The 57,671-nt window shown below is 55.6% G+C and carries 55 protein-coding genes (2 of these 55 only partly in view); 7 read left to right on the top strand and 48 right to left on the bottom strand.

The genetic code is table 11. The annotated features are described in order from the left end of the window. A protein-coding gene (locus QT230_RS02865; RefSeq protein ID WP_308319971.1) for an anthranilate synthase component I family protein crosses the window boundary here: on the top strand, positions 1-734 show its 3' portion. It extends 700 nt beyond the left edge of the window; 734 of the gene's 1,434 nt are visible here — the last part of the coding sequence; its start codon lies beyond the left edge, outside the window; the stop codon is at positions 732-734. Beyond that, positions 731-1,411, top strand: coding sequence for an aminodeoxychorismate/anthranilate synthase component II (locus tag QT230_RS02860; protein ID WP_308319970.1), 681 nt, complete (start codon positions 731-733; stop codon positions 1,409-1,411). Before QT230_RS02865 ends, QT230_RS02860 begins: the two co-directional genes overlap by 4 nt. 30 nt (positions 1,412-1,441) lie before the next feature. Here QT230_RS02860 and QT230_RS02855 read toward each other — a convergent pair whose 3' ends face one another. The 8 genes from QT230_RS02855 to cysM form a co-directional block, all read right to left on the bottom strand. Further along, positions 1,442-1,717 carry a DUF1294 domain-containing protein gene (locus QT230_RS02855; RefSeq protein WP_308319969.1) on the bottom strand — a complete coding sequence of 92 codons (276 nt, stop codon included), beginning with the start codon at positions 1,715-1,717 and terminating at the stop codon, positions 1,442-1,444. Positions 1,718-1,743: 26 nt separating this feature from the next. Beyond that, positions 1,744-2,802 carry a 23S rRNA pseudouridine(2604) synthase RluF gene (rluF, locus tag QT230_RS02850; protein WP_308319968.1) on the bottom strand — a complete coding sequence of 353 codons (1,059 nt, stop codon included), beginning with the start codon at positions 2,800-2,802 and terminating at the stop codon, positions 1,744-1,746. 36 nt (positions 2,803-2,838) lie between these two features. Then, positions 2,839-3,384: a DUF924 family protein gene (locus tag QT230_RS02845; RefSeq protein ID WP_308319967.1), complete on the bottom strand. Its 546-nt coding sequence runs from the start codon at positions 3,382-3,384 to the stop codon at positions 2,839-2,841. Positions 3,385-3,456: 72 nt separating this feature from the next. Further along, positions 3,457-6,105 (bottom strand): phosphoenolpyruvate carboxylase, encoded by a 2,649-nt coding sequence (gene ppc / locus QT230_RS02840; RefSeq protein ID WP_308319966.1) that lies wholly within the window; start codon positions 6,103-6,105, stop codon positions 3,457-3,459. A gap of 37 nt (positions 6,106-6,142) precedes the next feature. Next, positions 6,143-7,012, bottom strand: a complete 870-nt coding sequence (gene mazG, locus QT230_RS02835) for a nucleoside triphosphate pyrophosphohydrolase (RefSeq protein WP_308319965.1) — start codon at positions 7,010-7,012, stop codon at positions 6,143-6,145. Further along, the gene (gene relA, locus QT230_RS02830) at positions 7,012-9,288 is read right to left on the bottom strand and encodes a GTP diphosphokinase (RefSeq protein WP_308319964.1); all 2,277 of its coding nucleotides are present in this window, start codon (positions 9,286-9,288) and stop codon (positions 7,012-7,014) included. Before relA ends, mazG begins: the two co-directional genes overlap by 1 nt. Positions 9,289-9,382: 94 nt before the next feature. Further along, positions 9,383-10,774 (bottom strand): 23S rRNA (uracil(1939)-C(5))-methyltransferase RlmD, encoded by a 1,392-nt coding sequence (gene rlmD, locus QT230_RS02825; RefSeq protein WP_308319963.1) that lies wholly within the window; start codon positions 10,772-10,774, stop codon positions 9,383-9,385. Positions 10,775-10,776: 2 nt separating this feature from the next. Continuing rightward, on the bottom strand, positions 10,777-11,685 hold the full coding sequence (cysM, locus tag QT230_RS02820; RefSeq protein WP_308319962.1) for a cysteine synthase CysM: 909 nt from the start codon (positions 11,683-11,685) through the stop codon (positions 10,777-10,779). A gap of 90 nt (positions 11,686-11,775) precedes the next feature. Here cysM and QT230_RS02815 point away from each other — a divergent pair, with 90 nt between their 5' ends. Continuing rightward, positions 11,776-14,517, top strand: a complete 2,742-nt coding sequence (locus tag QT230_RS02815) for an ATP-binding protein (RefSeq protein ID WP_308319961.1) — start codon at positions 11,776-11,778, stop codon at positions 14,515-14,517. A 59-nt stretch (positions 14,518-14,576) separates the two neighbouring features. On the opposite strand, the gene acpS is transcribed toward QT230_RS02815, so the two are convergent. The 12 genes from acpS to rpoE all read right to left on the bottom strand — a co-directional run bounded on the left by acpS (position 14,577) and on the right by rpoE (position 25,864). Beyond that, complete coding sequence (gene acpS, locus QT230_RS02810; RefSeq protein WP_308319960.1) at positions 14,577-14,954, bottom strand: holo-ACP synthase; 378 nt, start codon at positions 14,952-14,954, stop codon at positions 14,577-14,579. Positions 14,955-14,988: 34 nt separating this feature from the next. Beyond that, entirely contained in the window at positions 14,989-15,831 is an 843-nt protein-coding gene (gene pdxJ / locus QT230_RS02805; RefSeq protein ID WP_308319959.1) for a pyridoxine 5'-phosphate synthase, read from the bottom strand. 69 nt (positions 15,832-15,900) lie between these two features. Further along, positions 15,901-16,596, bottom strand: coding sequence for a DNA repair protein RecO (gene recO / locus QT230_RS02800; RefSeq protein WP_308319958.1), 696 nt, complete (start codon positions 16,594-16,596; stop codon positions 15,901-15,903). Positions 16,597-16,604: 8 nt separating this feature from the next. Beyond that, entirely contained in the window at positions 16,605-17,504 is a 900-nt protein-coding gene (era, locus tag QT230_RS02795) for a GTPase Era (protein ID WP_308319957.1), read from the bottom strand. Next, a complete protein-coding gene (gene rnc / locus QT230_RS02790; RefSeq protein WP_308319956.1) occupies positions 17,501-18,193 on the bottom strand; it encodes a ribonuclease III in 693 nt (230 codons plus the stop codon). Before rnc ends, era begins: the two co-directional genes overlap by 4 nt. Before the next feature lie 67 nt (positions 18,194-18,260). After that, positions 18,261-19,064, bottom strand: coding sequence for a signal peptidase I (gene lepB, locus QT230_RS02785; RefSeq protein ID WP_308319955.1), 804 nt, complete (start codon positions 19,062-19,064; stop codon positions 18,261-18,263). 15 nt (positions 19,065-19,079) lie between these two features. Further along, on the bottom strand, positions 19,080-20,897 hold the full coding sequence (gene lepA / locus QT230_RS02780; RefSeq protein ID WP_308319954.1) for a translation elongation factor 4: 1,818 nt from the start codon (positions 20,895-20,897) through the stop codon (positions 19,080-19,082). A gap of 197 nt (positions 20,898-21,094) precedes the next feature. Further along, entirely contained in the window at positions 21,095-22,513 is a 1,419-nt protein-coding gene (locus tag QT230_RS02775; protein ID WP_308319953.1) for a DegQ family serine endoprotease, read from the bottom strand. A gap of 82 nt (positions 22,514-22,595) precedes the next feature. Beyond that, on the bottom strand, positions 22,596-23,075 hold the full coding sequence (locus QT230_RS02770) for a SoxR reducing system RseC family protein (RefSeq protein ID WP_308319952.1): 480 nt from the start codon (positions 23,073-23,075) through the stop codon (positions 22,596-22,598). Positions 23,076-23,109: 34 nt separating this feature from the next. Next, positions 23,110-24,174 carry a MucB/RseB C-terminal domain-containing protein gene (locus tag QT230_RS02765; RefSeq protein ID WP_308319951.1) on the bottom strand — a complete coding sequence of 355 codons (1,065 nt, stop codon included), beginning with the start codon at positions 24,172-24,174 and terminating at the stop codon, positions 23,110-23,112. Positions 24,175-24,229: 55 nt separating this feature from the next. Next, positions 24,230-24,958, bottom strand: coding sequence for a sigma-E factor negative regulatory protein (locus QT230_RS02760; RefSeq protein ID WP_308319950.1), 729 nt, complete (start codon positions 24,956-24,958; stop codon positions 24,230-24,232). Positions 24,959-25,264: 306 nt separating this feature from the next. Continuing rightward, positions 25,265-25,864: an RNA polymerase sigma factor RpoE gene (gene rpoE / locus QT230_RS02755; RefSeq protein WP_035578604.1), complete on the bottom strand. Its 600-nt coding sequence runs from the start codon at positions 25,862-25,864 to the stop codon at positions 25,265-25,267. 389 nt (positions 25,865-26,253) lie between these two features. Here rpoE and QT230_RS02750 point away from each other — a divergent pair, with 389 nt between their 5' ends. Further along, positions 26,254-27,330: a 3-deoxy-7-phosphoheptulonate synthase gene (locus QT230_RS02750; protein WP_308319949.1), complete on the top strand. Its 1,077-nt coding sequence runs from the start codon at positions 26,254-26,256 to the stop codon at positions 27,328-27,330. Between the two features lie 67 nt (positions 27,331-27,397). Here QT230_RS02750 and dinG read toward each other — a convergent pair whose 3' ends face one another. Together dinG and rhlB are read right to left on the bottom strand one after the other, a co-directional pair. Further along, positions 27,398-29,527, bottom strand: coding sequence for an ATP-dependent DNA helicase DinG (gene dinG, locus QT230_RS02745; protein ID WP_308319948.1), 2,130 nt, complete (start codon positions 29,525-29,527; stop codon positions 27,398-27,400). A gap of 5 nt (positions 29,528-29,532) precedes the next feature. Continuing rightward, positions 29,533-30,807, bottom strand: a complete 1,275-nt coding sequence (gene rhlB, locus QT230_RS02740; protein WP_308319947.1) for an ATP-dependent RNA helicase RhlB — start codon at positions 30,805-30,807, stop codon at positions 29,533-29,535. A 144-nt stretch (positions 30,808-30,951) separates the two neighbouring features. On the opposite strand from rhlB, the gene QT230_RS02735 reads away from it, so the two are divergent. Beyond that, positions 30,952-31,200, top strand: coding sequence for a hypothetical protein (locus QT230_RS02735; RefSeq protein WP_308319946.1), 249 nt, complete (start codon positions 30,952-30,954; stop codon positions 31,198-31,200). Continuing rightward, positions 31,200-32,027 carry an exodeoxyribonuclease III gene (gene xthA, locus QT230_RS02730; RefSeq protein ID WP_308319945.1) on the top strand — a complete coding sequence of 276 codons (828 nt, stop codon included), beginning with the start codon at positions 31,200-31,202 and terminating at the stop codon, positions 32,025-32,027. The genes QT230_RS02735 and xthA overlap by 1 nt, the downstream gene beginning before the upstream one ends. A gap of 59 nt (positions 32,028-32,086) precedes the next feature. On the opposite strand, the gene QT230_RS02725 is transcribed toward xthA, so the two are convergent. From QT230_RS02725 to QT230_RS02660, 14 genes are all read right to left on the bottom strand, one after another. Continuing rightward, positions 32,087-33,151, bottom strand: coding sequence for a tetratricopeptide repeat protein (locus tag QT230_RS02725; RefSeq protein ID WP_308319944.1), 1,065 nt, complete (start codon positions 33,149-33,151; stop codon positions 32,087-32,089). Between the two features lie 4 nt (positions 33,152-33,155). Then, entirely contained in the window at positions 33,156-33,926 is a 771-nt protein-coding gene (locus tag QT230_RS02720; protein ID WP_308319943.1) for a TonB family protein, read from the bottom strand. Then, a complete protein-coding gene (locus QT230_RS02715; RefSeq protein WP_308319942.1) occupies positions 33,923-34,330 on the bottom strand; it encodes a biopolymer transporter ExbD in 408 nt (135 codons plus the stop codon). Before QT230_RS02715 ends, QT230_RS02720 begins: the two co-directional genes overlap by 4 nt. Beyond that, positions 34,323-34,865, bottom strand: coding sequence for a MotA/TolQ/ExbB proton channel family protein (locus QT230_RS02710; protein ID WP_035578586.1), 543 nt, complete (start codon positions 34,863-34,865; stop codon positions 34,323-34,325). The genes QT230_RS02715 and QT230_RS02710 overlap by 8 nt, the downstream gene beginning before the upstream one ends. Position 34,866: 1 nt before the next feature. Beyond that, positions 34,867-36,213 carry a MotA/TolQ/ExbB proton channel family protein gene (locus tag QT230_RS02705; protein ID WP_308320117.1) on the bottom strand — a complete coding sequence of 449 codons (1,347 nt, stop codon included), beginning with the start codon at positions 36,211-36,213 and terminating at the stop codon, positions 34,867-34,869. A gap of 47 nt (positions 36,214-36,260) precedes the next feature. Then, positions 36,261-37,043 (bottom strand): DUF3450 domain-containing protein, encoded by a 783-nt coding sequence (locus QT230_RS02700; protein ID WP_308319941.1) that lies wholly within the window; start codon positions 37,041-37,043, stop codon positions 36,261-36,263. A 211-nt stretch (positions 37,044-37,254) separates the two neighbouring features. Beyond that, a complete protein-coding gene (locus QT230_RS02695; protein ID WP_308319940.1) occupies positions 37,255-37,656 on the bottom strand; it encodes an NUDIX domain-containing protein in 402 nt (133 codons plus the stop codon). Positions 37,657-37,691: 35 nt separating this feature from the next. Beyond that, positions 37,692-38,663 (bottom strand): class 1b ribonucleoside-diphosphate reductase subunit beta, encoded by a 972-nt coding sequence (gene nrdF / locus QT230_RS02690; protein WP_308319939.1) that lies wholly within the window; start codon positions 38,661-38,663, stop codon positions 37,692-37,694. A 30-nt stretch (positions 38,664-38,693) separates the two neighbouring features. Next, complete coding sequence (gene nrdE / locus QT230_RS02685) at positions 38,694-40,844, bottom strand: class 1b ribonucleoside-diphosphate reductase subunit alpha (protein ID WP_374694436.1); 2,151 nt, start codon at positions 40,842-40,844, stop codon at positions 38,694-38,696. A gap of 11 nt (positions 40,845-40,855) precedes the next feature. Further along, on the bottom strand, positions 40,856-41,290 hold the full coding sequence (nrdI, locus tag QT230_RS02680) for a class Ib ribonucleoside-diphosphate reductase assembly flavoprotein NrdI (protein WP_308319937.1): 435 nt from the start codon (positions 41,288-41,290) through the stop codon (positions 40,856-40,858). An 8-nt stretch (positions 41,291-41,298) separates the two neighbouring features. Further along, positions 41,299-41,520 (bottom strand): glutaredoxin-like protein NrdH, encoded by a 222-nt coding sequence (gene nrdH / locus QT230_RS02675; protein WP_308319936.1) that lies wholly within the window; start codon positions 41,518-41,520, stop codon positions 41,299-41,301. 251 nt (positions 41,521-41,771) lie between these two features. Further along, positions 41,772-42,383, bottom strand: coding sequence for a superoxide dismutase (locus QT230_RS02670; RefSeq protein WP_308319935.1), 612 nt, complete (start codon positions 42,381-42,383; stop codon positions 41,772-41,774). A 217-nt stretch (positions 42,384-42,600) separates the two neighbouring features. Next, positions 42,601-43,527: an FAD-binding protein gene (locus QT230_RS02665; protein WP_308319934.1), complete on the bottom strand. Its 927-nt coding sequence runs from the start codon at positions 43,525-43,527 to the stop codon at positions 42,601-42,603. A 71-nt stretch (positions 43,528-43,598) separates the two neighbouring features. Beyond that, complete coding sequence (locus QT230_RS02660) at positions 43,599-44,348, bottom strand: electron transfer flavoprotein subunit beta/FixA family protein (RefSeq protein WP_308319933.1); 750 nt, start codon at positions 44,346-44,348, stop codon at positions 43,599-43,601. Positions 44,349-44,857: 509 nt separating this feature from the next. Between QT230_RS02660 and QT230_RS02655 the strand changes: the two genes are divergently transcribed. After that, positions 44,858-46,522, top strand: coding sequence for an electron transfer flavoprotein-ubiquinone oxidoreductase (locus QT230_RS02655; RefSeq protein ID WP_308319932.1), 1,665 nt, complete (start codon positions 44,858-44,860; stop codon positions 46,520-46,522). A 70-nt stretch (positions 46,523-46,592) separates the two neighbouring features. Here the strand turns inward: QT230_RS02655 and QT230_RS02650 are convergent, their stop codons facing one another. The 12 genes from QT230_RS02650 to fabD all read right to left on the bottom strand — a co-directional run. Then, a complete protein-coding gene (locus QT230_RS02650; RefSeq protein WP_308319931.1) occupies positions 46,593-48,821 on the bottom strand; it encodes an ATP-dependent helicase in 2,229 nt (742 codons plus the stop codon). After that, the gene (locus QT230_RS02645; RefSeq protein ID WP_308319930.1) at positions 48,818-49,390 is read right to left on the bottom strand and encodes a DUF1285 domain-containing protein; all 573 of its coding nucleotides are present in this window, start codon (positions 49,388-49,390) and stop codon (positions 48,818-48,820) included. The genes QT230_RS02650 and QT230_RS02645 overlap by 4 nt, the downstream gene beginning before the upstream one ends. 29 nt (positions 49,391-49,419) lie before the next feature. Next, positions 49,420-50,250, bottom strand: coding sequence for a TatD family hydrolase (locus QT230_RS02640; protein WP_308319929.1), 831 nt, complete (start codon positions 50,248-50,250; stop codon positions 49,420-49,422). A 46-nt stretch (positions 50,251-50,296) separates the two neighbouring features. Beyond that, positions 50,297-50,632, bottom strand: coding sequence for a PilZ domain-containing protein (locus QT230_RS02635; RefSeq protein ID WP_308319928.1), 336 nt, complete (start codon positions 50,630-50,632; stop codon positions 50,297-50,299). A 36-nt stretch (positions 50,633-50,668) separates the two neighbouring features. Beyond that, on the bottom strand, positions 50,669-51,655 hold the full coding sequence (locus QT230_RS02630) for a DNA polymerase III subunit delta' (RefSeq protein WP_308319927.1): 987 nt from the start codon (positions 51,653-51,655) through the stop codon (positions 50,669-50,671). Continuing rightward, on the bottom strand, positions 51,646-52,299 hold the full coding sequence (gene tmk, locus QT230_RS02625) for a dTMP kinase (RefSeq protein WP_308319926.1): 654 nt from the start codon (positions 52,297-52,299) through the stop codon (positions 51,646-51,648). Before tmk ends, QT230_RS02630 begins: the two co-directional genes overlap by 10 nt. A gap of 26 nt (positions 52,300-52,325) precedes the next feature. Further along, positions 52,326-53,333, bottom strand: a complete 1,008-nt coding sequence (gene mltG, locus QT230_RS02620; RefSeq protein WP_308319925.1) for an endolytic transglycosylase MltG — start codon at positions 53,331-53,333, stop codon at positions 52,326-52,328. 47 nt (positions 53,334-53,380) lie between these two features. Continuing rightward, on the bottom strand, positions 53,381-54,193 hold the full coding sequence (pabC, locus tag QT230_RS02615; protein ID WP_308319924.1) for an aminodeoxychorismate lyase: 813 nt from the start codon (positions 54,191-54,193) through the stop codon (positions 53,381-53,383). A 6-nt stretch (positions 54,194-54,199) separates the two neighbouring features. Beyond that, positions 54,200-55,438 (bottom strand): beta-ketoacyl-ACP synthase II, encoded by a 1,239-nt coding sequence (gene fabF / locus QT230_RS02610; protein ID WP_308319923.1) that lies wholly within the window; start codon positions 55,436-55,438, stop codon positions 54,200-54,202. 192 nt (positions 55,439-55,630) lie between these two features. Further along, on the bottom strand, positions 55,631-55,864 hold the full coding sequence (acpP, locus tag QT230_RS02605) for an acyl carrier protein (protein ID WP_008956801.1): 234 nt from the start codon (positions 55,862-55,864) through the stop codon (positions 55,631-55,633). Between the two features lie 124 nt (positions 55,865-55,988). Next, positions 55,989-56,732 carry a 3-oxoacyl-ACP reductase FabG gene (gene fabG, locus QT230_RS02600; RefSeq protein ID WP_308319922.1) on the bottom strand — a complete coding sequence of 248 codons (744 nt, stop codon included), beginning with the start codon at positions 56,730-56,732 and terminating at the stop codon, positions 55,989-55,991. Positions 56,733-56,790: 58 nt separating this feature from the next. Then, a protein-coding gene (fabD, locus tag QT230_RS02595; protein ID WP_308319921.1) for an ACP S-malonyltransferase crosses the window boundary here: on the bottom strand, positions 56,791-57,671 show its 3' portion. It continues 79 nt past the right edge of the window; 881 of the gene's 960 nt are visible here — the last part of the coding sequence; its start codon lies beyond the right edge, outside the window; its stop codon occupies positions 56,791-56,793.

Genomic DNA, 57,671 nt, shown 5'->3' with positions numbered 1-57,671 from the left:
GCGATACCCTGGCGCTGTATGACCAGCTACGCACGATTAATCCGTCGCCGCAGATGTACTACGTCAAATTCGGTGAGCAGAAGCTGATCGGCGCTAGTCCCGAGCTGCTGTTCCGGCTGCGCCAAGGAGAGATGGAAACCTTCCCCCTGGCGGGTACCACCCTGCGTGGCCAAACGCCCCAGGAGGATACCCAGCTCGCCCGGGCGCTGCTCAATGACCCCAAAGAGATCGCCGAGCACAATATGATCGTCGATCTACACCGCAATGATATTGGCCGGGTGGCGCAATTTGGTACGGTAAAAGTGCGCAGCCTGATGGATATCAAGCGCTTTAGCCACGTACAGCATATTTCCAGCGAGATCGTCGGCATTATCGCCGAAGGCGAAGATATGTTTACCGCGCTCGCCAGTAACTTCCCTGCCGGTACACTCACCGGCGCCCCCAAGATCGAGGCGATGAAAATTATCGACGGCCTGGAAACCGACGGGCGTGGCCCCTACGGCGGTGCGGTGGGTCAGTTTTCGTTTAACGGCGACTGCACCTTTGCAATTCCCATCCGTACGGTGTTCGTGAATGGAGAGCAAGCCTATGTGCAAACCTGTGGCGGCAATGTGTTTGATAGCAACGCCGAAGATGAATACGAAGAGATTCGCCGCAAATTTGCCGGCACCCGCAAAGCCCTTGCCCCTTTTATGAAAACGGACATGGAAACGGACATGGAGCGCCCAGCATGAAAGTACTGATTATCGATAATTACGACTCCTTCACCTATAACCTCTACCAGTTCATCGGTGAGATTTTAACCACGGAGAAGAATCGCGGCGGGCTGGCCAATTTCGAGATACTCGTTAAGCGCAATAATCAAATCGATTTCCACGCCATCGAAGCCATGGCCCCGGATCGCATTATTATCTCCCCCGGCCCCGGCTCGCCGGATGACCCGCGTTACTTTGGCGTATGCGCTGAGGTGATAGAGAAACTGGGCAAGACCACCCCGCTGCTAGGGGTCTGCCTGGGCATGCAGGGCATTGTGCATGTATTCGGCGGCAAGGTGGTCAAAGCGCCGCTGCCCATGCACGGTAAAATTAGCCCGATCAATCATAATAGCCATTCGGTGTTTAATGGCGTACCCGACCAGCTTGAAGTGATGCGCTACCACTCGCTGATTGCCGATGCGACCACCCTGCCCGAGTGCCTGGAAGTGACCGCCACCGTGGGTGCCCTGGCGGCTGACAGCTTTGAGCAGCGCAGTCGCTGGCAGTCAATGGGTGAATTCGAGCTAATGGGCGTTAAACACCGGGAGTACCCGATTCACGGTATTCAGTTCCACCCCGAATCGTTTGCCACAGAAGGCGGCAAAGAGCTGATTGCTAATTTTCTTTTCGCGCCCGACGATCAAGCCACAGCGTAAGCACCAAGCATAGGATGGCTAAACGGGTGGCTAAATGAGACTCAATGAAACAGTTAGCCACCCTATGCAGACCAGATTCACGACAACCGTCAGCCAGAACGTAACTTGAAAAGCGGTTTTCTGGGTTTTATGCCGCAACCGCTGCTGGGCCAGGAGCGCGCCCGGCCAGCCGCCCAACACGCCAAGCAGATGTAACGACTTCTCGCTTACCCGGCGGCGATTTTTAATCGCCGCCTTTTTGTCGATAGCGTAAGTGATATAGGCGATAACGCTAATCACAGCGTAAAAGGCGACGATTGGAATCACAGTGGAGGCTCTTAAATGGTTAGGATCTACTTGCGTCGCTGAGAAGGCTTGCCACCCGCCGCTGGCTTACCGCGGCCTTTACCAACGGGCTTACCTTTAGCACCAGGCTTGCCGGGGGCTTTGCCCTTGGGGTTTGGCTTGCCTGCCACCCCGCCTTTAGGGCCAGTACCTGTTTTTCCGTTGACTTTTCCGCTGGCGGCTTTTTTACCCTTGGGCAGTAGTTTAGCCCCAGATGCTTTAGCGCCAGCAGCCTTCGCACCCGATTTGGCCAGTCGCCCTTTTGCGGAAGGCGGCTTTGCTTTTCCTGCGCCTGAGCTGTAGTTGGGCCTTTCCGGCTTAGCTTTACTTTTCTTCTCTGGTGCCGCCTCTGAGCTTTCAGTAAGCGCGATAATGGTATCGATCTCTTTGGCCGTGAGATCGCGCCAATCGCCCAGGGCTAAGCCTTTAAGCGACACATTCATAATCCGCGTGCGGATCAGTTGGGTAACCTCATAGCCGAAGTATTCGCACATACGGCGAATTTGTCGATTGAGCCCCTGCACCAGGGTAATGGTAAATACAAAAGTGGACTCTTTTTGCACCTTGCAGCGCTTGGTCACCTTGCCAAGAATCGGCACGCCACTCTGCATGCCGTCGATAAACTCGTCGGTGATCGGCTTGTTCACCGTCACCTGATACTCTTTTTCGTGGTTGTTATTGGCGCGCAGGATCTTGTTAACCAAGTCGCCGTTGTTGGTTAAAAAAATCAGCCCCTGGGAGTCTTTGTCGAGCCGCCCAATGGGAAAAATACGCGTGCCGTGTTTAACAAACTCAACGATATTATCCTTCTCACTGGGTTCGGTGGTACTGACAATGCCCACCGGTTTGTTCAGCGCGATAAGGACTAAGTCCTCCTCTTCCTGTGGCTCAATCTCCTGGCCGTTGACCTTAACCAAGTCCCCCGCCACCACTTGGTCGCCGGTAGTAGCGCGGCGGCCATTAATCCACACATTGCCCTGCTCCACGAAGCGGTCGGCCTCGCGGCGAGAGCACATGCCACTTTCGCTGATGTACTTATTGATCCGGGTAGATTTTCGCAACGACATATAACGCCATAGGGCTAAAAGGGAATAAATAAACGCTTAAAAAGAGGAGCCGGGCTGGTTTAGAAACTCCAGCTCCTCATCACTAGAAGCCCGCCCCAGCACGGCATTGCGGTGCGGGTAACGCCCAAAACGGTCAATAATCGCCTTGTGGCGGACTTCAAAATCGAGATTATTCTCTAACCCCGGCTGGTCAAACAGCTGCATCGCCAGCTCATGAATAGCCTCAGACTCGCTATGCATATAGGGCATGTAGAGAAAGGTACGCTGCTGAGGGGGCAGCTCAGCGTCTGCCTCGGCGGCGACTGCCTCCTGGGCCAGCGCCAACGCTAGGGTGTCAGTGGCAAAGGCGCGGGCATCATCGCGGTAGATATTGCGTGAGAACTGATCCAACACAATGATCTCCGCGAGCCGCCCTTGGGCTGTTTGCCGCCATAGGTAACACTCGCACTGTGCGGCTTCAGCATGCATGGCGCCAAATCGCTCCGCGATCAACCGATCCATCTCAAGGTCTTTTTTAAACCACTGAGCAGGCGTCAACTCCTCAAACCAAAAATCGAGTACCGCTTGAGCATCCGAGGGCATTGACGCCTCCTTCTTAGCGTAATTAAAAAACTAGCCAGTGTTGTCTGGCCCGAGTTACCTTGCCCGTGTTAATTAGCCCGTGTTACGTAGACCAGCAGCAATCCCCGCCATGGTGACCATGAGTGCACGGGAAAGATCCGCGCTAATCGCTCCATCGGCATCACGGTTGCGCTGCAGCAGTTCCGCCTGAAGGCCATGGAGCGGGTCGATATAGGGGTTACGCACATCGATCGCCTGGCGAATTAGCGGCGTATTCTCCAGCAGTTTCTCCTGCTGCAAGATATCCAGCACTGCATCTTCCAAGCGCCCAAAACGTTCACGCAGCTGTTTACCCAGCGCCTTCAGCGAGGGCTCGTCGACTAAGCGGTGCTCATAGTAGGCGGCAATTGCTACGTCGGCTTTGGCCAACAGCATCTCAAGCATGTCCAGGTAAGTGCCGAAAAAGGGCCACTCGTTGCGCATCTCTTGCAGCACATCGCGCCCGCCGGGCTGCTCCAAACGCCGCGAGAAGGCTTCGCCGCTGCCCAGCCACGCGGGTAGCATTAAACGAATCTGCGTCCAGGCGAAAATCCACGGAATCGCGCGTAGGGTTTCAACACCGCCATCTTGGCGACGCTTGGTGGGCCGCGAGCCCAGCGGCAATCTTCCCAGCGCGCCTTCCGGTGTTACCGAGCGGAAGTAAGGCACAAAATCAGGATCTTCCCGCACCACTCCCACGTACGCGGCGTGCGCGACCTTCGCGAGTTGGTCCATCTCTTCGCGCCAGTGCGGCTCTGGCGCGGGGGGCGGCAGCAGGGTCGCTTCCAACACCGCACAGGCGTAGATCTCCATGGAGCGCAGGGCAATATCCGGCTGACCAAACTTGAAGCGGATCATTTCACCCTGTTCAGTCACCCGCAGGCTGCCGTTCACCGAACCAGGCGGTTGGGAGAGAATCGCCGCATGGGCCGGACCGCCGCCACGGCCAACGGTGCCACCGCGACCATGAAACAGGGTCAAGTCAACGCCATGGCGCTCGCATACATTCACTAACGACTCCTGAGCGCGGTACTGCGCCCAGGCAGCGGCCAACTGACCGGCATCTTTGGCTGAGTCCGAATAACCAATCATGACCTCCTGACGATCATCGATCAGCGAGCGATAGCCAGGAATTGAGAGCAGTTTATCGACAACGTCACCTGCGTGATCCAGGTCGTTAAGGGTTTCAAACAGCGGTGCGATAGGCAGCGTTACCTGTCCGCCCACCTCTTTCATCAGCAGCGCGACGGTGAGCACGTCCGAGGGCTCCGCAGCCATGGAGATGATGTACGTCCCCAGCGCCTCAGAGTGTTCCTGGGCGATGACTTTGAAGGTGTCCAGCACCTCCCGGGATTCGGCGGAGCACTCCCAGCGGCGTGGAATCAGCGGGCGACGGGAAGCGAGCTCGGCGAGCAGAAACTCTTGCCGCTGGGCTTCGTCCCAATCGCGATAGTGGCCAAGACCCAGCGAGCTGGTCAGCTCTTCAACGACCTGGGCATGGCGGCTGGCTTCCTGACGCAGGTCGAGCTTGGTCAGCGTAACGCCAAACACCGCGACCCGGCGCAGGGTATCCAGCAGTGCGCCGTTGGCGATGGTATCCAGCCCTACATCACACAGCGAACGGTAGCAGGCGAGCAGTGGGGAATAGAGTTGGTCGCGGGTTTCGATAATCGGCCCGCCGTCGTAGTTGCGCCCATCCAGTTCGGCCTTGGCCCAATCCCGGGTCGCTTCCATTTTTGCCAAAAGACGTTTCAGCACTTCACGGTACGGCTCAGCGACATCACCCGCCTCGGCTTTCAGCGCGCTATTGGCCTTCCACATGGAGAGCTCGGTTTTAAGCTGCTCAAGATCGCGCAAATACAGATCGGCGGCCATCCAGCGGCCCAGTAGCAATACTTCACGAGTCACCCGTGCAGTAACGTTGGGGTTACCGTCCCGATCGCCGCCCATCCAGGAGGCGTAGCGTATTGGCGCTGCGTCCAGGGGCAGGCGCTCGCCGGCGGTATCCAGCAGCAGGTTATCCAGATCGCGGTGGAAATCAGGCACCGCCTGCCATAGCGAGTTTTCGATCACCGCGAAGCCCCATTTGGCCTCATCCACCGGAGTGGGCCGCTCGTGGCGAATCTCATCGGTGTGCCACGCCTGACTAATCAGCTCTTCCAGGCGCCCCTGGGCACGGGTGCCACGCTCGGGATAATCTTCAGAGCTCTCTATGGCGGTTAAGCACTCATCGATGGCGTCATATTTCTGGATCAAGGTGCGGCGAATCACTTCGGTGGGGTGAGCGGTGAGCACTAGCTCGACGCGCATATTAGCAAGGGCTTCGACCAGATTACGCGGTGAGTTTCCCGCCTGCTGAGCACGCTTAAGCAGCTCCCCCAGCACCGGCTGGGAGCCGGGTTTGTAGTCCTCTACCCGGCGAAAGCGTGCTCGATAATGCTGTTCGGCAATATTGGCGAGGTTTAAAAACTGGTTAAAGGCTCGGGTGACCGGCAGCAGGTCGTTCTCGGGAAGCTCACGCAGATACTCGATCAACTCGCGCTGTTGCAGAGAGTCGCCTTGGCGCCCGCGCTTGGCGTGGGCACGGATGGTTTCAATTTTATCGACAAATGCTTGGCCCAAATCATCGGCAATGGTGCGCCCCAGGCTATCGCCCAGAATACGCACGTTATCGCGCAGAGATTCGTGTAGGTCGTGACTCATTGGCATGGCCTCCTTGCAGGGGTCGCATCATTTTAAATCAGGGATGGATAGGTTGTTTTTCTCGTGACTGAAGTTCTTGTGCTTTGGCCGCTTGCCAGTGAGCTTCCATCTCGTCTAGGGAAGCCTCCGTTAATGGCCGCTGGACAGCGCTAAGCTCATTCTCTACATAACGAAAGCGGCGCTCAAACTTGGCATTTGTCGTGCGCAGGCACTGCTCCGGGTCGGCATTCAGCGTGCGGGCAAGATTGGTGACGGCAAATAGCAAATCACCAACTTCTTCCTGGGCGTGCTGTTGATCACCAGCGGCGAGCGCTTCTTCCACTTCGGCGAGCTCTTCGCGAATTTTCGCTATCACACCCTTGGCATCGGGCCAGTCAAAACCCACTCGCGCTGCACGTTTAGACAGCTTGGCAGCGCGGCTAAGCGCGGGCAGTGTGCGCGGGACATCGTCGAGCACAGAGGGCGCCTCAATGGCCCTTTCAGCCCGCTTCCTTTTCTCACGTTCTTCGGCTTTCAATGACTCCCAACGGTTATTGACCTGCTGGGTTTGTACTTCCTCGGCGCTCACCCCAGGCGGGCGACGCGAGGCCAGGGTGCCCTCCGGAAACACGTGGGGATGGCGACGCAGCATCTTGGCGGTCAGCGTATCGACAATATCAGCAAAGTCGAAGCGCTGCTCCTCTGCCCCGAACTGGGCGTAGTAAACCACTTGAAAGAGCAGATCGCCTAGCTCGCCGGGTAGCTCGTCAAAAGCGCGGCGCTCAATGGCATCGGCGACCTCGTAGGCCTCTTCCAGAGTGTGGGGCACAATGCTGTCCCAATTCTGCTGGAGATCCCAGGGGCAACCCTGTTCGGCGTCACGCAGCACCTGCATCAATGTCAACAGGTCATCCATACCATGGCGCATTATGCTCCTCCCTTACGCACTTGTTGCTCTGGGTCGGCGTTGCGCAAACGACGCACTTCGGTAACGTTGGGCAATTGCTGAATACGCGAGAAAAGACGCCCCAGCGCTTCCAGACCATCGACTTCCAGGGTAATCCGCAACCGGGCAATGCCTTCGTCCGTGTCGGTCAGCGTGTTCACCGCCAGCACGTTGACTTTTTCATTACCCAGCAGCCCTGTGACGTCGCGCAGCAGCCCGGAGCGGTCCCAGGCCTGAATTTCAATGGTCACCGGGTAGCGCGTCTCGGCGCGCTCGCCCCACTCCACCTCGATAATGCGCTGAGGCTCATCCAGGCGCAATTGCAGAATATTACTGCAGTCCTGGCGGTGAACGGTCACACCTCGCCCCTGAGTAATAAAGCCGATGATCGGCTCACCGGGCACCGGGCGGCAGCAGTTGGCCATACTGGTTTTCAGGTTACCGACACCCAGCACGGTAATATCGCTTTTGGTGGCTTTGCTGGATTGGCGTTTAGGCTTGGCGAGCAGGCGGTCGAGCTGCTCTTGGTCATCGCTCTCACCAAACAACTGCTGGGCCTGGTGCAACACCTGACCGATACGCAGGTCACCGGCGCCGATGGCGGCGTACATGTCATCAGCATTGCGGTAGTTAACGGCCTTGGCCAGCTTGGGCAGGTCGAGGCCCTCGACGTCCAGGCGGCGCATTTCGCGGTCAAACAGCACACGGCCTTCGTCCAGGTTTTGATCCCGCGCCTGGTGTTTAAACCACGCCTGGATCTTGGCCCGCGCCCGTGAGGTGCGCACATAGCCCAGACTGGGGTTTAACCAATCGCGGCTCGGCCCGCCTTTTGTCGCAGTAAGAATTTCTATCTGCTGACCGGTTTTAAGCTTGTAGGTCAGCGGCACGATGCGCCCATTAATCTTGGCGCCCCGGCAGCGGTGGCCAATTTCGGTATGCACCCGGTAGGCGAAGTCGATCGGTGTGGCAATCCGTGGCAAATCGATGACGTGGCCATCGGGGGTAAAAACATAGATACGGTCAGGCGCCACATCGCTGGAGAGCCCTTCGCGCAGGTCGCCAAAGCCGCCCACCTCGTCCTGCCACTCCAGCACTTGGCGCAACCACGCGATTTTCTCTTCGTAGCTACGGCTTTTGGCGTTGGTGTCGTGGCCTTTGTAGCGCCAGTGGGCACAGACACCCAGTTCTGCTTCATCGTGCATGGCGAAGGTGCGAATCTGAATTTCAAGCACTTTGTTTTCCGGCCCCATCACGGCAGTATGTAGCGACTGGTAGCCGTTCTTTTTGGGGTTGGCGATGTAGTCGTCAAACTCGTTCGGCACGTGGTGCCAGCGCGAGTGAATAATGCCTAGTACGGTGTAGCAGTCGGCTACTTCTGGCACCAAAATACGCACCGCGCGTACGTCGTGTACCTGGGAAAAATCGATCCGCTTACGCTTCATTTTGCGCCAGATCGAGTAGATATGCTTGGCCCGACCATCCACGTCATAGCGATGGATGTGTTGGGCTTCCATCAACGCTTTAATGGTTTCAACGACATCGTGAATATAGCGGTCGCGGTCCAGTCGCTTCTCCGCCAGCAGCTTGGCAATCGCTTTGTACTCGTCTTCATGCAAATAACGAAACGATAAGTCTTCCAGCTCCCACTTAAGCTGACCGATGCCCAGGCGGTGGGCCAGCGGCGCGTAAATATCGGCGACTTCCCTGGCCACCTGTAAACTTTTTTCCCGGGGGGCGTCTTTTACCTGGCGCAGAGCGCAGGTGCGCTCTGCAATTTTGATCAGCGCCACACGCACATCGCCGACCATATTGACCAGCATCTTACGCAGGTTTTCCTGCTGGTTGTGCTGGCCCATGCCATGATCAGGCGCCAGCGGATAGCTGATAGCGGCCATTTGCAGCACGCCATCAATCAGGCTAGCCACTTCTTCGCCAAAGCGCTTTGCCACCGACTCAAGACTCAGTAACCCTTCGCGGACGCCACGGTAGAGTACAGCAGCCTCAAGGGTCGCTTGATCTAGCTTTAATTCGCCCAGAATATCGGCCATTTCCAGGCCCATGCGAAAGCTAGAGCCTGGCGATAGCCATACGCGATGGGTGCGCGGGGCCTCAAGCTCCAACGTCTCGGCGAGTTCACAGGCATCGACTAAACGCTCAGGCTCAGGTAAGCGCACATCCTCCTGAAGGCGCATTAACCATTGCTGAATGTCCACCTTTCCACTTGCGGTTAGCGGTTGGTCTTCACGCACTTTCACCATGACAATCACTCATCCATTCGAGGAGACGGTCTCAACACGGCCGTCACCGTGGCTTGATGCATTGGGACATTATTAACTCTAGGTATTGAAGGACCTAAGCTTCCAGCAGCATCAGCGTTTCCATATGCGCAGTGTGAAGGAACATATCCGCCACTGCTACTTGCTTTATCCGGTAACCCGCATGCACAAGATGTGCCGCATCCCGGGCAAGCGTTGCCGGATCACAGGAAATATAGACCACTAGTGGCACCCGGTGATGGGCCAGCGCCTGACAAATAGCTTCACCTCCGCTGCGCGGCGGGTCGAGCACCAGTGCATCACTATCGCGATGGGCGGTTAACAGCGCATTAACACTAGCAGCGTCGCTTAAATCGGCCTGCTGTCCGCTGACCATAAGTTGGTTACGCTGAGCATTAATGGCAATACGCGCTACCATGGCGGGGTTGCCTTCAACCGCTTGCACTTCTGCCCCGGCGGCCGCGATGGGCAGACTGAAATTGCCGATACCCGCAAACAGATCGAGTAGTTTTTGCCCTGGCTTAGGTACCAACCACTGCATAACCTGAGCGACCATTTGCTGATTCACCTGGGCGTTGACCTGTAAAAAATCTCCAGGCTCAAAACTCAGCGTTAACGGTGGCTGGCCTTCCATTGTCAGCGTCTCTTCCAGCACTGGGGGTGCGCCATGCCAGTGCAACGTGGGCGTTTCACGCCCCAACCAAGAGCCTAGCGCCACCTGCTGCTGATGCGCAAAGGCCTGCCAGCGCTCGGCGTCCCGGCCATGTTCCTTTAACTGCCGAACCAATACCACCTGTGTTGCTGGCGTTGCAAGTAACTCAATGTGGCCGACCAAGCGCGGGGCTTCTAATGTTCCCAGTAACTCACGCAGAGGAGTTAGCAGCTGTTGTAACCCTTCAACCAACACCGGGCAGCGCTCGATATCCACCAATCGATGGCTATGTGCGGCACGAAAGCCGAGCCGCGGTTTACCCTGACCATCGACTTTGACACCCAGACGCGCCCGCCGCCGGTAGCCTTGATCACTGCTATGGATCGAGCCGATATCGGGCAATGTAATGCCTTGACGCGAAAACAAGTCGCGCACTACCTCACGTTTATGCGCGCGTTGGGCATCGATATTTAAGTGCTGCAAATCGCAGCCGCCGCAGTGGCCGAAATGCGGGCAAGGCGGTATAACCCGCTGCTCAGATGTGGTCCGTAGAGACTTGATATGCGCTTCATCAAAGCGCTTACGGGTAAGATGAATGGCCACATCGACCTGCTCACCGGGTAGCGCTTGATCAACAAACACGGTTTTACCGTTAGCCGCATGAGCGACGCCACGCCCATCGTGGGCCAAACGTTCAATCACCAAGGGTGATGCATCATCCGCTACTGGATTCCGCACTTTCCCGCCTGGCGTACCCGCTAGTCCAGAGTGACCCGACGCGGGCCTGGGTGGCCGCCGTTTTCCCAACATGGCCATGGTTATACTCCCGGGGCAAATAGGCCGGTGGAGAGATAGCGATCGCCACGATCACAGACAATAAACACAATCACGGCGTTTTCCACTTGCTCGGCAATACGCAGCGCGCCTGCCAAACTGCCACCGGATGACACCCCTGCCAGAATCCCCTCTTCACGGGCTAAACGGCGCATATGCTCTTCGGCTTCTTGTTGACCAATATCCAGGGTGATATCCACTCGTGGCGCTTCAAAAATGGTGGGTAAGTACTCTTTTGGCCAACGGCGAATACCGGGAATACTGGCGCCATCAGCAGGTTGCAAACCGACAATTTGAATTGCCGGATTTTGCTCTTTTAAATAGCGTGACACCCCCATGATGGTACCTGTGGTGCCCATAGAACTAACGAAGTGGGTCACCTCGCCTCCGGTTTGTTGCCACACCTCAGGGCCCGTCGTGCGATAGTGCGCCAGCGGGTTATCCGGATTGGCAAACTGATTGAGCGGCTTACCTTCGCCGCGAGCGATCATGTCATCCGCAATATCTCGGGCTTCTTCCATGCCCCCGGCTTTACTGGCAGAAATTAATTTAGCTCCAAAAGCTGCCATCGCCTGCTTACGCTCTTCCGAGGCGTTTTCAGGCATTATCAGCACCATCTGGTAGCCTTTAATGGCCGCGGCCATAGCAAGCGCAATTCCGGTATTGCCCGACGTCGCCTCAATCAGCGTATCGCCGGGGGTAATATCGCCCCGCGCTTCGGCTTCACTAATCATCGAGAGCGCAGGCCGGTCTTTGACCGACCCCGCGGGATTATTGCCTTCAAGCTTGGCCAGCAGTGTATTGTTACGCCCGGCGCTAATACGCTTCAGGCGCACTAGCGGGGTGTTGCCAACCACATCTTCTAATGTGGGATAGCCCTTGAGATCGTTCATGAATATTCCTTATTGTCACCGTTATGCTGCATTATATCGGTGCTGTCTTAGGCTGGACAGGTAACCTCATTGAATCAGCGAGCTTCTTTCATGTCTTTGCACACGCGTCTGCTGTTTGCCTTACTCGGTTTTCCGCTGCTGGTATACGCTTTGATGGCAGTACTGCTGGTTATTCAGAGTGATACTCAAGCGCGTGTTGCCAAGCAAGAGCGCTTAGAAAGCGCAGGTGAACTCTTGGCCCCAAGCTTGACGGATGCGATCGCTGACCGCGATTCGCAGCGGTTGGAGAATTTAGCGCGCCAGTTGCTTAACATCAAAGGGTTACAGACAGTGGCGCTGTTTGATCAGCAGGGCAATCGCCTCCTGGCCGTTGGTCAATCCGCCCCGCCACCGCTGGATGTTCCTGGAGAGAATCAGCTCATCAAGGATGACGACGCGTGGCGACTGCGCTTACCGCTAGTCGCCGCCCAGCACAGTGCCAGCCCGGTCAATATTAACAGTAGTAGTGGTGGCTGGTTAGATATCGAGATGGACACCCGCACGCTGCCCCTTAGCCGCTACAAACTTATCGCGAGTCTCAGCCTAGGCGGCATGCTGCTGGGCTTATTAATGTTTTTAGTCGCCTTGGCGATTAGCCGCTACACTACTCGCCCTCTAGAAGAAGCCAACCAAGCCCTTTATCGCTTATCTCGCGGTGACTATCGGCTACGCTTGACGTCCTCCAGCGCCACGGAATTTCAACATCTTTCAACTCACGTCAATGAACTTGCCAAGCACTTTCAGCAAGCTCAGCAAGAGTTGCAAACGCAAATTGAGCAAGCTACCAGCGAGCTGCAAGAGTCCATGGAAACCATTGAAGAGCAGAATATCAAGCTTGATTTGGCACACCGCAGCGCACTCAGAGCTAACGCTGTAAAGTCTGAATTTTTAGCCAATATGAGCCATGAGATTCGCACCCCACTCAATGGAATTATCGGCTTTTGCCGACTACTGGGGCGCTCATCGCTAGATACGCGACAGCAGGATTGGCTACAGCACTTGCACCGCGCCTGCGACAATCTGCTCATGCTGGCTAACGACGTACTCGACTTTTCCAAACTTGAAGCCAACCGCCTTACCCTGGAAGAGGCGGATATCGATATCGTCGCACTGGTTGATGAAGTAGTAGGGCTCCATTCTCCCGAGGCTCAGCGCAAGCAACTGCATCTGGTCGCCATGGTTTATGACGACGTGCCAACACCTTTGTGCGGCGACCCGCTACGCATCCATCAAGTGTTGAATAATTTAGTGAGCAATGCGCTCAAATTCACTCATGAAGGTGAAGTGATTTTGCGTGTGATGCTGGATAATCAGGAAGGCCAGCATGTGGTGCTTGGTATCAGCATCAGCGACACGGGAATTGGTCTTAGCGACACCCACCAGAAAACGTTATTCAGCGCCTTCTCCCAAGCCGAACCCAGCCATTCACGCCAGTTTGGCGGCAGTGGCCTGGGGCTTACTATCTGCCGCCAGTTGATTGAGCGCATGGGCGGTGAAATTGCGGTGGAGAGCGAGCTGGGTAAAGGCACCACCTTTTCGTTTACACTACCCATGCTTGCGCATAAAGCCAGCGAACGACCGCCGGAAATCAGCCTGAACCATCCGGTTATTCGCTTATATGAAGCTCATGCTCCGACACGACATGTACTGGAGCATTTACTCCAGCGCTGGGAAGCACAACCGATTGGCTGTGATGCCCCCGATCAAGCTCAACTGCTTATATTAGGATTGGGGCACAGCGATTTTACTCCCGACCGCCACACATACTGGCAAGCGGTCATTGATCAAACGCCCAGCCCGGTACTGGTGTTAGCCAACGGCAATAGTTTTGACCTACCGGCGCTGCGCCTACCGCATGGCGGTGAAACCCTTTACAAACCCTTTTCACGCGCCCAACTGGTTGCCTCTTTAAAGCAACTACTGTTACCAGCGACGGCAAATAACACGGCGGGGCTATTACCCGTGCCTGCAGAGTTGAATACCTCCCAGCCCCTTAGGCTGCTGATTGTTGACGATAATGCCCCCAACCGCGAACTGCTCAAAAGTATGCTTGAAAACCCGGCGCTGGATATCACCAGCGTAGAAAGCGGCTACCAGGCGCTAGAGTTCGCGCGGGACAGCACCGCTGATATGGTGTTAATGGATATTCGTATGCCGGGTATGGATGGTATGCAGACCACGCAGGCGCTGCGCCGTCTTAGCAGCAGTTGGGCGCGCTGCCCCATTATTGCGGTAACCGCCCATGTGCTTAACAGCGAGCGTCAAAAGTGGTTAGCAGAGGGGTTAGATGATGTTCTTATCAAACCGATTGATGAAGTAAAGCTACAGCAATTGCTGCATCGCTTCTTGGCGGTGAGCCTACCGCTACCTGGCACCATAACCGCTTCTCCACGAACGCCTGTAGGTTCATCAGCAAGTAACCTTCATCCCCCTGTTACACTACCTGCAGTAGATCTTGAGATGGGAGCTCGCCTAGCGAACGGAAAAGAGCACTTGGCGCGCGAGCAATTAAAGCGCCTGATTGACCATCTTGATGAGAGCGAAGAGAAAATGCGCATCGCGTTTGCGCAGCAAAATTTGCCGATGCTACTCGACGAGGTACATGGGCTGAATGGTGCCAGCCGTTACTGCGGTGCACCTGAGCTTGCACTACTGGTCGAGACCCTGGAAACCCGGTTGCGCACCAGCGGACTCGATCAGGTGGCGGCGCTGCTGGAAGATCTCTACCGAGCAATGGCGAGACTGAGGACGCACCGCCCGCTTCTTATCAGGCACACTCACAACTCAGGTTGATGCGCCTGACGGGCGCGCTGCAAACCGTTAACGTTCTAAGCTATTAACGTTCTAAGTTATTAACGCTCTAAGACAACGAAGGCAACCGCGTACTCGGCCTCATCGCTCAGTGTGATATGACTGGCGGTAACGCCTGCCGCCTGAATCTGTCGTTGGGCTTCACCGCTAAGCAGCAAGTGTGGCTTGCCCAAGGCATCATTAAGCACTTGAATATCACTCCACTGCATGCCTTCGCGCAGGCCTAATCCTAGCGCTTTCAAAAACGCCTCTTTAGCAGCAAAGCGCTTGGCCAGAAAGGCTACCGGCTGGGATCTTTGCAGCCATAAGTCGTGCTCATCGGGGCCTAAAATGCGCTGGGCAAAACGCGGGCCGTGGCGCTGCACGGCTCGCGCAAACCGCTCAACGCGGGCAATATCAGAGCCAATCCCCACTATCATCGCCTTAACAACCTCTTAAATAGAGAGCCTCTGATTAGTGCCCGCAGCAATCGTTATGGACGTGCTCAGAGCCCTCTCCTTGGTCATGATCGTGGTCGTGTTCAAGATCATGAGCATCCAGGGCCGCCATTAAGCCAGCCTCTTGCCCGGCGATGATCAAGCGCTTCATTTCCTGCACGGCCTCTTTTAGGCCCACAAATAGCGCACGAGCAATAATCGCATGGCCAATGTTGAGCTCGTTTACGCCCGGCAACGCCGCTATCGCTTCCACATTGTGGTAGTGCAGTCCATGGCCGGCATTGACCACCAAGCCTAGTGAGATAGCATGAGTCGAAGCAGTGGTTAAGCGATGATACTCCGCATTGGCGGTATCGCTACCGGAACGCGCTTCTGCGTAAGCGCCCGTGTGCAGCTCAATCGTCGGCGCCCCAGCGCGGTGGGCAGCGTCAATCTGCTCAATGTCAGGATCGATAAACAGCGATACATCGCAACCCGCTGCGCTTAACCGCTGGCAGGCACTGGCAATGGCGTCAAAACCGCCAACCACGTCCAGGCCGCCTTCGGTGGTCAATTCTTCGCGTTTTTCCGGCACTAAACAGACATGCGCGGGTCGCACCTCTTCGGCCAAAACCAGCATCTCTTCGGTGACAGCCATTTCCAGGTTCATGCGGGTGTTAAGCATTTCGGCCAGAATACGCACATCGCGGGGCTGGATGTGGCGCCGGTCTTCACGCAAGTGCACCGTAATGCCATCGGCACCCGCCTCTTCAGCAACTAATGCCGCCTGCACGGGATCAGGATAGCGAGTGCCTCGGGCTTGGCGAAGTGTCGCAATGTGATCGATATTGACGCCTAACAGTATCCGAGGGGGGTGCATAGTGCCTCCAGCGCAGCGATAAAATAATAGTTCGTAAAATAACAGTTTGTGAACACAAAATTAAAACAATCAGGGCCGATGACGGCGACGCGCCAAATCGAGCATCAGCTCCCGCGAACGTAAAACGGTGGAGCCAAGATGGGGCGCCAGCGCCGCACGCATTACCGCTTTGAGCGCATTGGCAAGTCCTTCATGCTGCCAGTCACCCTGCTCAATGTAGCGTAGCGTTCTGCCATCGAGCCCCGCCTCTGCCGGCAAAAATGCTCGGCTGGCGGCGTCAAAGCGATAGCGGAGCTGAGGATCCAACACGCTACCCTCTGGCGTGGTGAACTGCGGCGTGGCCTCAAGTGCCTCTAGCAGCGCCCACTCATAGCGGCGTAGCGCCAGCGCTCGCTCGGCGGGTGCTGGCAACGCTTCGAGTAGCGCGGTATAAAACGCAAATACGTCGGGCGCAGGCAGTTCTAACGGCAGTAACCGGGTGGCGATTTCATTGGCATAGAGCCCACATAGCAGCCCTTCTCCGGCCAACAGTGCCGCCTGACCGCGAGACTCCATTAACGTCAGCCGCTTTAAATCGCGACTCCCCTGCCAGGTCACAAACAGCGGCGTAAACGGTTGCAGACGTTGGCGTGATTTTGAACCAGGCCTTTGTCCACCATGGGCGACAGCGCGTACCCTGCCGTAATCGAGGGTTAATAGATCCACCAGCGCGCTGGTTTCACGGTAGGGCCGGCGGTGGAGCAAAAAAGCCGGCTCTGGCGACATCGTTACCTTCAATCGAGATCGTAACCTAAGCTTTTCAAAGCGCGCTCGTCATCCGACCAGCCGCGTTTTACTTTTACCCATAGATTCAGCATCACCTTGGTGCCCAGAGCGCGCTCCATATCCAGGCGTGCCTCGCGCCCGATGCTCTTGAGGCGATCGCCGTTTTCACCGATCAAAATGACTTTCTGCCCTTGCCGTTCGACCAGGATCAAGGCACTGATATGGGTAACCCGCTCAGTCTCACGAAACTCTTCGATTTCAACGGTCATCTGGTAAGGAAGCTCATCGCCCAATTGGCGCATGACTTTTTCACGCACCAGCTCGGCGGCCATAAAGCGCAGGCTTTTGTCGGTAATTTGATCTTCGGGGAAGAAGTGGACGCTTTCAGGCAGGTATTTGGCCACTTCCTCTTCCAGGGTATCGACCTGGGTGCCGTGCTTGGCTGAAATAGGCACGATGGCAGCGAAGTCGCGGCGCGCGCCAACCTCTGCCAGCCACGGCAGCAAATCGCCTTTTTCGCCCAACCGGTCGACTTTATTAACCGCCAGAATCACCGGCGCTTTTACGTGCTCCAGGCGCTTTAACACCGCCTGATCTTCTTCCGTCCAGCGAGTGCGATCGATAATAAATACCACACAGTCGACGTCGCGCAGCGCCTGGGTGGCCGCCTGGTTCATAAAGCGGTTGATGGCTTTATTTCGATCCTTGGACATGATGTGCATGCCCGGCGTATCAACGTAGATAAACTGGGTATCGTCGACCGTTTTAATGCCCATCACCTGGTGGCGCGTGGTTTGCGGCCGCCGGGAGGTAATCGAGATTTTCTGCCCCAGAATACGGTTCATGAGGGTCGATTTGCCCACGTTGGGTCGGCCAACAATGGCAACGAATCCGCAGGTTTGGCTCATGACTTGTCTCCAGGACTTTTTTCGAGGTGCGACAGCGCTTCTTCTGCCGCTTGCTGTTCAGCATGGCGGCGGCTAGGGCCTTTACCGGTGGTATGCTCGGCCAACAGGTCAATGTAGCACTCCACGGTAAAGGTCTGGGCATGCGCCTCACCCTTTACGCAGACAACTTCATAACGCGGCAACGCAGCTTGACGCGACTGCAAAAACTCTTGCAGCCGTGTTTTAGGATCTTTTTGAGTATCTTGTAAAGAGATATTACCCAGTCTTTCTGCATACCAATCCAGCACGCGGTCGCGCACCACGTCCATCCCGGCGTCCAGATAGATGCCACCAATAATAGCTTCTACCGCATCTGCCAGGATCGATTCACGGCGATGCCCACCACTTTTCATTTCGCCAGAGCCTAACCGCAAGCATTCACCAAACTCCATTTCCCGGGCTAGCTCTGCCAGCGTTTGTCCCTTCACCAGCCGCGCACGCAGACGCGAAAGCTGCCCTTCACGAGCTTGGGGAAAGCGCTGAAATAGCGCTTCAGCGATCACGAAGTTGACGATGGAATCGCCCAGAAACTCCAGGCGCTCGTTGTTACGACCACCGAAGCTACGGTGGGTCAAGGCCAATTCCAAGAGCGTATCGTCGCCAAAGGTATGGCCGATTCGTCGGCAAAAAGCGTTCAAGGAATTACTCACGACTCTCCTACGTCATTGACGTTAACTAAAGTGACATAACTAACTAAATACAGCATAAGCAGCATTTTCATTCAATGTGCCGCACGCTAGTAAAGCTTGGCAACCCGCCATCCCAATGCATCCATACCGCAAACGCACGACCGACAATATTCTCTTCGGGCACGAAACCCCAGTAGCGGCTGTCGTTGGAGTGATCACGATTATCCCCCATCATGAAATAGTGCCCTTCAGGAACTTCCACTTCACGCATTTGTGGGCCAGGGTCGCGAGGGTTGTTATAAATAAAGTGCTCAGCATCGCCAAGCTGTTCTTCTAACAGCAGTTCCTGTGGCGAACCATCTGGCCCCTCTTCGATCAACTCTTTGGCAACCGGCTCACCGTTAACGTATAGCTGTTTGCCTTCGTAGCGGATACGATCCCCAGGTATGCCCACCACCCGCTTGATGAAATTTACCGAGGGCTCTTCCGGAAAACGGAACACCATCACATCACCACGTTCAGGGTCATCGACTTCGATAAAGCGGGTATTCACCACCGGCAGGCGCAGACCATAGGCAAACTTGTTGACCAGAATGAAATCCCCCACTTCGAGGGTCGGCCGCATTGAACCCGAAGGAATTTGAAAGGGTTCAATAATGAAGCTACGCACCACCAGCACCACCAGTAGCACCGGAAAAAACGAGCGTGCATAGTCGACTGGCCAAGGCTCTTTCAGCAATTTTTCGCTGGTAGCGGGATCCAACCCTTCCTGGGTTTTGGCCTCTGCTGCGGCGAAGCGTTGGCGGCGTTTTGGCTTTAATAGCCATACATCCAACAGGTAAATAGCGCCCGAGAGCGCAACGGCAAGTACCAGCAGTAATGAAAAATCCATGAGTGACGTTCTTTCCTAGTCGTTAACCTTGAGCACAGCAAGGAAGGCATCCTGGGGAATTTCCACACGCCCCACTTGTTTCATGCGTTTCTTACCCGCTTTCTGTTTCTCGAGCAGTTTCTTCTTACGGCTGACATCGCCGCCGTAACACTTGGCCGTCACGTTTTTACGCAGCGCTTTCACGGTGGAACGCGCCACCACTTGACCACCAATAGCCGCCTGAATCGCCACATCAAACATCTGCCGCGGGATCAGCTCTTGCATTTTTTCCACTAATAAACGCCCCCGACTATGAGCGTGATCTCGGTGGATAATTACCGCTAGCGCGTCGACCTTGTCACCGTTGATCAATACATCAAGACGCACCAGCTTGGCCATCTCAAACCGATCGAAGTTGTATTCAAGCGACGCGTACCCCTTAGAGATTGATTTCAAGCGGTCAAAGAAGTCCATGACCACTTCTGACATGGGTAGCTCATAGGCCAGTTGGATTTGATTACCCAAGAACTGCATGTCTCGCTGGGTGCCGCGACGCTGTTCACACTCGGCAATGACGTTCCCCACGTATTCCTGAGGAACCAATATGCTGGCGCGGACAATCGGTTCACGCATTTCATCGACGTCGGCCATATCGGGCAGCTTGGAAGGATTGGAGACATAGTTTACGTCGCCATTTTTCATCGCTAACTCGTAAACAACCGTCGGGGCGGTGGTGAGTAGCTCAATATCATACTCACGCTCTAGGCGCTCTTGAATGATCTCCATGTGAAGCGTGCCAAGAAACCCCACCCGAAACCCAAAACCAAGGGCATCAGAGTTCTCGGGCACATACTCAAGCGAAGCATCGTTTAGGGCAAGTTTTTCAAGCGCATCGCGGAAATCTTCGTAATCATCCGCACTGACCGGGAACATCCCGGCGTATACCTGCGGCTTCACTTTTTGGAAGCCCGGCAAGCGCGCCACATCGGGGGTTTTCGTATGGGTAATCGTATCGCCCACCGGCGCCCCGTGGATCTCTTTAATACCGGCAACAATAAAGCCGACTTCACCAGCACGCAAAATATCGGTTTGTTTGCGCTGCGGGGTAAAAATACCCACTTCTGTAGTGCCCCAGTCTCGGCCCGTCGATTTAATGCGAATTTTATCGCCTTTACGCAACGTGCCATCAAATAAGCGCACCAACGAGACGACGCCGAGATAGTTATCAAACCAAGAGTCAATGATCAGCGCTTGTAGCGGCGCATCTGGGTCGCCTTTCGGCGGTGGAATATCACGCACTAAGCGCTCGAGCAGCGCATCAATACCGATACCGCTTTTAGCTGACACTTGGCAGGCATCGGTTGCATCCAGGCCGATAATTTCCTCGATCTCCTGGGCTACCTTGTCGCAATCTGCTTGCGGTAAGTCAATTTTGTTAAGCACCGGCAGAACTTCTAGTCCCTGTTCGATAGCGGTATAGCAGTTGGCCACCGATTGGGCTTCGACACCTTGCGCCGCATCGACAACCAACAACGCCCCTTCACAGGCGTAAAGTGAACGCGACACTTCGTACGAGAAATCCACATGCCCTGGCGTATCGATAAAGTTGAGCTGGTAAACTTGGCCATCGGGGGCGGTGTAATCCAGCGTCACCGACTGCGCCTTGATGGTAATGCCACGCTCGCGCTCGATGTCCATGGAGTCGAGCACTTGCTCTTTGAGCTCACGCTCGGTTAATCCTTCGCAGGTCTGGATGAGACGATCAGAGAGCGTCGACTTACCGTGATCAATGTGGGCAATGATAGAGAAATTACGTATGTGCTTAAGCTTTCCATTGGGAATGTCTTGGGACATTGAGTCTGTTCTGCCTTAGTGGTACGCAAGCGGCCGCATGAGCAGGCCGCTTCGAGAGTTCAAAGCTCGAAAACAGCTGCCGCCGGGGACATAAGGGCTATTTTCGACAAAAAGATATCCGCTATTGTAGCGATATGCGCAGGCTAGGAACAGCAGTCCGGCGAGAACCGCCGGACTAGAGGTAAAAATAGAGGGGGTTATTCCAGACGCAGGGCGACAAATAGCGAGCGACCTTCGCGGAACAGCCGTAGCGGAATGGCGCGATCAGTCGGCAGTGCTTCGACAATTTCCACCAGCTCTTCTGATGAAGAGACGCTGCGATGATCAATACTCACCAGCACATCGCCTGGAAGAATGCCTGCACTGGCAGCCACGCTGTCAGGCTCCACTTGGCGGACTTCCACGCCGCCAGGAATATTCAACTGCTCGCGCGTTGCGTCATCGATTTCAGCGACCATTACGCCAAGACGGGCTTGATTATTATTGCTGCTGGCCTGCGCCGTCTGCTGCTCGGCATCGGGCCAACTACCTAACTCGACTGACTCGGTCAGCTCTTCACCGTCACGCATCAAGGTGAGTTCCACCTCGGCACCTGGCGCGCCTTTGCCAATCAAGCGGGGCAGTGAGCTCGAGCGCTCGACCTCTTCACCATTAACCTCAAGGATGACATCACCCGCCTGCAGGCCGCCTTGGGCCGCTGGGCCTTCGGGGTCGAGGTCAGCAATCAAAGCACCTATCGCATGCTCCATCCCGAAAGATTCGGCCAGATCCTCAGACACAGGCTGAATCATCACCCCTAACCAACCGCGATCCACACGACCGCCTTCACGCAGCTGTTCAGCTACATCCATAGCCACATTGATGGGGATAGCAAATGACACGCCCATAAAGCCGCCGCTGCGGGTAAAGATTTGCGAGTTGATGCCGACTACTTCCCCGTCCAAGTTGAATAGCGGGCCGCCAGAGTTACCGGGGTTGATTGCCACATCGGTTTGAATAAACGGTACATATACATCCCGCGGCAAAGTGCGATTAATGGCACTGACGATACCCGCAGTAACCGAGTGATCAAACCCGAAGGGGGAGCCAATGGCAGCTACCCACTCGCCGACTTTGAGTTCGTCAGAGTCGCCCAGGTTGAGCGTAGGCAAGTCATTTGCGTCAATTTTCAACAATGCCACATCGGTTTGCGGATCGCTGCCAACTACTTCCGCACTCAATTCGCGACGGTCATTGAGCCGTACAAGAATCTCGTCAGCGTCCTGAACCACATGGGCATTGGTCATCACATAGCCGTCCTCACTGATGACGAATCCCGAACCCAATGATTGGCGCTCTTCTGTACGCCCTTGCCCGTTGCCAGGTGGCGCTGGAAAGCTATCTCCAAAGCTCTCTCCAAAAAAATGGCGGAAAATTTCCGGTATCTCTTGCCCCCCAAACCCAGGTGCGCTGCTGCGCTGAATCGTTCGACTGGTAGAGATGTTCACCACCCCAGGGGCAGCATCTTCAACTAACTTGGTAAAATCAGGTAAATCTTGTGCGCTGGCCATTTGGCCAAACGTTAGCAACGCCACCACACAGACCCATAGCGTGGAAGGGAGAATCAAGCGTTTCATGCAAGAGCTCCTACTTAATGTGATAGTAATCGAAGGTACATCAACAACTCACAGCAAGATGCTGGAGAACCAAATTGACGAACTAATTGACCAAGCGTGGGCGGAAGCGTTCCCCTCGCCCACGCATTAGGCATTTAATACTTAACGCACCGCCCGCCAAGACAGTAAAAAAGACCAGAGGTTCCAGCCAGGCCGTGGTACTGATGAACGAGACAAGACCGGATAGCAACAGCGCTAACATTAGCGGCAGCCCATACACCAAAAAAGCCAGCAGCGTGACAGAGGCACGCGGCAGGCTGATCGTGACTGGGTGACCTAACGGATAGTTTTGCGCAGCGCTAGGCTCGCTGGAGGGAAGCGCGACGGCAATGCGCTGACTGCGCTGGCGTGCCAGCAGTCCGACCCCACACCCTCGCCCTTGGGCACACTGCTCGCAGCCCCGCTGGGCGGAAATTTCTACGATAAGCCCCCTCGGTGTGCAACCGATAGGGTAATAGTCAACAATCGTACCCATACGAAGCAGAGGGGTATTCAGCAGAGAAGCACAGGTTGCGGGGGTCATTCGTCATCTCCCCGCCGTAAAACAATGACTAACACTACTGCTCAGCCTCATCGTCACTCTCATGAGCTTGACCTTCAAGCAGGTCGAAGGTAATTGAGCGAACAATTCGTTGTAAGGTGGCTACCGGCAGCTCACCAATAGCCACCAGTTGCCAGCGCCCTTCAGCGGTAAGGGTGTGCTCAATAGCAACGGCCGAAACGCCCAACTGCTGCACACCTTCTTGCAGGGTGGTCGTATCTTCAGACACAAGAGGCTCTACAAAGATACTCACGGTGGCTAAGCCATCGCTATAGACACGCTGATGACCGTCATCTCCAGCGAAAGTAACCGGTTGCGCCACAAAACCGTCGGGCAGCCAGGTAGCATGCCAGGGAGTATTGAGGATAACGCTGGGCGGGGTTGCTCGAACGCTACCGGTATACTTCTGGGGGGACTGAAGCTGGGTAATTTGAAAGGTTTCAATGATCCTGCCTTGCTGATCACTGAGTACATGCTTAAGCAGCAGGCCGGTATCCCGGTCTAACCACCACTCATGAGAAAAACGCCATTGATCAAGGGGCCTAAAAATCAGCTTAACGGCGTCTCGATCCGCTACCCGAGTATTGTCCTCAAGCTCGATAGCATAGTATTTCTCAAGGTGAGCCGCCCACCTTGCTGGAGAAGGTAGTTCACCGTTGCTATGCCCTTCAGTCCAAGCCAATCTGCCCACCGGTGAGCGACGTTCAATGCTCACGGAAGGGCCGTCAAGGTACTGTACCACCTGCTGCCGAATGCCGTCTTTGATACGGTGTGACAGTGCTAGCGTGCGGACATCGACAGAGTCAATAGCGACCGCTCTAGCTTGAAAAGCATAACAGTGACTGGACCACAGGCCGCGCTCAAGCCACTCGGTTGCATTGCGGGGTTGTGCCTCAACTTCCTCCGTCGCGCACTCATAGCCATCACCATTGCTGGAGCGGGCACTGGCTTGCGAGGGACTGATTTCCAAAGGGCTGTCAGCATTTTCTGCATGCGCCTGAAGCGAGAGCGTACCAACCACTATCGCCAGCGCCCAAGCACCTTTAAAGCCCCTGGGCGCTATCATGTTGCGCACCCCCATCCCGCGAACTCCTTACTCACCTAAATTATGCATCATTAAAAAGCATACATTCGGCTTAGCGCTGACCCAATGGTTCAGTAACTGCGGATGAACGCATTAGCGGCATCCAACTGTCGCCACTGCCGTAAGCGGCACTCTGAGTGTGCTGCTCTAAATAAGACTGCAGCAAGCCAATCTGATCAACATCAATATTCATACCCTGGGAAGCGGATACTCCCTGGGGCGACTGCGAGGAGAAGCCCGTTTCGCTAATATTCATTAGCCCACTTTGACCCGACTGGCCGCTAAGCCGAAACGGCGTTGGTTCAAACATAGGCATGTCGGCACGCGTCGCTACTGCCGACTGAGAGGCCAAGCTAACAGGCTGCACTTGGGTGGCTCCATTAGAACCGGACGCAGTCGTCGCAATGTCGCCTCCCCCCTGGCCAACGGATGAGTCATTGCCAAAGAACTGAACGCCAGTGATCACCATCAATGACACTGCAGCAGCAACCCCGGCGCCTCGGGCAAACGATATGCCTCCCGCGCGGTGAGCCACAGGCTCGGCATCTTGCATCATTGGCGCAGGCTCGTCGCGCAAACGGGCCATAATGCCCGCAGAAAGATCAACGCTGACATCTACGCCCTGCTCGCGCTGCATCATGCTGCGGGCAAGGTGATAACGTCGCCAGGTATCTGCGGCATCGTCATCTTTCGGCAGTGCCTTCAACACTCGGCGAAGCTCAAGCTCATCACTTTCGCCATCCATTAACACCGAAAGTGATTCCCGTGTGTTTTGACTCATACTTCACACCCTCACACTGTTTAAAAGAAGTACTGGGGTGATGGACCATCATTAATTGACACCACCACGCCAACGACTTCCAAGGCCAAGACTCAGTTGCACGCGAATCCATTACCAACACTGATTAGCCTGCAACGCTAAGCTCATGACACTTTGCACATTGATATATCACTTATCGACACATCAAACGTACTCATCAAGATAGTCAGGCCTTATGACGCCTTACATGCCAGACAGTTCACAAAAAAGATAAAACCTTTATCTTGGCATCCTAGGGCGGTCATGCTGCCTACCCTCTATTGACCACTACTCATCGCGACTGTTCCGCGCTGTTGAGACTAATGGCCGGATATGCTCATCAACCGCCTCACGAGCGCGGAAGATTCGCGAACGCACGGTGCCCACCGGGCACTGCATTACCTGCGCTATATCTTCATAAGCAAGGCCATCCAGCTCGCGTAGGGTAATCGCCGTGCGTAGATCGTCCGGCAGGTTCTCAATCGCCTGATAGACCGCGGCTTCGAGCTGGTCTCTGGCAATCGCCGCTTCCGGTGACTCTGAGTCTGCTAGCCGTCCGCTTTGGTCGATAATTTCTGCATCGACGATATCCAGATCACTGCCCGGCGGCCGCCTCCCCCGTGAAACCAGATAGTTTTTCGCCGTGTTAATCGCGATGCGGTACATCCAGGTATAGAACGCACTTTCAGAGCGAAACTTGCCCAAGGCGCGATACGCCTTGATAAATGCCTCTTGAGCCACGTCCTGAACTTCAGAGTGATCATGAACGTAACGACCAATCAGGCCGATAATTTTGTGCTGGTACTTTTTCACCAGCAGATCGAAAGCGCGCGTATCACCTTTTTGGGCACGTTCAACAAGCTGTTGGTCTGTTTCCCGAGTGCCCATTCACACGCTCCTCCAGCTCGTACGGCGTGCGCCGAGCCCCATTCCTATTAGCCCTAATACGTGGGCGTTCACAGCAAGCAGCATAGCGTCCCTTGGGCATTGATTAATAATCGAGTGAATAACAAGGCGAGTACGTCGCCCGAGTATGTTGCTGCATTTTATAACGGTGCTAAATTTTAACGACCTATATTTTAACAACCTACATTTTAACAACAGAGCGCCCAGTGTTACGCGTTCCGCGCAGCGCATCAAGCGCTTACCCCCTTTCGCAAAACCCTGCGGCTGACACTTTTAACGCCGCTATAGTTCCACAGCAATTGATTTTTACCTGCTTGACAAGCGATAGTAGATGCCACTTTTTCCGCCACTACGTAAGCACAGGTAGCAAGATGCCAGAACAGCAGGTTAATAACCTTAACGTCCTCGCTCAAGACGTTCTCACCACACCAGAAGCGCTCAAAAATGCCGTGCCGTTAACCGATGCGGCAGAACGCAGCGTGATCGAAGGTCGTCAAACCATCCAGAATATCCTGGATGGCAACGACCCGCGACTATTAGTCGTCGTCGGCCCGTGTTCAATCCACGACGTGGAAGCCGCACTTGATTACGCCCGCCGCCTGCGTACGCTGGCTGATCAAGTCAGCGACAGCCTGTATATCGTAATGCGCGTCTATTTTGAAAAGCCACGCACAACGGTGGGCTGGAAAGGCCTGATCAACGACCCACATCTCAACGACTCTTTTGAGATCGATGAAGGCCTGCATATTGCCCGCAAACTGCTGGTCGATCTGGCCGAAATGGGCTTACCACTGGCGACCGAAGCCCTCGACCCTATCTCGCCCCAGTACCTGCAGGACTGCATCAGCTGGTCGGCGATTGGCGCCCGCACCACCGAGTCGCAAACTCACCGTGAAATGGCCTCCGGCCTCTCCAGCCCGGTCGGCTTTAAAAATGGCACCGACGGCAGTTTGGATGTAGCGATCAACGCGCTCCAGTCCGTGGCCAGTCCGCACAACTTTCTGGGCATCAACCAGGCAGGCCAGGTGGCGATTATCCGCACCCGCGGCAATGCCTACGGCCACGTCGTCCTGCGTGGCGGCAACGGCAAGCCCAACTACGACAGCGTGAGCGTTGCTCTGGCAGAAAAAGAGCTTGAGAAAGCCAAACTCTCGCCCAACATTATGATCGACTGCTCCCACGCCAACTCCAATAAGGACGCGGCGCTACAGCCGCTGGTACTGGAGAACGTCACCAACCAGATTCTGGAAGGCAATACATCCATTATCGGCCTGATGGTTGAGTCCAACATTGGCTGGGGCAATCAAAAACTAACCGCAGACCTTAGCCAGCTACAGTATGGCGTCTCCATTACCGATGCCTGCATCGACTGGGACTCCACAGTGGAAGCATTCAATCGCATGAACGACAAACTGGCCGCCCCCCTGGCCAAGCGCATTGCCAAGTAACGCTGCGTTAAGTACTTCTAAAACTCCGTTAAGTACTTCCAAAACCCCGCCATGGCGGGGTTTTTCATTACCGGTTAATTTCGCGCCGAAACGGCGGCAGCGCATCCAGAAGCGCTTGCCCATAGCGCCGGGTAATCACCCGTTTATCCAGTATTGTGATCGTCCCGCGGTCGCTCTCCTTACGAATCAACCGCCCGCAGGCCTGCACCAGTTTGATCGACGCATCAGGCACGCTAATGCGCATAAACGCATTGCCGCCCTGGCTCTCTATCCACTCCGCCAACGTAGCACCCACCGGGTCATCGGGTACCGCAAAGGGTAGCCGCGTAATAACCACATGCGTCAAATAGTCGCCGGGTAGATCGATCCCCTCGGCGAAGCTCGCCAAACCAAAGATAATGCTCCCATCGCCTTTATCCACCGCCGCCCGATGGCGCTCGATCAGCTCACGCTTAGGCAGCGCATCCTGGGCCAGTACCCGCTCTTTTACATGGGCAGGCAGTGCTTTATCCACCGCCCGCAGCTGGGCGCGGGAAGAGAACAGCACCAGCGCTGCCTCTGAGTCGGCCAACTGCGATACAAAGCTGACGATAGCGTGTTCGTGGGCGTCCCTATCGCTTGGATCGGTGGCCTCTTGGGGAACGCGTAGCACCGCATTAGCATAATCAAACGGACTGGGTAACGCTTGGTAGCGGTAGCGATTGGCCAAGCCAGCCCGTTCTTGAAGACGCTCAAAGCGCCCTAACGCGGTCAACGTCGCCGAGGTAACCACCGCGCCGTGACAGCGCCCCCATAAATGCTTGGCCAAAGTATGCGCCGCGGATACCGGGCTGGCTGAAAACTCAACCTCCGGCTCACCGGCTACGCGGCTTAGCGTTATCCAGCGGGCGCTGGGCGCCTCATTAGTCACATCCTGCTCGCTAAACGCCTGCCACAAGGCATGCGCCTCTAACGCCCGCCCGTGCAGCAGCGCCACCAGCGGCAGCCAGGTTTCTGCCTGCTCACGGTCTAGGCCGGTCTGCTTATCAGGATCCAGGCTTTCGCGCAGAATGTCGCTGATGCTTTCCAGACAGCGCGACAGCGAGGCGAACATCACCAATAGCTGCTGCGCCTGCTCACGCAGGGCATCGGGCACTTGCCCCCTCTCAAAGCGTAACTGATGGGTGGCCTCTTCGTCAGCCAAACCGTTGGGCCGCCCCGCCAGTTGGTGTCCCATGCTAAACACATCGCCCAGCGCAGGCTCCAGGTTGTGAATCAGCTCGGGTAAGCTTACCAATAGGCGAGACACCGTAGGCTGAATGGCCAACGCTTGGTGAAGGTCAGTCAAACTGCTTCTCAGTGTTTTCAGCCAGCGCAAACAGCCGTGCACCGCAAAGCGGTGGGCAAAGTGGGAAAGCGCTTTTTCCGGCAGGTGGTGACCTTCATCAAACACGAAAATGCAGTCTGCGGGGTCGGGCAGAATCGCGCCGCCGCCCAGGGCCAAGTCAGCTAGCACCAGATCGTGGTTGGCAACGATGACATCAGCATTTTCAAGCTCGCGGCGGGAACGAAAGAACGCGCAGGCACCAAAGTGCCCGCAGCGTCGCCCCGTGCACTGGCGGTGATCCACCGTTAGCCGCCGCCAGTGGGCATCCTCAATCGCCTCGGGCCAGTTGTCGCGATCACCCTCCCAATCACCCTGGCCATAAGCTTGGGCCATATCGCTGGCAATCACGCCGAAGTCGCTGCTTTGGGTTTGCAGCGACTGCTCAAACAGCGACAGCGTCGGGTTGGGCTCACTGCCTTCAAGCGCCTGATCTAACCGCGCGACACACACATAACGACCTCGCCCTTTGGCTAAGGCATAGCGAAAGGCAAGGCCACTGTGGCTGGCTAGCGAGGGTAAATCCTGGTTGAGCACCTGCTCTTGAAGCGCCACCGTGGCCGTCGAGATGATCAATCGTTTGCCCCGCGCTTTCGCGATCGGCAAAGCGGCGATCAAATAGGCCAGGGTTTTACCCGTGCCGGTACCCGCTTCAAGCACGCAGACGTGGGTATCGCTGGTTCGCTTGCCCTCACCGTCGCTCTCGATATTTCCCAGCGTTCGGGCTATTTCGGCGATCATCATGCGCTGACCGTAGCGTGGCGTTAGCTCAAGGTTCTCCACCACGCGACGATAAGCGTCCTGGATCTCGCTTTTAAGGGCAGTATCCAGCATGCGACCTAGAGCATACCTTCCGGCGGATGTACGCAGGGCAGCTTGTCGTTGATATAGCGTTCGATTTCCGGCAGTGAGAAGGCATCCTCTTCGCCCACGAAGCTAATCGACACACCCTTTGCGCCAGCGCGACCGGTACGGCCAATACGGTGTACGTAATCTTCCGGGTCTTCGGGCAGGGTGTAATTGATCACGTGGCTGACGTCTTCAATATGAATCCCACGACCGGCTACATCAGTTGCGACCAGCACCTGAATCTCGCCTTCGCGGAAACTCTCCAGGGTTTTGATACGCTGATTCTGGGGCACATCCCCCGACAGCATCGCCGCACTGACACCGGCTTTTTTGAGCAGGTCGTCAAGCTTGCGTACCAAGTCGCGGCGGTTACCAAATACCATCACACGCTCAAAGCTCTCCTGCTGGAGCAGATTGACCAGCAAGCGCTGCTTGTCGTCATCGGACACCATATAAACCCGCTGATCGATATCCGCTTGGTTCTCAACGGTGACTTCGATCTCAACGTGGGCGGGATTTAACGTCCACTGACTGGCAAGGTTCAGAATGTCGTCGGTAAAAGTGGCCGAGAAGAGGAAGGTCTGGCGCTCCTCTTTTTTCGGCGTGTAGCGAATAATCCGCTTCACGTCGGGAATAAAGCCCATCGACAACATACGGTCGGCTTCATCCAGCACCAATACTTCGACTTCATTGAGGTCGATATCGCGCTTCTGATGGAAATCCAACAGCCGCCCTGGCGTTGCCACCAGAATATCGATCTTGCTACCCAAGCTTTCACGCTGTTTCTGGTAGTCCATACCACCGACCACACTGGCAACATTAAGCTGGGTGAAACGCGCTAACGCTTTAGCATCTTTTTCGATCTGCAGTGCGAGCTCGCGGGTAGGTGCAATAATCAAGGCACGCGGCGCGCCCGACTTTTGTCCATTGGGTATTGGCTCTTCCAGAAAGTAGGCCATTACCGAAATCAAAAAGGCGGCGGTTTTCCCGGTTCCCGTTTGCGCTTTGCCGACAATATCGCCACCTAGCAGCGTTTGGCGGAGTGCCTCAGCTTGAATAGGCGTGCAGTATTCAAACCCTTGAGCATGAATCGCGCGCATCAAGGGCAGCGGCAGATCAAAGTCATGAAAGCGCCACTTGCCGGCCACGGCAGGCACCTGAAACTGACGAAGATCCCAGTTCGACTGGCGACGACGCGGTTTACGACGGCGGCGTTTTGGCTTGCGATTCTGGGCCGGGGCTGTGGTCTGTTCCGACTCGCTCATAGGCTGTCTATCTGTCCATTGCTGTGGAAGTTGGCATCATGAAGCGCGCATTGTACCAGGGCTTGGCGATAAGAGCGCGTCCTGCTGTCGAAGGAGTCCCAAGGCCTGTTAGAATAGCCGTTAAATCGACGTAAGGAGCGCGACATGACGCGTAAGAAAAAAACTCGTTCGCTTGCCGACAAGGTGACTATTCGTACCGGCCGGCGTAAGGATTACAAAAAATGGCGCCACGATAATCCTGATCAGGTCGCCCCTTCGCGCCGCTTTGTGGCAAAAAAGCAGCAGCAGCGCAAACTGCAGGCGGTGCGCAAACTGGCTCGTCAGCAGAGCGGCCAAGATATCGCCATTCACGCTGACAAAGGCGCGAACAAATCGCCGGGGGACGACTCGTAATGCGCTTGGTTTCGTTCAATATTAACGGCATTCGTGCCCGCCTTCATCAGTTACAGGCCTTGATCGACACCCAGCAGCCTGATGTGATCGGCCTACAGGAAACCAAGGTACAAGACAGCGAGTTTCCTATCAAAGACATGGAAGCCATGGGCTACCACGTCTTTTATCACGGCCAAAAAGGCCACTATGGCGTCGCCTTAATGTGCCGCCAGGCGCCCCAAGAGGTGTTTTACGGTTTCCCCGATGATGAGGAGGACGCCCAGCGGCGTATGATTGGGGTCCGCCTGCTCGCCGAAGATGGCGAACCGGTAACGGTGTGGAACGGTTACTTCCCCCAGGGTGAAAACGTCACTCATCCGACCAAGTTTCCCCATAAAGAGCGTTTTTACGGTCAGTTAGCGCGGCTGCTTAACGAACAGCATCGCCCTGACGAGCGGCTAGCCATTATGGGCGATTTTAATATCTCTCCGGAAGACCAGGATATCGGCATCGGTGACGCCAACCGTAAGCGCTGGCTGCGCGAAGGCAAAACCAGCTTTCAGCCCATTGAGCGCGAATGGCTCGAAGGCATTAAAGCCTGGGGGCTTAGCGACAGCTATCGGCTCTGCTATCCACAAAGTGACGACCGCTTTAGCTGGTTCGATTACCGCTCCAAAGGGTTTAACCAAGAGCCCAAGCGCGGCCTGCGTATCGACTATATTCTGGTCACTTCCGCATTGGGCGAACACGTTACCGGTGCGGGCATTGATTACGACCTGCGCGGCATGGAGCGGCCATCGGATCATGCGCCTACCTGGGGTGACTTTGATATCGCGCTTAAAACCTAGCCTTCCCTACCTGCGGAACTCCCCGAACTGGACGAACATGTTTTTCCAAGTGGGATTACCTAGTTGAAACTGGCCAGCCACTGCTCCGCCTCATCGTCACCTAACGACGAGGCTTGGGCAAAGGCTTGTTTCGCTTGCCCATCTTCCCCCCAGGCGTAAGCGAGCTGGCCATAGACTCGCCAGTCAGCGGCTGCTTGCGTATGCAACGCTAACGCCTGCCAGGCCTTCAGGGCTTTCTCGACGTCTTTAGCCTGCTGCCAGGCACTGGCAAGCAAACGTAGATTCGACTCATCGCGGACGACCTCTCCCTCATTCAGCGCCTGCTCTAGATGCTCTGCCGCTCTGGCCGGGGTTCCGCCTGTAAGATGGAGTTGAATCAACAGCCAAAAATCTTGCTGCTCGGTTAACTTGCCTAATTGCCACGCCGTTTCCCACAGGCCAGCAGCTACCCCCGACTGACCTGCCTGCTGGGCAAGCCCGGCAGCTTGACGCCATTCGGTGGCATCGCTTTGCGCATTCAAGCCATCCAGCAGCCAGCCCAATGCCTGATCGCCTTGCCCTGCATTGCGATACACAGCAAGCGCCAGAGCTTGCTGAACTTCGTTCAATTCTGGCGTCTCATTAATCGCCTGCTCTAGCCAACTGGCGGCATCTTCCCAACGCTCCTGTTGCGCCAGCAGGCGGATTAATTGCCAGGTAGCATCACTATCTCGCTGATTGGCTAACCACTCACTGAGCAGCTCAATGGCCTGATCACGCTGACCTGCAGCACGGCGAAGCGAGGCCTCCTCACGTAGCCAGCGAGCCACCTGGGCGTCATCGACACCCTTCAAGCCCCGGGCAATCGCTAACCGATCGGCTGCCGCTGCATGCTGATCCTGGCGCGCCAGGGCCCCGGCCGCTAGCTGCTGATAGAGCGCACTGGCCCACTGGTCCGCTTGGTTACCTGGCGCCAGGCGCTCGGCCTGGGCGGTTGCCCGCTCGATGACCTGCGTCAACGCGCCTTCTCTTAACTGGCCCTGCAGCACCTTGAGGTCAGCAATGACACCACCTTGCAGCGCAGGACTGGCCAGTGACGAAAGAGGCCAGACGTGTAGTAATAGGATGCATAAAAGACGCTTCATTCAGCTACCTCAACTCAAACTCGATCCGCTGGGTGGCATTGCGTAACCGGTCACTGGGTTCAAATTGCCACTTGGCAATCGCGTCCCGCGCGGCATCATCAAATACCCGGCGTGGCTGCGCGCTGGTAACCCGTATAGAAGAGCTATCGACACTGCCATCGCGACGAATCGTAAACGCCACTTCCACAAAGCCTTCCATACCCCGGCGCTGCGCCCTAGACGGGTAAGTAGGGCCAACTTGGTTCGTCGGTGTTAGCTGACCTACATTAACCGGCTCATTAGAGGGCGCAGGCGGTGCTTCCGGTGCGGCCTCACTCATGGCGGGTGCCGAATCCAATGACGCTGGAGCTGCACTAGGTGCCGGCTCAACAGGCCGCTGTTGCGGGGTCGGCTCTGGCCGCGGTTCGGGAGGTGGTTCGGGCCGAGGCTCCGGCGTCACTTCCGTTAACTCGGGGAGTTCACTATCCATTTCTACCGGCTCAACGGGCTCATCCGGCAACTCTACTTCCGGCAAGCTAATAGTGCTCTCAGCGACTGGCGGTGGCTCAGGGGCCGGCATGGGCGGTGGCGCCTGCTGGGGCGTCGCTTCAACAGGCTGTGGCGTAGGCGCCTCCTGCTCGGGGGCGACTTCCGGCGCTTCAACCATCGTCATCGCCATACTCATGGTCAGCTCTTCAGGCTCACGCTCTGGGGGGGCCACCAACTGGGCAAGCAGCCAGAACAGACCCACCGCCAATACGACCCCGCCTAGTATCGATAGCAGGTGACGTATCATGATCCGCTCCGACTCGCTGCCACCGCCACTTGGTCAACCCCCGCCTCACGCAGGCGATCCATCACCTCAATCAGCAAGCCTGTGGTAGATGAACGATCCGCCTGAATAACCACCGAGCCATCGTCACTCAACATATCGGCAACCTGCTGACCGACCCGATGAACATCCACGGGGCTGCCATCCACCCACACCGCGCCCTCTGGGGAAATCGCCACAAGTACTTGAGCGTCCGGACGCGGAGTGGCGGCGCTGGATTCGGGCCGCTCAATTTCGACACCGCTCTCTTTGACAAAGCTGGTGGTGACGATAAAGAAAATCAGCATGATAAATACCACGTCGAGCATGGGGGTCAGGTTCACCTCATTACTCTCTGCCGTAGCATCTATGGAACGGCGTCTACGCATCACTTTCCTCCAGTGCCCGCGCCAAGCGATCATGCAGCCGCTGGTCTTCACGACGAATGACGTGCTCTAAACGACTAATAAATAACAGCCCTACCACGGCGATGGCCATGCCGGTCAAGGTCGGCAGCGTCGCCCGGGCGACGCCATCCGCCATAGCGCGGGCTTGGTGTGTCTCACTCAGCGAAAGACTATCGAACACGCTAATCATGCCCGTCACCGTGCCTAACAACCCCAGTAAAGGACACAGCGCAACTAACAGCTTTAGCCACGGCAAGGGTTTACGCAGCCTGGCGACCAGCGCTTCTGCCCAAACCTGGCGCAGCGTGCGGGCACTCCAACTGGTGTGGTCGCTGCGCGCCGCCCAACGGCGCAGCAACTGGCGCCGCGCTATTCGCCAGGTAATCCGGTAGTACCACCAGCGCTCCATGGCCATGGCAAACACCAACACAGCCACAACGGCCAAAACCACCAGTACCGCACCACCCGCCTCCACTAAGCGCTCAACGGGTTCGAGCCAGAGAGGAAGTGTGGACATGTTAATTCACCATAGGCGTGTGAGATTCCAGATGATCTGCCAAAGTCGCGCTCGCCTGCCCTTCAATCACATGAGTCAGGTAGCGACTGCGGCCTGCCAGCGCTGTTTGCACGAACAGCAACGGCACGGCGGTAATCAAACCCAGTACGGTAGTGACCAACGCCTGGCTAATACCGCCCGCCATTAGCTGCGGGTCACCAGTACCAAAGACGGTAATCGCCTGGAAGGTCACGATCATCCCGGTCACCGTCCCCAGCAGACCAAGCAGCGGCGCAATGGCAGCTAGCAACTTCACCATTGGCTGACTGCGTTCCAGCTTGGGTAGCTCGGCCAATACCGCTTCATCCAGCCGCGCTTCCAGAGCCTCTGGAGTTTGATGCTTGTCCATGCCTTCAAAGCGTAGCAGTACCCGGCCCAGCGGGTTATTGTCCCGCAACTGATCGAGAGATTGCCGCTGGCGTTTTACGCGTAGGCTAACCAGCACTAGATAGAGATACTGCCCAAGCCCGATGATCATGCCCAAAACACCCAGTGCCACGACCACGTAGCCGACATAGCCGCCCTGCTGGAAGCGCTCCCATAGGCTGGGCTGCTGGGCCAAGGCTTCCAGTACGCTGCCCTGGGTAGGGTCTACCGCCAATACGTTGCTCTCGCCCTGGTAGTAATCCGCCAGCAGCCCACCAATGGCACTGGGGGTACGCGGCAAAACCACCAGGCTGCCGTCATTTTGACCGCGCTCTAAAAGCTCGCTCTCGGTAAAGGCAGCGAAATCGCCCAGTCGTACCAGCTCGCGAGTGGCCACCTCGCCATTAGCATCGGCGACCGGCATTGAGAGCCGCTCGGCACGGCCTGTGCGCGCAGTTAGCGTCGCCAACTGATCCACCACGCTTTCCAACTGATGGCGCTCAAGCACTTCGACTTCATCCAAACGCGGCGGCAAAGATCCCTCTTCGAGAGTGAGCAGGCTCTCTCCTCCCAGCGCATTGCGAATCTCGGAACTATGCCGGGCTAGATTGGCCAGCAACCCGGAAAGCGCCTCGCCCTGCTCTGCCTGACGCTCGCTAAGCGCGCTGGCTTGCTCTGTTTGCTCTGCCTGCTGGGCCTCTAGCGTTTCATGCTGCTGCAGTGCTTCTTCGTGCTCGGCGCGCGCCTGCGCCAGCGCAGCCTCTAGCGCCTGCTGATCATCCAGAAAGCTCATTAACCGCTGCTGGTCTCGCGCTTCAGCCGCCTCACGGGCTTCCCGCAGCGAAGTCACGCTCTCGGTTTGCGCCATTGATACGCCACTGACCGCTACCAGCCCCAATACAACGCAAGCATAGCCAAGTTGACGAAGCGTTAGCCGAGGCATAGATAGGCGGCTCGCGAGTTGGTGGTTAACTGTTAGGCTGAAACGGCTCATGGCTGCTCTCCCTGCAGGTCATTGGCACTAATCGAGAGCGGCAAGGTTAATAGATCCGGGGCACGTTGATCTTCCGCCATGCGCAGCCCACTGCGCACTTCACGCAGGTATTCGTCTTCCAGCGGCTGCCAGGCGCCGCTTTCAGCATCCCACACACCGCCTTCACGACCATCAGGGGTTAAGTAATAGAAGCCGATACGCCCGATACGCAAGAAGTCGACTTCACGCACGTGACTATCCTGACTTAAACGCCCCCGCCAGCTATCCATCTCCTGCCCATAATCGAGCTCAACGCGCCATGCTTCGAGCAGTCCATTAATGCGTTCAATGGTGTTTTCGCCCTGCTCGTCTGGCTGACGTTCAACCCGCGCCAAACGCTCAGCGCGCAGGAAAGGCAAATCTCGCTCAATCCATTGGCTAAGCTGCGCCGACATATTTTGTTCAATCACAGGGAGCGCAGCACGCGTCTCTTCCAGCGTATCGAGCGCAGTTGCTAAACGCTGCTGACGTTCAGCCTCTTCCGCCAGACGTCCGGTTAAAGAGGCATTGTTGGCTTTTAACTGTTGAGTTTCGCGCTCTAAACGGCGTAACTCTTCCAGTTGTTCACGGGTCTGCTCATCAGCGGCATCAATCTGCTCCTGAAGCGCTGCCTGGGTTTGCTGGGCATCTACGCTTTCGGCCGCTTGAGCCACTGCTTGTTCACTTGCCAACAGCGTGCCGCTAGCCAGCACTCCCGCTAGCCACCATCCACGCAAGGCAAAGAAAGGCCTGTTCAGCACGTCGACTCTCCGTCACTGATTAGCGGGCGGCGGGCACCGCTCCACTAGAAACTAATTGGGTATTAGAACGATTTGCGTTCATATTTTACGCCAACTAGCCTACCACTAATACAATAAATGACAATATTTATCATTAACAAACAGATGATTTCGCCTTTCCTTCTTGCATAAAAAAAGCGCCTGCTGGCGCCTTTCATCACAAAGATCAATATTAATGTTTCTCTACTACGTACTCTTTTGTCAGCGGCGCTAACGGAAGTTGCCAAGCCTCTTCACGGGTTACCCATCTTGCTTCGGCGATTTCAGCCGCCGCCTCGACAGGCTCATCGACAACCAGACTAAACAGATGCGCTTCAAGCACTATGCCAGGCTCGTTGGCGGCAGGAGCGCTATGCACGCCTAGCGGAATCAGTTGATCCTCATTAATCTGTAAGCCCAACTCCTCCTTAAGCTCGCGACACAGCGCCTTTAATGCGGTTTCCCCCGCATCGATCTTGCCGCCGGGCTGCATAAAGAAGGATGTATTGTGCTTACGTACCAGTAGCAGGTACCCGTCGGAGTCACTCACTACTGCAGCGGCGATCTTCAATACGTTAGCCCCACTGTCTGACATACACCCTCCTCCATGCCCACTAAAGTCGGATCATATTAAAACGCCCAGTCGTCGTCTTCGGTGGCGACGGCTTTTCCGATCACGTAGGAGGAGCCGGATCCGGAGAAGAAGTCGTGGTTCTCATCGGCGTTGGGTGATAGCGCCGCCATGATGGTCGGGTCGACATCGGTAACGCTGCTGGGGAATAGCGGCTCGTAGCCAAGGTTCATCAGCGCTTTGTTAGCATTGTAGTGAAGGAATTTTTTCACGTCCTCACTTAGACCCACCTCGTCATACAGCGATTCAGTGTAGCGCACCTCGTTGTCGTAGAGCTCTAACAGCAGCTCGTAGGCGTAATCCTTAACTTCCTGCTGACGGGCGGGAGTGGCTTCCGCCAGCGCCTGCTGGAATTTGTAGCCGATGTAATATCCGTGTACCGCCTCGTCGCGAATGATGAGACGAATCAGATCAGCGGTGTTAGTCAACTTAGCGTGGCTTGACCAGTACATCGGCAGGTAGAAGCCGGAATAGAACAGAAACGACTCAAGGAATACGCTGGCGACTTTGCGCATCAGCGGATCGTCAGAGCGGTAGCGCTCTAAAATCAGTTGAGATTTTGCCTGTAGCGTAGGATTCTCTTCGCTCCAGCGAAACGCATCGTCGACATCACGGGTGGTACACAGCGTCGAGAAGATCGAGCTGTAGGAGCGCGCGTGCACGGATTCCATAAAGGCGATATTGGTGTATACCGCTTCTTCGTGGGGTGTACGGGCATCCTCCATCAGCACCGGCGCGCCGACGCTGCTCTGAATGGTATCCAGCAGCGTGAGACCTGTAAACACACGAATCGTCAGCTGTTTTTCTTTGTCCGTCAGCGTATTCCACGACTGGATATCGTTCGACAACGGCACTTTTTCGGGCAACCAAAAATTACTCGTCAAGCGGTTCCAGACCTCCAGGTCTTTATCATCCTGGAGCCGGTTCCAGTTAATCGCGTCAACCCGCGACAAACGTTGCATCATGTTCATATCGTCAATCTCTTCGATGTCGTCAAACGCCTAGAGCGTGCAGGAAACGCAGCCTTCTACTTCGGTGCCTTCTAAGGCACTTTGGCGTAGGCGAATGTAGTAAAGCGTTTTGATGCCTTTGCGCCAGGCGTAAATCTGCGCCTTATTAATATCCCGGGTGCTAGCCGTGTCCGGGAAGAACAGCGTCAGCGAGAGACCTTGGTCAACGTGCTGCGAGGCTTCCGCATAGGTGTCGATAATCTTTTCCGGGCCAATTTCGTAAGCGTCCTGGAAGTAGTCGAAATTGGCTTCATCCAGGAACGGTGCGGGATAGTAAACACGCCCCAGCTTGCCCTCTTTACGAATCTCGATTCTCGCCGCCACCGGGTGAATACTGGAGGTGGAGTTGTTGATATAAGAGATCGATCCTGTGGGCGGTACCGCCTGCAGGTTACGGTTGTATAAACCGTGGGCCATGACCGAGGCTTTAAGCTCCTGCCAATCGTCTTGAGTGGGTAGCGCGATACCGCTGCGTTCAAACAGCTCGCGCACTTTGTCAGTGCGCGGCAGCCACGCTTGGTCGGTGTACTTATCAAAGAAAGTACCCGAGGCATAGGTAGAGTCCGCAAAGCCTGCAAAGGTGTCCTTATGCTCAATCGCTAAACGGTTCGACGCCCGAATCGCATGGAAGGCCACGCAGTAGAAGTAGAGATTGGTAAAATCCAAACCCTCGTCAGAGCCGTAGTAGATGTGCTCACGCGCCAAATAACCGTGCAGGTTCATCTGACCCAAGCCAATCGCCCGGGACTTGGCATTGCCTTCGGCAATCGAAGGCACGCTGCGAAGGTTACTCATTTCCGATACCGCAGTGAGGCCACGAATAGCAATGTCCACGCTGGTACCGATATCGCCTGAATCCATCACCTTGGCAATGTTCATGGAGCCCAGGTTACAGGAGATATCCTGGCCAACATGCCGGTAACCCAGGTCGTCATCATACTCGGTAGGGGTATTCACCTGAAGAATTTCAGAGCACAGATTGCTCATATTAATGCGGCCAGCAATCGGATTAGCGCGATTAACCGTGTCTTCGAACATCAGGTAGGGGTAGCCCGACTCAAACTGCAGCTCGGCCAGCACCTGGAAAAATGCCCGGGCATTGATCTTGTGCTTGCGGATACGCGCATCGGCGACCATTTCATGGTACTTCTCGGTGACGCTGATATCGCCGAACGGCACGCCGTAAACCCGCTCTACATCGTAGGGCGAGAACAGGTACATGTCGTCGTTGCGCTTAGCGAGCTCGAAGGTAATATCCGGAATCGTCACGCCTAATGAGAGCGTTTTGATACGGATTTTCTCGTCGGCATTTTCCCGCTTGGTATCCAAAAAGCGCAGAATATCCGGGTGGTGGGCATTCAAATACACCGCCCCCGCGCCCTGCCTCGCCCCCAACTGGTTAGCATAGGAGAACGCATCTTCCAGCAGTTTCATAATTGGAATGATGCCCGACGACTGGTTCTCAATGCGCTTGATGGGTGCACCGGACTCACGAATATTGGTCAGCAAAAAGGCCACGCCGCCGCCACGCTTGGAGAGCTGTAGGGCAGAGTTAATCGCCCGGCCAATCGACTCCATATTGTCTTCAATGCGCAGCAAAAAGCACGACACTAACTCGCCACGCTGTTGTTTACCGCAGTTTAGAAAGGTCGGCGTCGCGGGCTGAAAACGCCCGGAGATCACTTCATCAACCAGCGATTTGGCCAGCGCTTCATCACCCCGTGCCAGAGTCAGCGCCACCATGCAAACGCGGTCTTCATAGCGCTCTAAATAGCGCTTGCCGTCAAACGTCTTCAACGTATAGCTGGTGTAATACTTAAAAGCGCCCAAAAAGCTTGGGAAGCGAAACTTATACGCGTAGGCCTGCTCGAACAGCGACTTGATAAAGGCGAAACTGTACTGAGCCAGCATCTCCGCCTCGTAGTACTGCTCTTCCACCAAGTAATCGAGCTTTTCCTGTAACGAGTGGAAGAACACGGTGTTCTGATTAACGTGTTGCAGAAAATACTGGCGAGCCGCTTCGCGATCTTTATCCAGCTGTAGTTCGCCATTGGCACCGTACAGATTAAGCATGGCATTGAGGGCGTGGTAATCCAGCGTGCGCGCCTCAGGAGCCGCCGCAGGCCGTTTTGTTTCTACCACATTCTGGGTAGCTACGTTAGTCGTTTCCAAAACTCTTCTACTCCTTTGCGCACGTTGACCACATCATCGTCAGTGCCAAATAATTCAAATCGATACAGCAGCGGCACGTGGCATTTTTTTGCAATAATGCGGCCAGCAAGACCATATGCTTCGCCAAAATTGGTGTTTCCCGCGGCAATAACTCCCCGCAGGAGGTTCCGGTTATGCGTATCGTTGAGAAAATGAATGACCTGCTTAGGTACTGCACCCTGTGAACCTCCCCCACCATACGTAGGGGTAACTAAAATATAGGGCTGAGAAACACGCAGCGCAGGCTCATCTCGATTTAGCGGCAGCCGCGTTGCGGCGAAGCCAAGCTTTTCTACAAAACGATGGGTGTTACCTGATTTAGTAGAGAAGTACACCAAACTGCCGGCGATAGGTGTGTTTGAGCAACTTGCCAGCATGGTGTTGGTTAGGCCAGCGCTTGGATACGATCAGGGCGGAAACCCGACCAGTGATCCTCACCAACTACGACAACCGGAAGCTGGCGATAGCCGAGCGCTTCTACTTCTTCTTGGGCACCGGTTTCAGAGGTGATATCAATAACGGTGTAATCGAGCCCCTGCTTGTCTAACGCACGGTAGGTAGCGGTGCACTGAACACAAGCTGGCTTGCTATAAATCTGAATTTCCATGGGTATTCCCCTTTTCATAGCGGCATTTTTCGGGTAGGGCACATTTAGTACCCCACCTCTCTAGAAGATACAACTCATACTATATATAGACCATAAGAAAATCAATTCAAGCATATGTGGTATTTTTCATCCACAGGTTATTGACAGCTAATACCCAGTATTTGCTGTATAAAACAAAAAAACCGCCCACTAAAAAGTGGGCGGCTTTTGACAGTGCCATCAAGTGGCGCTGCTAGCGGGTCACAGCAGTATTAGCTAATCGCAGCTTGGTAACGACGCTCAACGTCTTCCCAATTTACAACGTTAAAGAACGCTGCAATATAGTCAGGGCGCTTGTTTTGATACTTCAGGTAATAGGCATGCTCCCAAACATCCAGGCCCAGCAGCGGCGTGTTGCCGTGCATCAGCGGGCTGTCTTGGTTCAGGGTGTTTTCTACTACCAGCTTCTTCTCAGGCGTCAGAGAGAGCCATGCCCAACCACTGCCGAAGCGTCCAACAGCAGCTTTTTTGAACTCTTCTTTAAACGCTTCCAGACCGCCCAGTTCAGCGTCGATGGCTTTCGCAACATCACCCTGAGGGCTGCCACCACCGTTTGGCGACATCATCTGCCAAAACATGGAGTGGTTGGCGTGACCGCCACCGTTATTGATAACGGCTTGGCGCTTGGCTTCTGGAACACGATCCAGATTGGCAACCAATTCTTCAACAGGTACATCTTCAAGGCCTGTGCCTTCCAGCGTGGCATTCAGGTTATTGATGTACGTTTGATGGTGACGAGAGTGGTGAATTTCCATCGTCATCGCATCGATATTCGGTTCGAGAGCGTCATATGCGTACGGCAGTTCGGGTAATGTATGCGCCATATCATCATCTCCTTGAGTGGCTTTCGTTGCTTTCACTTACTTATGTGCGGTCGGCCCGCAGCGTTTTCAACCACCAGGGTGGTTTTTCTTACGTGTGTTCTTTCTTACGCTTTGCCCCAGTACTTTAGTCAACTATTGGCAGTTTACCTAATACCACAAGCACAGAAAAGCCGACTTCTGGCGAAGTCGGCTCACTCTTCATTGATCGTTCAAGTACTTACAGCTTGCTCTCAAGCTCCGGTAGGATCTCAAACAGATCCCCCACCAAGCCGTAGTCGGCGACCTGGAAGATCGGTGCTTCGTCGTCTTTATTGATCGCGACGATCACCTTGGAGTCCTTCATGCCCGCCAAGTGCTGAATGGCACCGGAGATGCCCACGGCGATATACAGCTCCGGGGCAACAATCTTGCCGGTCTGGCCGACCTGCATATCGTTGGGGACAAAGCCGGCATCAACGGCCGCACGGGAAGCACCAATCGCCGCGCCTAGCTTGTCGGCAATGCCGTCGAGCAACTTGAAGTTCTCGCCGTTGCCCATACCGCGGCCACCGGAGATGACCACCTTGGCACCGCCCAGCTCGGGGCGATCCGATGCCGCCAGTTCTTCTTTAACAAAGCTGGACTGGCTGTTTTCAACCACTGCATCGACGGCTTCAATGGGGGCGCTGCTACCTTCGCCCACCGCGTCAAAGCCAGTGGAACGGATGGTAATCACTTTCAGCGCGTCGTCGCTCTTGACGGTCGCAATGGCGTTACCGGCGTAGATAGGACGCTTGAAAGTATCGGCGCTGTCCACGGCGATAACATCCGACAGTTGGCTAACGTCTTTTAACGCGGCTAGCCGCGGCAGTACGTTTTTGCCAGTAGTCGAGGCACTAGCGAGTACGTGGGTATAGCCATCAGCCAGTTCGACCAGCAGCGCACCCATGGGCTCGGCCAGTTGATGGGCGTAAACGGCGTTATCCGCGACGCGCACTTTGCTGACGCCGTCGAGCTTGGCGGCAGCGTCGGCCGCGGCTTGGACGCCTTCACCGGCAACCAGAACGTCAATATCGCCGCCGATCTGTTGGGCGGCCGCAATTACGTGGGCCGTGGCCCCGGCCAGTTGGCCTTCATGCAGATCGGCAAGTACCAAAATGCTCATAAAATCAGCTCCTTTCAAAGCGCTTGTCTCAAAAGAACGTGTCTCAAAGTGCGGGTATTAAAGAGCCGACTTTAAAGAACTTTGGCTTCGTTTTTCAGTTTGTCGATCAGCTCGTCGACCGAGGCGACTTTAACGCCACCCTTGCGCTCGGCTGGGGACTCGACCTTCATCAGGCTGACCTTGGAGGCCACCTCAATGCCATAGTCGGCGGGAGTTTTGACATCCAGCGGCTTTTTCTTGGCCTTCATGATATCGGGGAGCTTGGCGTAGCGCGGCTCATTCAAACGCAGGTCGGTGGTCACAATCGCCGGCAGTGTTAGGGCGATGGTCTGCAGGCCGCCGTCGATTTCACGGGTGACGTTGACTTTGTCCCCGTTGACCGCAACCTCTGAAGCAAAGGTGCCCTGGGGCAAGCCGGAGAGGGCCGCCAGCATCTGGCCGGTCTGGTTGTTATCGGTGTCGATGGCCTGCTTGCCGAGAACGACCAGGCCGGGCTGCTCTTCTTCGACCACTTTAGCCAATAGTTTAGCCACGGCCAGGGATTCGGCACGCTCATCGGTTTCGATATGAATGGCGCGATCTGCGCCCAGCGCCAGCGCAGTACGCAGCTGCTCTTGGGCGGCCTTGGGGCCAACGGTGACCGCGACCACTTCGGTCGCGACGCCCTTCTCTTTCAGGCGCACCGCTTCTTCCACGGCAATTTCGCAGAACGGGTTCATGGCCATTTTGACGTTGGTAAGGTCGACGTCCGAGTGATCCGCTTTAACGCGGATTTTGACGTTGTAGTCGATGACGCGTTTAACCGCGACGAGTACTTTCATAGGTTCCTCGCTTGGCTTGTCGTAAAGCCGTTACCCTGAGACGGCACCCGCCCAGCGGATACCCCTTAATTTAAGACGTGTCGTGAAGACTGACTGGTCACTTTCCAACAGCGACCCATCTGCCTCAACACAGCTACTGCCAACAGGAATGGCGGCGCTTTTAAAATCAGTGTATTAAATTCAGCGCATTAAATTCAATCGAGCGTTTGATAGGCGCGCAATTGAAAAACCTTCTCAATTTGCCATAGTCTGCCGCAAAGCCACAATACCTAATACCTAATCAACCACTACGGCCTTAGTCGTAGCACTCAACGCTGATTAGCGAAGCATACAGCCAATAAATGCCTCTTTCACCATCGTAGGCGTGACCTGACACAGGTATTATGACTATCATGGCATATAATCAGAAGCAAACGACCGTTTTAAATTAAGGCCGATTTTTTATAAGCTAGTGCTCATTCGCTAGCACGTATAAATAATGGCACTTAAAGAGAATAAGGAGAAACCGGGTGGAAACTGTTGAACGCGATGTAATGGACTTTGATGTCGTCATTGTCGGTGCGGGCCCATCCGGGCTTTCCGCCGCATGCCGACTCATGCAGCAAGCCAACGAAGCTGAGCAAGAGCTTACCGTCTGCGTGGTTGAAAAAGGCTCGGAAGTGGGCGCACATATATTGTCCGGGGCGGTATTTGAACCCCGCGCCCTGGCAGAGCTATTCCCAGACTGGGAGGAGCGCGGCGCACCGCTCAATACGCCGGCGATTCGCGACGACGTTTTTTTGCTAAAAGACGCCGAAAAAGCACAAAAGGTGCCTAACGCTCTCGTGCCGAAAAGCATGCACAACACCGGTGGCGAACAGCAACGTTACGTTATCAGTGCAGGCAACCTGTGCCGCTGGCTGGGCGAGCAGGCCGAATCGCTAGGCGTTGAGATTTTCCCTGGTTTTGCGGCCCAAGACGTTATCGTTGAAGATGGCGCGGTGCGCGGCATTTTAATCGGCGACATGGGGGTTGCCGCCGATGGCACGCCTAAAGATGGCTATATGCCGGGTATGGAGCTGCGTGCTAAGTACACACTGTTCGCAGAAGGCGCTCGTGGACATCTTGGCAAACGCTTAATTAAAGACTTTTCGCTGGATGCAGGCCGCGACCCGCAGCATTATGGTATCGGCCTTAAAGAGCTGTGGGATGTGCCTGCCGAAAAGCACGAACCGGGCCTGGTCGTTCACGGTTCGGGCTGGCCATTGGATAGTAGCACCCACGGCGGCTGGTTCCTTTACCATGCCGAAAATCAGCAGGTCGTTGTGGGCTTGATTATGGATCTGGGCTATCAGAACCCGTGGCTCTCCCCGTTCGATGAATTCCAGCGCATGAAGCACCACCCGGTACTCAGCCAATACCTTGACGGAGGTAAACGCGTTGCTTACGGCGCCCGGGCAATTACCAAAGGCGGCTTTAATTGCCTGCCCAAAATGACGTTCCCTGGCGGCCTGCTAATTGGTTGTGATGCAGGCACCCTTAACTTTTCCAAAATCAAAGGCCTACATACCGCCATGAAATCCGGCATGGTAGCCGGAGAAAGCGTATTTGAAGCAATTAAGGGTGGCGACGAAGGTGCACAAGAACTAACCAGCTTTACTCAAAAATGGGAAACAAGCTGGGCGTATCAAGAGCTTAAAGAGAGTGCAAGTTTCGGCCCGGCGATCCACAAGTACGGCACTGTCGGCGGCGGCGCCTATAACTTTGTCGATCAATTGCTGGGTGGCAAATTGCCCAACGTCCACGACACCACCACCGACCATGGCGCTCTCAAGCCTGCGGCTGACTTTGACAAAATCAATTATCCCAAGCCGGATGGCAAACTCTCTTTCGATAAGCTCTCGTCGGTGTTTTTGTCTAACACCAATCATGAAGAGAACCAGCCGTGCCATCTGCGCTTGGAAGACCCTGAACTGCCGATTCGCGAAAACCTGCCGACTTACGCGGAACCAGCCCAGCGCTACTGCCCAGCAGGCGTCTATGAAGTAGTGCAAGATAGCGCAGGCAAGCCACGCTTTCAGATCAACTTTCAGAACTGCGTGCACTGCAAAACCTGTGATATCAAAGATCCGGCACAGAACATCAACTGGGTAGCACCGGAAGGCGGCGGCGGGCCTACTTATCCTAATATGTAATAGCCAAAGCAATACCGTTACGGCTGGCGATAGTTGGCCGCTAGGCTAGCCGTAACGTCTTCTGCACATACTATGAAAGCGTGGCGCTCTGCTGGCTTTCCAGCACTTCAATGGGCGCCCGGCGGGCAATCAGCCGTCTTCGCCCGGCTTGATCAAAGCGCACATCAATAACGGGGTCGCTGACACTTCCCTCTACTGCCGCGACTTCACCCGCGCCAAACACCGCATGCAGAAGCCGCTGCCCGGGATAAAAGATCGTCTCTCCTGTAGAACCTGTACCTGAATAGCTCGCTTTGGTCTCTTCAATCTGTGCCGGGGCAAGCACAATATCATCACGACCAAGACGCGCCAGATAGCGCTCCACTAGCCCCACTGAGGACACCTCTAGCGAAGCCGCTGGTGGGTTGTCAGCGGCCAGGCAGGAAGCAACGCGCATGCTATCCTGCCAAGCGCTTTCGACGATAAAACGGCTAGGACGGTGCACGCCGCCGTCATGAAGCACCAGCAGATGCTCTTGGGCGCGGGTAATCGCCACGTAGAAAAGCCGCCGCTCCTCCTCCAAGCGCTCGTCACTAAGCGGGTTATCGCGGCTATAGTGGGGAAAATCTTCCTCGTTGACCCCGGCCACCGCTACCAGTGGCCACTCAAGTCCTTTGGCCCCGTGCACAGTAGTGATCAGCACGCCGCCCGCCTGGTTTTCTACTGGACGCTCAAGCAGCTCAATAAACGCGTCGGGGTCTTGCACGCTTTGCGCCTGCTCGATCAACACATCGAGTAAACGCACATCCTCTTCACCTTTATCCCGTCGCGCCGCCGCACGTTTAAGAGTTTTTTCAGCATCAATACTATCGACCACATGGCGTAATAGTTTGGCAGGCGGCCAAGCATTCAATTGAGGCAACTCGCACAACAGCACCCAGCGCTTTTTCAACGTGCGCCGCTGGATCGGTTTTAACTCTGTTAGCACCGGGTCGTGGCGCTCGGGCCACTGCTGAGTAGTCGCTAGCTGCTGAGCTAGACGCTGCAGCCGCTCCCTGGCAACAAAAGGCGTTGGCTGAGCAAGCAGTAAAAGTAACTGCTGCGGGTCGCGAAGTAGCTCATGGCGGCGTGACAGTTTCAAATACCCTGCCAAGGCCTGCACCAGCGGCAAACGAAAGACAAAGCGGTCCTCGCGCTGAAGCCGAAACGGAATTCCCGCCTGTAGCAGCGCCAGTTGAAACGGCACCGAGAGCGCCCAGCTGCGCACCAGTAGGCTGGCCTCATTAAATGCTCGCCCCTGGGCCTGCCAATCCATTAACACATCAAGTAGCAGGCGGCTTCCTTGCCCTACTAAAACACGCGTCTCAGGGTTATTGTCCGCCGCTAAACAGAGCTGATCGGGACGCCGCTGATTAGCGGCAATGGCATGATTAGCGGCGAGCGCTAGGGCGTGACCGTGGCGAAAGGTAGTCGACAGCGGATAGTCGGTAGCACTGCCAAAGGTGGCGGTAAAATTTTCCAGCATGGTGTCGGGTTTAGCGCCCCGCCACTCATAAATACACTGGTTGGCATCGCCTACTGCCATGACATCGGCTCGGCTGCCTACTAGTACCGATAAAAGCCGCTGTTGAGCGGCATTGATATCCTGATACTCATCAATAATGACATGATCGAGAAACCCTTCGACGCGACCACGCAGAGCACTATCCGCTTCTAACACCCGTAGCGGCCGATAGAGCAGATCGGCATAGGTCATCACCCCTTCTGTCTCTAATAGCCGTTCTGCCTCGGCAAAGGCCGACGGAAAATAGTCGGTATCGGGGTCAAAATTGAGCCGTTCATAAAGCGACTCTGGCGTCATCATTTCGGCCTTCACTAAACCGCAGAAGTGAGCCAGGATCTCAAGTCGGTCACCTTCCAGAGCCGCATCACGGCGCTCAACCGCATCACGCAATACGTTAAGGCTTGCTTGGCGGAGCAATCGCTCTAACTGCCAATCGGCGGATAACAATCGGCGCGGTGCGAGCGCTCCCCAGCGGCATAAGCTTTGGGTTAACCGGTGGCCCAGGGAGTGAAAAGTGCGCACATCCGGTAGCGCCTGCCCGGCGGGCGCCATCGCGGCTAACCGGCGTTGAAAATCATCCTTGGCGGAACGGTTGAACATCAGCACCAGGATACGCTTTGGCGACACCCCGCTGGCCAGTAGATGCAGTACCCGGGCGGCCATGGTGGTGGTTTTACCGGCCCCTGCCACTGCCGCCACCCGGGCATGACCACCGGCGTGATTAACAACGGCTTGCTGTTCGGCGGTTAACTTCACGGCGCCTCGCCTGATGATTCTTCCTCGAGTCGACCCAGCGCATACCAGTGCCCGGCGCTCATCAGCCCAATCTCGCTGGTTCCATTGCCTAAATCACGAGTTTCGGCGGCCTCAACCAGTTGGTAATAGACATTCCGGTGCAAACGCGCAGCGAGTCCAAAACGCACCGGTAGTTGCGGCACCGCCTCCCCTTGCGGCGTTAACGTAACCGAGAGCGGATGCCCAGCATCTAAGCGAACAACGTCGTCAAACTGGGTGGTAAACCACCAGGCATTATCATGAAAGTCGGCTTCTACTGCGACCAGCGGCAGGTCTTCGACCTGAACCCGCCAGCGCTCCACCGGTGTAACTAGGCAGTAACCCTCGTCATCAAGTCGCAGCAGCGTAGCCAATAGGCGCGCCACCTTGGGACGTGCAAACGGTTGGCCTTCGTGCCACCAGCCACCGTCGGCGCGAATACTGATATTGATATCGCCTGTAAACTCGGGGTGCCACTGATCGAGTGGTGGGATAGCGCCTGCATCCTCACTGTGGGTGCCATGCTGTTGTAGCAATCGATCTATATTCATCTTGCCCACCTCGCTTGAGCGCATTCAGCCTATAAAAGCCCAGACTGTGCCAGCGCCTCTTTAACGTGTTCCGGAGCATCGGGGGCGGCTGCGCGGAACAGCTGATAAAAGTTGGCAGTCGTCTGCATGGCCACTTCATCAACGCTAATGCCCCGCTGCGTAGCAATGCACTCCGCCACTTCCACTACCCAGGCGGGCTCATTTGGCTTGCCGCGGTAAGGCACCGGCGCAAGATAGGGGCTGTCGGTCTCTATCAGCAGACGATCTAGCGGCAGTTGACCGGCCAACTCACGCAGCGAAGCGGCATTGCGAAAGGTAATGATGCCCGACAGCGAAATATAAAAACCTAGCCTTACCGCTTCACGGGCCATCGCCAAGTCTTCAGTAAAACAGTGTAATACACCGCCCACGCGTGGGTCGCTGTATTCACGTAACAGGGCGAGCGTTTCTTCTTTGGCTTCGCGGGTATGAATGATTACCGGGAGCTCCAACTCTTGCGCCGCGATTAAATGCCGCTTGAAGCGCTCATGCTGCACTTCTATCGGTACGCTATCGCGGTAGTGGTAATCCAAACCGGTTTCACCAATCGCTACTGCGCCGTACTGTTCAGCGGCGTCTTTGATATCGGCAACGCTGGGCTCGCTGTCAGTAGTATGCAGTGGGTGTAAGCCTGCGGATATCGCTACATCGCGATGAGCGCGTGAAATGGCCGCCAACTGCGGCATCTCTTCCAAGGACACCGCAACAGCAAGAAATTGGCTGACATGGGCAGCACGGGCGGCTGCCAGGGTGGCAGCAATATCGCCGCCATGGGTTAGGTCGGATAAACGGTCTAAGTGACAGTGTGAATCTACAAACATGCAGGTCTCGACAACGAGTGGGCTATAAGCGTTTTAATCATCTGATTTAGAGCGTAAACGACGGGGCTGCTTTATCTAATTGAGCGGCAAGCAGCGTTTCGATGCGGTCACGCACCGGGTAATCTTGCTGGCTGAAGTGCAGGCCAATACCTGGCATACGGCGGCCACTCACCCCCTCCGGCGATACCCACACTACCTGGCCGGTGACTGAAAGACGTTCGCTTTCGCCCGGTAGCGTGAGCAGTAAAAATACTTGCTGGCCAAGGGCATAATGGGTCTGAGTGGGCACAAAAATACCCCCATGATCCAGAAAAGGCATATACGCGGAAAGCAGCGTCGGCAGATCCGGAATGGTAAGAGAGAGCGCTTTCTGAGCTGCCATGACGACCTCACTGCAAACAAACGATAAGATAAGCCGCTATGAGCGCAGCAGGGCCGCCCAGCGCACCAACCATGCTTCAAGCACTAACTGAGGATTGGGGTTGGCCCCCACCGCCAACAAGCGCCGCTGCTCGCGGGCATAATCCAGCAGGCGAAACCAATCCTGCACCCGGCCATTTTTAACTGCCTGGCGATAGAGAGGCTCAAGGTCGGGGTTATGCAGCACCTCTGCTTCACCGGACAAGCCCAGTCGAATCAGGTCTTCCAGCCAGGCAATACCGTACCATAAGATAGCGTCAATGGCCTGGCGATCCAGACGAGCCGCCTCTGAAACAGGCTCGGCACCACGCACTAGCTGTTCAAAACTGTCGTGAATCTGGTGGCGTAATGCGCGCTCTTCCGGTACGGCCAGCTCCACTGCAAGCAGCGGCAGACCGCCGGCTACCTGCCACCAGAAGTAGGCATCGTCAGCGCTACCCAAGTGCTCGATTAGCCAGCCGCGGCAATCATCAAAGGCAACGCTTGGAAGTGACCACTGCTGGCAACGGGAGCGGATCGTCGCTAGCATCCGAGAAGGCACGTCCGAGAGCAGTATAAACAGCGTTTTCTCGCCGGGCTCTTCAAGGCTTTTGAGTAGCGCATTGGCGGCGGCAACGTTCATTGCTTCGGCGGGTGAAATCACAATCACCCGGTATCCACCCTGCTGGGCCGTTTGCGACACAAAGCGATTAACCTCGCGAATCGGGTCAATGCGAATTTGGCGCTTCCCCTCTTCCGGCGAGACTCGCAACAGATCCGGGTGATACCCAGATGCCAGCATGGCACAACTATGGCAATGGCCACAGGCCTGGTCGGCGGGCGAGGCGCATAGCGTCCGGGCAATCAACGCCTCCGCCAACTGCTGTTTACCCACGCCGTGGGCGCCGTGAATAAGCAGCGCATGGGGCATGCGCCCACTATCCGCCAAGCGGGTCAGTTGCTGCCACGTGGCTTGGTGCCACGGCATTACGCCGGTTAACGCCATGCCGCGACCCGTGTCAGCAGGGCTTGACGAATTTGCGTTTGCACCTCTTCTAGTGGGTGCTGGGCGTCGATCACCGCAAAACGCTCGGGCGCCTCTTCCGCTCGCGCCAAATAACCGTCGCGCACGGCCTGGAAAAAATCCGCCTGCTCCTGCTCAAAGCGATCGCGCTGCTCATGGCGATCACGCAGGCGCGACTCTAAGCGCTGTTTTGCCGCCTCTTTGGGCATATCAAGCAGTAGGGTTAAATCCGGTGAAAGCCCCTTTTGAACGAACTCTTCCAGCACGGCTATACGCTCTTTGGCAATGCCCCGCCCACCGCCTTGATAGGCGAAGGTGGCATCGGTAAAGCGGTCACATACCACCCAGGCGCCTCGCGCTAGGGCAGGCAGAATTTTTTCCGCTAGATGCTGAGCCCGCGCGGCAAACATTAATAGCAGTTCGGCGTCCACGTGCAGCGGCTCTTGGGGGGCAGGGTCAAGCAGCAGCGCACGAATCGCTTCACCGCGCTCGGTTCCGCCCGGTTCACGGGTACGCACCACTTCCAGGCCCTGGGCTTCCAGACATTCGGCGACAAAGTCCACATTGGTGGATTTACCCACGCCTTCGCCGCCTTCCAGCGTAATGAAGCGTCCACGCTTAGTCATCCTACTACCTTAATGTGCTGAGATTATTAACGGTTACGAATATAGCGGTTAACGGCATTATTATGCTCCCGCAACGTACGCGAAAAGTGGTGCGTGCCATCGCCACGAGAAACGAAATAGAGCGTATCGCCAGGCAAAGGGTTCACCGCCGCTTCTAACGAGGCTCGCCCCGGCATAGCAATCGGCGTGGGCGGTATTCCGTCGATCACATAGGTGTTATACGGCGTCGCCTCGCGGATATCTTCGCGGGTAATCCGACCTTCATAACGGTCGCCCATGCCATAAATAATTGTCGGGTCGGTTTGCAGGCGCATGCCTTGCTCCATGCGACGCTTAAAGACCCCAGCGATTTCCCGCCGCTCCTCAGGCGCACCGGTTTCCCGCTCGATCAAGGAGGCCATAATCAGCGCCTCGTAGGGGGAGTCAATGGTTAGATCGTCCGCGCGCTCTTCCCATACTTCTTCAAGGATGCGCTCCATCCGTTGCAAAGATTGGCGCAGAATATCCACATCGCTCATACCCAAGTGGTAGCGATAGGTATCGGGAAAGAACCAGCCTTCCGGGAAAGTGCCCTCGCGATCGAGTAGCGTCATCACCTCTGCATCGCTCAACTCTGTAGTGCGATGGTCCAGTTTCGGCGCGGCATCAAGCAACTCGCGCATTTGTCGAAAAGACCGTCCCTCCGGAATGGTCAGCGAATAGGTAACCACCTTATTACTACCTAACAGGGCCATCATTTCCAAACCGCTCATAGCCGGCAATAGCTGATACTCGCCGGCACGCAGCCGCGGCATGCGTTCCGGTTCGAGCTGCGCTAGCAAGCGAAACGCCCAGGCATCTTCCAGCACGCCCTGCTCTTCCAATTGCGCCACTACCTGATTAAACCCCGCGCCGGAAGGCACTTGGTAAAGCATTGGTTCATCAATTGAAAGCGGTGCCTCTAACCGGCTCTGCCAATAGAAATAACCGCCTGCTGCAGCTGCAGCCCCGACCACCACTAACACCAATAAAGCGGCTAATAACCGTTTCACCATGACACCTCTAGAAAATTGCTGGGCGATATCTCAACAAACACTGGCGCTTAAACAACACCCATTAACTGATGCGCCAAGCGCTGGAACGGATCAGGCTGACGCAAAGGCCAGCGCCGCAGCAGCGAGCCATCCGCTGCGAGTAGTGTCGTCACTGGCCATACGCCCTGGACAGAGTTGGCCACCCATAGCCGTTCGACATCAGCCAGTTGATGAAGCGTCAGCGTAGCTTGAGCGACGCCACCTTGTTCAAGCAGTGCAGCACGCAGCGTGCCAGCCACACCACACTGGTCAAGCGGAGGGGTTAGTATTTCCCCCGCCTGTTGCCAAAAAACATTCATGCTGGTGGCTTCTACGACAAGACCTTCACTATCGGCCAACACACCTTCGGCAATGGAGGTATCGCGCCACTCTTGGCGGGCCAATACGTTTTCCAGTCGATTTAAGTGTTTGATACCAGCCAACCGAGGCTGACGGGCAAGCCGCAAATCACAAAGTCGCACCGTCACACCCTGCTGCCAGCGCTCAACTGACGGTTGAAACGGCGCCCTACGACTGAGCAGACACGGTGCTAACTGATCGGGCTGGGCATAGCCACGCCCGCCACTGCCCCGGGTCAGTATCAGCTTAAGCACTTCGAATTCAGCACTGGGGTCGCCCTGACATGTGGCGTCAAGCGCCTCTTGGCAAAGCAACGGTATTCCCAGCCGATGACAGCCCTCGTTCAAACGCGCCATATGATAGCGCCACAGCACGGGTGCGCCATCGCGCAGCAGTACTGTTTCAAAGAGGCCGTCACCATACGCCAGCCCACGATCATCAAACGGCACAGAGTGTTGGTCAGATGACTCGGGCGGCAGCATAGTCAACTACACCTTCTTAAACAGCAGCGAGCCGTTGGTACCACCAAAACCGAAGGAGTTCGATAGCGCCATATCGATACGCATATTCCGAGCTGTATGCGGCACATAATCCAGGTTGCAGCCTTCCTGCGGATTATCCAGATTAATCGTGGGTGGGGCGATTTGATCGCGAATTGCCAGAATACTAAACACCGCCTCTACTGCACCTGCGGCACCTAACAGATGCCCAATCATCGACTTGGTCGAGCTCACTGCCACACTGTTTGAAGCACTGCCCAACACGCTCTCAATGGCACGGCTTTCCGCCAGATCGCCCGACGCGGTGGAGGTGCCATGGGCATTGATATAGTGAACGTCAGCGACATCGACTTGGGCATCTTTGATCGCATTGCGCATAGAGAGCGCTGCACCGCGCCCATCTTCGGGCGGAGAGGTCATGTGGTAGGCATCATCGCTCATACCAAAACCCACTAACTCGGCGTAAATGTTAGCGCCGCGCGCCTTGGCGTGTTCATACTCTTCAAGCACCAGCACACCGGCACCGTCGGATAATACAAAGCCGTCTCGATCAGTATCCCAGGGCCGGCTGGCCGCTTCAGGATCGTCGTTACGCGTAGAGAGTGCGCGTGCCGCGGAAAAGCCGCCTAAGCCCAGTGGCGTAGTGGCCATTTCGGCGCCACCACACACCATAACGTCCGCATCGCCATAGGCGATTGTGCGCGCGCTGTAACCAATATTGTGAGTGCCCGTTGTGCACGCGGTGGTAATCGCGATATTCGGGCCTCTAAAGCCGTGCTGAATCGCCATGTTGCCGGAAATCATATTAATGATGGAGCCCGGCACAAAGAACGGCGATATCTTGCGAGCGCCGCCTTTATTCAACGCATTGTGGTTATGCTCAATCATTGGCAAGCCACCAATGCCTGAGCCGATAGCCACACCAATACGATCCGCATTCTCTTCAGTGCACTCGACTCCCGAATCCTCAACCGCTTGAGCACCCGCCGCCATGCCGTACTGGATGAACAAATCCATTTTGCGGGCATCTTTCGGATTCAAATACTGGCCGATATCGAAATTCTTGATCGCTCCACCAAAGCGGGTGTTAAAACCACTGGTGTCAAAATGTTCAATTGACGTAATACCGCTTTTGCCAGCAACAATGTTTGCCCACGACTCATCAACACTATTACCCACAGGGGTCACCAGGCCTAACCCAGTTACCACTACCCTTTTCCGTGCCATCAGCTTTCCTCCAGGCATCCATGGTGACGCGACCCACTTGGGTCATTTGCTGCTTAAATTTGGTCAACAGTATAACGGAGATTGAACGTTATAAGCATTGTGGCAGTAAAGCAAAAAAGCCGCCCTACGAAAGGACGGCTCTTAAGGCGGGTGACTAGCACCCCACCCTGGTTCGATGCATCGACGCAGCCCTTACTGGTGGGCGTTTACGTAGTCGATGGCTTCTTGAACCGTGGTGATCTTCTCAGCTTCTTCATCAGGAATCTCAGTATCAAACTCCTCTTCCAAAGCCATGACCAGCTCAACGGTGTCGAGCGAGTCAGCACCCAAGTCTTCTGTAAAAGAAGAGCTGTTTTGGATATCTTCTTCTTTAACGTTCAGGCGCTCTGCTACAACTTTCTTAACGCGCTCTTCAATAGTACTCATTAACGTACTCCAGTCGTTCACATTAGCCGTTTTTGATAACCAGCTATTTGGAAACCGCAAGCCAAAAGCTGCGGGGTAGTTTATAGACGCCCTTAGACAGACGCAACCGCCAAGCCTAAGGCCATCAACGCATATTCATGCCGCCGTTCACGTGAAGCGTCTCGCCAGTGATATAACCGGCTGCATCACTGGTCAAAAAGCCCACCGCTGCGGCGATCTCTTCCGGCGCCCCTAAACGCGCCAACGGAATTTGCTTCAGCAACATATCGTGCTGTGCTTCAGGCAGCGCTTCAGTCATATCGGTAGCGATAAAGCCCGGTGCCACCGAGTTGACCGTAATCGCACGCGAAGAGACCTCACGCGCCAGAGCGCGGCTAAAACCTTCCATACCTGCTTTTGCAGCCGCATAGTTAGTCTGGCCCAGGTTGCCCATGGTTGCCACTACAGAGCTGATCGACACAATACGCCCAAAGCGGGCCTTAGTCATACCCCGTAAACACGACTTGCTTACACGATAGACAGATTTCAAGTTGGTATCCATAACAGAATCCCACTCGTCCTCTTTCATGCGCATCAGCAAATTGTCGCGCGTAATGCCAGCGTTGTTAACCAAAATTGTCGGCGCACCAAAGCGCTCAGTAATGGTTTTCAATACCTCATCGATGCTGGTCTGGTCAGTGACATTGAGGCATAAACCGGCCCCTTCAATGCCACAGGCCTTAAGATCAGCGTCAATTTTCTCAGCACCTGACTCGCTGGTCGCTGTGCCAATTACAATACGGCCTTGACGACCTAACTCGCGTGCAATTGCTTGGCCGATTCCACGACTAGCGCCTGTCACCAGGGCAACTCTACGTTCTTGGGTCATAACGTTCTGCCTTTAAGCATGTACTTAAGCAAGGATAGTGAAACAAGACAACCACTGTTCACGCCTTGCCAGTCAACGTTTCGCGCGCTAATTCAAGCGCAGCATCCAGACTATCGGGGTCATTCACCGCCAGCCCTTTGCTACCCTTCACGATACGCTTATTGAGGCCAGTCAACACTTTTCCTGGCCCGCACTCAATGAATACCTCAACACCTTTACCAGCCATGGCTTCAACACAGGCGCTCCAGCGCACCGGCTGATACAGCTGTTCGATTAGGCGTGTACGTAGCATGACGGTATCGGCATGAGCCTTAGCATCGACGTTTTGAATTACCGTGTAGCGTGGCGTTCGCAGTTTAATGGCTTGCATTGCCTCGGCCAAGCGCTCAGCCGCTGGACGCATCAGGGAGCAGTGAGAAGGCACGGAAACAGGAAGCGCCATGGCGCGCTTAGCACCCGCCTCCTGGCAGGCAATCATTGCCCGCTCAACGGCCGCTTTTTCGCCGGCAATAACTACCTGTCCTGGAGAGTTGTAGTTAACCGCAGAAACTATGTCGCCCTGGGCGGCTCCTTCACAGGCCGCCTCGACCGCATCATCCGCTAAGCCAAGAATCGCGGCCATACCACCTTCACCTGCAGGCACGGCTTGCTGCATCGCGTCACCGCGCAGACGCACCAAATTGACGCCTTCAGCAAAGCTCATGACGCCTGCACACACCATAGCGCTGTATTCGCCCAGACTATGGCCCGCCATTACAGTAGGCCGAGGCCCTTCCAACTCTTGCCATACGCGCCAAATAGCGACGCTGGCAGAGAGTAGCGCGGGTTGGGTACACGCGGTTGCATTAAGCGACTCTTCAGGGCCTTCTTGGACGACTTTCCACAAATCGTAGCCCAAAGCATCCGACGCTTCCTCAAATGTCGTTCCCACCACACTGT

The organism is Halomonas sp. SpR8 (assembly GCF_031010195.1).
Taxonomy (GTDB): domain Bacteria; phylum Pseudomonadota; class Gammaproteobacteria; order Pseudomonadales; family Halomonadaceae; genus Vreelandella.
Note: the sequence above shows the minus strand (reverse complement) of the source record. Positions and strands in the feature narration are given on the sequence as shown.

Coding starts and splice junctions, on each gene's coding strand:
- QT230_RS02860 (WP_308319970.1), top strand. CDS start 731: ATGAAAGTACTGATTATCGATAATTACGACTCCTTCACCTATAACCTC.
- rluF (WP_308319968.1), bottom strand. CDS start 2,802: ATGTCGTTGCGAAAATCTACCCGGATCAATAAGTACATCAGCGAAAGT.
- QT230_RS02845 (WP_308319967.1), bottom strand. CDS start 3,384: ATGCCCTCGGATGCTCAAGCGGTACTCGATTTTTGGTTTGAGGAGTTG.
- ppc (WP_308319966.1), bottom strand. CDS start 6,105: ATGAGTCACGACCTACACGAATCTCTGCGCGATAACGTGCGTATTCTG.
- mazG (WP_308319965.1), bottom strand. CDS start 7,012: ATGCGCCATGGTATGGATGACCTGTTGACATTGATGCAGGTGCTGCGT.
- relA (WP_308319964.1), bottom strand. CDS start 9,288: ATGGTGAAAGTGCGTGAAGACCAACCGCTAACCGCAAGTGGAAAGGTG.
- rlmD (WP_308319963.1), bottom strand. CDS start 10,774: ATGGCCATGTTGGGAAAACGGCGGCCACCCAGGCCCGCGTCGGGTCAC.
- cysM (WP_308319962.1), bottom strand. CDS start 11,685: ATGAACGATCTCAAGGGCTATCCCACATTAGAAGATGTGGTTGGCAAC.
- QT230_RS02815 (WP_308319961.1), top strand. CDS start 11,776: ATGTCTTTGCACACGCGTCTGCTGTTTGCCTTACTCGGTTTTCCGCTG.
- acpS (WP_308319960.1), bottom strand. CDS start 14,954: ATGATAGTGGGGATTGGCTCTGATATTGCCCGCGTTGAGCGGTTTGCG.
- pdxJ (WP_308319959.1), bottom strand. CDS start 15,831: ATGCACCCCCCTCGGATACTGTTAGGCGTCAATATCGATCACATTGCG.
- recO (WP_308319958.1), bottom strand. CDS start 16,596: ATGTCGCCAGAGCCGGCTTTTTTGCTCCACCGCCGGCCCTACCGTGAA.
- era (WP_308319957.1), bottom strand. CDS start 17,504: ATGAGCCAAACCTGCGGATTCGTTGCCATTGTTGGCCGACCCAACGTG.
- lepB (WP_308319955.1), bottom strand. CDS start 19,064: ATGGATTTTTCATTACTGCTGGTACTTGCCGTTGCGCTCTCGGGCGCT.
- lepA (WP_308319954.1), bottom strand. CDS start 20,897: ATGTCCCAAGACATTCCCAATGGAAAGCTTAAGCACATACGTAATTTC.
- QT230_RS02775 (WP_308319953.1), bottom strand. CDS start 22,513: ATGAAACGCTTGATTCTCCCTTCCACGCTATGGGTCTGTGTGGTGGCG.
- QT230_RS02770 (WP_308319952.1), bottom strand. CDS start 23,075: ATGACCCCCGCAACCTGTGCTTCTCTGCTGAATACCCCTCTGCTTCGT.
- QT230_RS02765 (WP_308319951.1), bottom strand. CDS start 24,174: ATGGGGGTGCGCAACATGATAGCGCCCAGGGGCTTTAAAGGTGCTTGG.
- QT230_RS02760 (WP_308319950.1), bottom strand. CDS start 24,958: ATGAGTCAAAACACACGGGAATCACTTTCGGTGTTAATGGATGGCGAA.
- rpoE (WP_035578604.1), bottom strand. CDS start 25,864: ATGGGCACTCGGGAAACAGACCAACAGCTTGTTGAACGTGCCCAAAAA.
- QT230_RS02750 (WP_308319949.1), top strand. CDS start 26,254: ATGCCAGAACAGCAGGTTAATAACCTTAACGTCCTCGCTCAAGACGTT.
- dinG (WP_308319948.1), bottom strand. CDS start 29,527: ATGCTGGATACTGCCCTTAAAAGCGAGATCCAGGACGCTTATCGTCGC.
- rhlB (WP_308319947.1), bottom strand. CDS start 30,807: ATGAGCGAGTCGGAACAGACCACAGCCCCGGCCCAGAATCGCAAGCCA.
- QT230_RS02735 (WP_308319946.1), top strand. CDS start 30,952: ATGACGCGTAAGAAAAAAACTCGTTCGCTTGCCGACAAGGTGACTATT.
- xthA (WP_308319945.1), top strand. CDS start 31,200: ATGCGCTTGGTTTCGTTCAATATTAACGGCATTCGTGCCCGCCTTCAT.
- QT230_RS02725 (WP_308319944.1), bottom strand. CDS start 33,151: ATGAAGCGTCTTTTATGCATCCTATTACTACACGTCTGGCCTCTTTCG.
- QT230_RS02720 (WP_308319943.1), bottom strand. CDS start 33,926: ATGATACGTCACCTGCTATCGATACTAGGCGGGGTCGTATTGGCGGTG.
- QT230_RS02715 (WP_308319942.1), bottom strand. CDS start 34,330: ATGCGTAGACGCCGTTCCATAGATGCTACGGCAGAGAGTAATGAGGTG.
- QT230_RS02710 (WP_035578586.1), bottom strand. CDS start 34,865: ATGTCCACACTTCCTCTCTGGCTCGAACCCGTTGAGCGCTTAGTGGAG.
- QT230_RS02705 (WP_308320117.1), bottom strand. CDS start 36,213: ATGCCTCGGCTAACGCTTCGTCAACTTGGCTATGCTTGCGTTGTATTG.
- QT230_RS02695 (WP_308319940.1), bottom strand. CDS start 37,656: ATGTCAGACAGTGGGGCTAACGTATTGAAGATCGCCGCTGCAGTAGTG.
- nrdF (WP_308319939.1), bottom strand. CDS start 38,663: ATGAACATGATGCAACGTTTGTCGCGGGTTGACGCGATTAACTGGAAC.
- nrdI (WP_308319937.1), bottom strand. CDS start 41,290: ATGCTGGCAAGTTGCTCAAACACACCTATCGCCGGCAGTTTGGTGTAC.
- nrdH (WP_308319936.1), bottom strand. CDS start 41,520: ATGGAAATTCAGATTTATAGCAAGCCAGCTTGTGTTCAGTGCACCGCT.
- QT230_RS02670 (WP_308319935.1), bottom strand. CDS start 42,383: ATGGCGCATACATTACCCGAACTGCCGTACGCATATGACGCTCTCGAA.
- QT230_RS02665 (WP_308319934.1), bottom strand. CDS start 43,527: ATGAGCATTTTGGTACTTGCCGATCTGCATGAAGGCCAACTGGCCGGG.
- QT230_RS02660 (WP_308319933.1), bottom strand. CDS start 44,348: ATGAAAGTACTCGTCGCGGTTAAACGCGTCATCGACTACAACGTCAAA.
- QT230_RS02645 (WP_308319930.1), bottom strand. CDS start 49,390: ATGAATATAGATCGATTGCTACAACAGCATGGCACCCACAGTGAGGAT.
- QT230_RS02640 (WP_308319929.1), bottom strand. CDS start 50,250: ATGTTTGTAGATTCACACTGTCACTTAGACCGTTTATCCGACCTAACC.
- QT230_RS02635 (WP_308319928.1), bottom strand. CDS start 50,632: ATGGCAGCTCAGAAAGCGCTCTCTCTTACCATTCCGGATCTGCCGACG.
- QT230_RS02630 (WP_308319927.1), bottom strand. CDS start 51,655: ATGGCGTTAACCGGCGTAATGCCGTGGCACCAAGCCACGTGGCAGCAA.
- tmk (WP_308319926.1), bottom strand. CDS start 52,299: ATGACTAAGCGTGGACGCTTCATTACGCTGGAAGGCGGCGAAGGCGTG.
- mltG (WP_308319925.1), bottom strand. CDS start 53,333: ATGGTGAAACGGTTATTAGCCGCTTTATTGGTGTTAGTGGTGGTCGGG.
- pabC (WP_308319924.1), bottom strand. CDS start 54,193: ATGCTGCCGCCCGAGTCATCTGACCAACACTCTGTGCCGTTTGATGAT.
- fabF (WP_308319923.1), bottom strand. CDS start 55,438: ATGGCACGGAAAAGGGTAGTGGTAACTGGGTTAGGCCTGGTGACCCCT.
- acpP (WP_008956801.1), bottom strand. CDS start 55,864: ATGAGTACTATTGAAGAGCGCGTTAAGAAAGTTGTAGCAGAGCGCCTG.
- fabG (WP_308319922.1), bottom strand. CDS start 56,732: ATGACCCAAGAACGTAGAGTTGCCCTGGTGACAGGCGCTAGTCGTGGA.